This is a genomic window from Burkholderia sp. SCN-KJ (genome assembly GCF_024656005.1).
Lineage (GTDB): Bacteria > Pseudomonadota > Gammaproteobacteria > Burkholderiales > Burkholderiaceae > Burkholderia.
This window is the reverse complement of the sequence record NZ_JANKOG010000016.1, coordinates 1-57,149: the sequence shown is the minus strand read 5'-3', so window position 1 is coordinate 57,149 and position 57,149 is coordinate 1. Positions and strand designations below refer to the sequence as shown.

51 protein-coding genes and 3 pseudogenes (1 of these 54 running past the window's edge) are annotated in these 57,149 nt (G+C 64.0%); 16 read left to right on the top strand and 38 right to left on the bottom strand.

Annotation, left to right across the window (positions count from 1 at the left end; all coding sequences use genetic code 11):
* The 3 genes in view from NQV17_RS24500 to NQV17_RS24490 are tightly spaced (at most 8 nt apart) and all read left to right on the top strand, a layout consistent with a single transcriptional unit that may run on beyond the window.
* A protein-coding gene (locus NQV17_RS24500; RefSeq protein ID WP_257774206.1) for a cytochrome c oxidase subunit 3 crosses the window boundary here: on the top strand, positions 1-125 show its final stretch. Its footprint begins 490 nt before the window's first position; only the last 125 of its 615 coding nucleotides appear in the window; its start codon lies beyond the left edge, outside the window; the stop codon is at positions 123-125.
* Positions 122-829, top strand: a complete 708-nt coding sequence (locus tag NQV17_RS24495) for a heme-copper oxidase subunit III family protein (RefSeq protein WP_257774205.1) — start codon at positions 122-124, stop codon at positions 827-829. Before NQV17_RS24500 ends, NQV17_RS24495 begins: the two co-directional genes overlap by 4 nt.
* Positions 830-837: 8 nt before the next feature.
* Positions 838-1,179: a cytochrome C oxidase subunit IV family protein gene (locus NQV17_RS24490; RefSeq protein ID WP_044846931.1), complete on the top strand. Its 342-nt coding sequence runs from the start codon at positions 838-840 to the stop codon at positions 1,177-1,179.
* Positions 1,180-1,389: 210 nt separating this feature from the next.
* Here NQV17_RS24490 and NQV17_RS24485 read toward each other — a convergent pair whose 3' ends face one another.
* Complete coding sequence (locus tag NQV17_RS24485; protein WP_257774204.1) at positions 1,390-1,977, bottom strand: hypothetical protein; 588 nt, start codon at positions 1,975-1,977, stop codon at positions 1,390-1,392.
* Between the two features lie 92 nt (positions 1,978-2,069).
* Positions 2,070-2,279, bottom strand: a complete 210-nt coding sequence (locus NQV17_RS24480) for a hypothetical protein (RefSeq protein ID WP_257774203.1) — start codon at positions 2,277-2,279, stop codon at positions 2,070-2,072.
* A gap of 13 nt (positions 2,280-2,292) precedes the next feature.
* On the opposite strand from NQV17_RS24480, the gene NQV17_RS24475 reads away from it, so the two are divergent.
* Entirely contained in the window at positions 2,293-2,490 is a 198-nt protein-coding gene (locus NQV17_RS24475) for a hypothetical protein (RefSeq protein WP_257774202.1), read from the top strand.
* Between the two features lie 274 nt (positions 2,491-2,764).
* On the opposite strand, the gene NQV17_RS24470 is transcribed toward NQV17_RS24475, so the two are convergent.
* Positions 2,765-3,070, bottom strand: a complete 306-nt coding sequence (locus tag NQV17_RS24470; RefSeq protein ID WP_257774201.1) for a hypothetical protein — start codon at positions 3,068-3,070, stop codon at positions 2,765-2,767.
* 244 nt (positions 3,071-3,314) lie between these two features.
* Between NQV17_RS24470 and NQV17_RS24465 the strand changes: the two genes are divergently transcribed.
* Positions 3,315-4,052 (top strand): hypothetical protein, encoded by a 738-nt coding sequence (locus tag NQV17_RS24465; RefSeq protein WP_257774305.1) that lies wholly within the window; start codon positions 3,315-3,317, stop codon positions 4,050-4,052.
* A 57-nt stretch (positions 4,053-4,109) separates the two neighbouring features.
* Here the strand turns inward: NQV17_RS24465 and NQV17_RS24460 are convergent, their stop codons facing one another.
* The 3 genes from NQV17_RS24460 to NQV17_RS24450 all read right to left on the bottom strand — a co-directional run bounded on the left by NQV17_RS24460 (position 4,110) and on the right by NQV17_RS24450 (position 7,371).
* Positions 4,110-5,555 carry a DEAD/DEAH box helicase gene (locus NQV17_RS24460; RefSeq protein ID WP_257774200.1) on the bottom strand — a complete coding sequence of 482 codons (1,446 nt, stop codon included), beginning with the start codon at positions 5,553-5,555 and terminating at the stop codon, positions 4,110-4,112.
* A gap of 91 nt (positions 5,556-5,646) precedes the next feature.
* On the bottom strand, positions 5,647-6,711 hold the full coding sequence (locus NQV17_RS24455) for an aldo/keto reductase (protein ID WP_257774199.1): 1,065 nt from the start codon (positions 6,709-6,711) through the stop codon (positions 5,647-5,649).
* Positions 6,712-6,780: 69 nt separating this feature from the next.
* Positions 6,781-7,371: a flavodoxin family protein gene (locus NQV17_RS24450; protein WP_257774198.1), complete on the bottom strand. Its 591-nt coding sequence runs from the start codon at positions 7,369-7,371 to the stop codon at positions 6,781-6,783.
* Between the two features lie 118 nt (positions 7,372-7,489).
* Here NQV17_RS24450 and NQV17_RS24445 point away from each other — a divergent pair, with 118 nt between their 5' ends.
* Entirely contained in the window at positions 7,490-8,395 is a 906-nt protein-coding gene (locus NQV17_RS24445) for a LysR family transcriptional regulator (RefSeq protein ID WP_257774197.1), read from the top strand.
* 141 nt (positions 8,396-8,536) lie between these two features.
* Here NQV17_RS24445 and NQV17_RS24440 read toward each other — a convergent pair whose 3' ends face one another.
* The 12 genes and pseudogenes from NQV17_RS24440 to NQV17_RS24385 form a co-directional block, all read right to left on the bottom strand.
* Positions 8,537-8,872 carry a hypothetical protein gene (locus NQV17_RS24440; protein WP_257774196.1) on the bottom strand — a complete coding sequence of 112 codons (336 nt, stop codon included), beginning with the start codon at positions 8,870-8,872 and terminating at the stop codon, positions 8,537-8,539.
* A gap of 408 nt (positions 8,873-9,280) precedes the next feature.
* A complete protein-coding gene (locus NQV17_RS24435) occupies positions 9,281-9,565 on the bottom strand; it encodes a hypothetical protein (protein ID WP_257774195.1) in 285 nt (94 codons plus the stop codon).
* Between the two features lie 146 nt (positions 9,566-9,711).
* The gene (locus NQV17_RS24430) at positions 9,712-10,029 is read right to left on the bottom strand and encodes a hypothetical protein (protein WP_044846938.1); all 318 of its coding nucleotides are present in this window, start codon (positions 10,027-10,029) and stop codon (positions 9,712-9,714) included.
* A 91-nt stretch (positions 10,030-10,120) separates the two neighbouring features.
* A complete protein-coding gene (locus tag NQV17_RS24425; protein WP_257774194.1) occupies positions 10,121-10,357 on the bottom strand; it encodes a hypothetical protein in 237 nt (78 codons plus the stop codon).
* A gap of 193 nt (positions 10,358-10,550) precedes the next feature.
* Positions 10,551-10,763: a 30S ribosomal protein S21 gene (gene rpsU / locus NQV17_RS24420; protein WP_124487370.1), complete on the bottom strand. Its 213-nt coding sequence runs from the start codon at positions 10,761-10,763 to the stop codon at positions 10,551-10,553.
* A gap of 33 nt (positions 10,764-10,796) precedes the next feature.
* Positions 10,797-11,006, bottom strand: a complete 210-nt coding sequence (locus NQV17_RS24415) for a hypothetical protein (protein ID WP_044846941.1) — start codon at positions 11,004-11,006, stop codon at positions 10,797-10,799.
* Between the two features lie 46 nt (positions 11,007-11,052).
* Positions 11,053-11,337 carry a hypothetical protein gene (locus NQV17_RS24410; RefSeq protein WP_124519976.1) on the bottom strand — a complete coding sequence of 95 codons (285 nt, stop codon included), beginning with the start codon at positions 11,335-11,337 and terminating at the stop codon, positions 11,053-11,055.
* 530 nt (positions 11,338-11,867) lie between these two features.
* Positions 11,868-12,743 (bottom strand): CoA ester lyase, encoded by an 876-nt coding sequence (locus NQV17_RS24405; protein WP_257774193.1) that lies wholly within the window; start codon positions 12,741-12,743, stop codon positions 11,868-11,870.
* A complete protein-coding gene (locus NQV17_RS24400) occupies positions 12,733-13,665 on the bottom strand; it encodes an electron transfer flavoprotein subunit alpha/FixB family protein (RefSeq protein ID WP_257774192.1) in 933 nt (310 codons plus the stop codon). The genes NQV17_RS24405 and NQV17_RS24400 overlap by 11 nt, the downstream gene beginning before the upstream one ends.
* A 16-nt stretch (positions 13,666-13,681) precedes the next feature.
* Positions 13,682-14,431, bottom strand: a complete 750-nt coding sequence (locus tag NQV17_RS24395) for an electron transfer flavoprotein subunit beta/FixA family protein (RefSeq protein ID WP_175670069.1) — start codon at positions 14,429-14,431, stop codon at positions 13,682-13,684.
* A gap of 176 nt (positions 14,432-14,607) precedes the next feature.
* Positions 14,608-14,817 (bottom strand): annotated as a pseudogene (locus NQV17_RS24390) (aminotransferase); the annotation flags it as partial.
* A 57-nt stretch (positions 14,818-14,874) separates the two neighbouring features.
* Entirely contained in the window at positions 14,875-15,747 is an 873-nt protein-coding gene (locus NQV17_RS24385; RefSeq protein WP_257774191.1) for a LysR family transcriptional regulator, read from the bottom strand.
* 245 nt (positions 15,748-15,992) lie between these two features.
* Between NQV17_RS24385 and NQV17_RS24380 the strand changes: the two genes are divergently transcribed.
* From NQV17_RS24380 to NQV17_RS24370, 3 genes are all read left to right on the top strand, one after another.
* Positions 15,993-16,682, top strand: coding sequence for a glutathione S-transferase family protein (locus NQV17_RS24380; protein WP_257774190.1), 690 nt, complete (start codon positions 15,993-15,995; stop codon positions 16,680-16,682).
* A gap of 204 nt (positions 16,683-16,886) precedes the next feature.
* On the top strand, positions 16,887-18,194 hold the full coding sequence (locus NQV17_RS24375; RefSeq protein WP_257774189.1) for a dicarboxylate/amino acid:cation symporter: 1,308 nt from the start codon (positions 16,887-16,889) through the stop codon (positions 18,192-18,194).
* A 13-nt stretch (positions 18,195-18,207) separates the two neighbouring features.
* The gene (locus NQV17_RS24370; RefSeq protein WP_257774188.1) at positions 18,208-19,149 is read left to right on the top strand and encodes an amino acid ABC transporter substrate-binding protein; all 942 of its coding nucleotides are present in this window, start codon (positions 18,208-18,210) and stop codon (positions 19,147-19,149) included.
* A gap of 256 nt (positions 19,150-19,405) precedes the next feature.
* Here NQV17_RS24370 and uvrA read toward each other — a convergent pair whose 3' ends face one another.
* From uvrA to NQV17_RS24290, 16 genes are all read right to left on the bottom strand, one after another.
* Positions 19,406-25,300 (bottom strand): excinuclease ABC subunit UvrA, encoded by a 5,895-nt coding sequence (gene uvrA, locus NQV17_RS24365; RefSeq protein ID WP_257774187.1) that lies wholly within the window; start codon positions 25,298-25,300, stop codon positions 19,406-19,408.
* A 281-nt stretch (positions 25,301-25,581) separates the two neighbouring features.
* Positions 25,582-27,048: an aspartate/glutamate racemase family protein gene (locus NQV17_RS24360; RefSeq protein WP_257774186.1), complete on the bottom strand. Its 1,467-nt coding sequence runs from the start codon at positions 27,046-27,048 to the stop codon at positions 25,582-25,584.
* A complete protein-coding gene (locus NQV17_RS24355) occupies positions 27,045-28,319 on the bottom strand; it encodes a dicarboxylate/amino acid:cation symporter (protein ID WP_257774185.1) in 1,275 nt (424 codons plus the stop codon). The genes NQV17_RS24360 and NQV17_RS24355 overlap by 4 nt, the downstream gene beginning before the upstream one ends.
* A 183-nt stretch (positions 28,320-28,502) precedes the next feature.
* Positions 28,503-29,417: a LysR substrate-binding domain-containing protein gene (locus NQV17_RS24350; protein WP_044846953.1), complete on the bottom strand. Its 915-nt coding sequence runs from the start codon at positions 29,415-29,417 to the stop codon at positions 28,503-28,505.
* 106 nt (positions 29,418-29,523) lie between these two features.
* Entirely contained in the window at positions 29,524-29,832 is a 309-nt protein-coding gene (locus tag NQV17_RS24345; protein ID WP_124489813.1) for an H-NS family nucleoid-associated regulatory protein, read from the bottom strand.
* Between the two features lie 107 nt (positions 29,833-29,939).
* The gene (locus tag NQV17_RS24340; protein ID WP_257774184.1) at positions 29,940-31,334 is read right to left on the bottom strand and encodes a phosphomannomutase/phosphoglucomutase; all 1,395 of its coding nucleotides are present in this window, start codon (positions 31,332-31,334) and stop codon (positions 29,940-29,942) included.
* Positions 31,335-31,486: 152 nt separating this feature from the next.
* Positions 31,487-31,720: a flagellar transcriptional regulator FlhD gene (locus tag NQV17_RS24335; RefSeq protein ID WP_257774183.1), complete on the bottom strand. Its 234-nt coding sequence runs from the start codon at positions 31,718-31,720 to the stop codon at positions 31,487-31,489.
* A 215-nt stretch (positions 31,721-31,935) separates the two neighbouring features.
* Positions 31,936-36,411 (bottom strand): cellulose synthase subunit BcsC-related outer membrane protein, encoded by a 4,476-nt coding sequence (locus NQV17_RS24330; protein WP_257774182.1) that lies wholly within the window; start codon positions 36,409-36,411, stop codon positions 31,936-31,938.
* A 1-nt stretch (position 36,412) separates the two neighbouring features.
* Positions 36,413-38,932 carry a cellulose biosynthesis cyclic di-GMP-binding regulatory protein BcsB gene (gene bcsB / locus NQV17_RS24325; protein WP_257774181.1) on the bottom strand — a complete coding sequence of 840 codons (2,520 nt, stop codon included), beginning with the start codon at positions 38,930-38,932 and terminating at the stop codon, positions 36,413-36,415.
* A 15-nt stretch (positions 38,933-38,947) separates the two neighbouring features.
* The gene (bcsA, locus tag NQV17_RS24320) at positions 38,948-41,173 is read right to left on the bottom strand and encodes a UDP-forming cellulose synthase catalytic subunit (protein ID WP_374692738.1); all 2,226 of its coding nucleotides are present in this window, start codon (positions 41,171-41,173) and stop codon (positions 38,948-38,950) included.
* The gene (gene bcsQ / locus NQV17_RS24315; protein ID WP_257774179.1) at positions 41,122-41,901 is read right to left on the bottom strand and encodes a cellulose biosynthesis protein BcsQ; all 780 of its coding nucleotides are present in this window, start codon (positions 41,899-41,901) and stop codon (positions 41,122-41,124) included. Before bcsQ ends, bcsA begins: the two co-directional genes overlap by 52 nt.
* Complete coding sequence (bcsP, locus tag NQV17_RS24310; protein ID WP_257774178.1) at positions 41,898-42,323, bottom strand: cellulose biosynthesis protein BcsP; 426 nt, start codon at positions 42,321-42,323, stop codon at positions 41,898-41,900. Before bcsP ends, bcsQ begins: the two co-directional genes overlap by 4 nt.
* 45 nt (positions 42,324-42,368) lie before the next feature.
* A complete protein-coding gene (gene bcsD / locus NQV17_RS24305) occupies positions 42,369-42,824 on the bottom strand; it encodes a cellulose biosynthesis protein BcsD (RefSeq protein ID WP_257774177.1) in 456 nt (151 codons plus the stop codon).
* A 281-nt stretch (positions 42,825-43,105) separates the two neighbouring features.
* Positions 43,106-43,339, bottom strand: coding sequence for a flagellar transcriptional regulator FlhD (locus NQV17_RS24300; RefSeq protein ID WP_124668008.1), 234 nt, complete (start codon positions 43,337-43,339; stop codon positions 43,106-43,108).
* A gap of 271 nt (positions 43,340-43,610) precedes the next feature.
* The gene (locus tag NQV17_RS24295; RefSeq protein WP_257774176.1) at positions 43,611-43,844 is read right to left on the bottom strand and encodes a hypothetical protein; all 234 of its coding nucleotides are present in this window, start codon (positions 43,842-43,844) and stop codon (positions 43,611-43,613) included.
* Positions 43,845-43,994: 150 nt separating this feature from the next.
* Positions 43,995-44,192, bottom strand: a complete 198-nt coding sequence (locus NQV17_RS24290; RefSeq protein WP_257774175.1) for a flagellar transcriptional regulator FlhD — start codon at positions 44,190-44,192, stop codon at positions 43,995-43,997.
* Between the two features lie 401 nt (positions 44,193-44,593).
* On the opposite strand from NQV17_RS24290, the gene galU reads away from it, so the two are divergent.
* From galU to NQV17_RS24260, 6 genes are all read left to right on the top strand, one after another.
* The gene (galU, locus tag NQV17_RS24285) at positions 44,594-45,478 is read left to right on the top strand and encodes a UTP--glucose-1-phosphate uridylyltransferase GalU (protein WP_044846964.1); all 885 of its coding nucleotides are present in this window, start codon (positions 44,594-44,596) and stop codon (positions 45,476-45,478) included.
* Between the two features lie 98 nt (positions 45,479-45,576).
* A complete protein-coding gene (locus tag NQV17_RS24280) occupies positions 45,577-46,158 on the top strand; it encodes a phosphatase PAP2 family protein (RefSeq protein ID WP_257774174.1) in 582 nt (193 codons plus the stop codon).
* A gap of 176 nt (positions 46,159-46,334) precedes the next feature.
* Complete coding sequence (locus NQV17_RS24275; RefSeq protein ID WP_257774173.1) at positions 46,335-47,600, top strand: glycosyltransferase WbuB; 1,266 nt, start codon at positions 46,335-46,337, stop codon at positions 47,598-47,600.
* 31 nt (positions 47,601-47,631) lie between these two features.
* Positions 47,632-49,041 carry a UDP-glucose/GDP-mannose dehydrogenase family protein gene (locus NQV17_RS24270; protein WP_257774172.1) on the top strand — a complete coding sequence of 470 codons (1,410 nt, stop codon included), beginning with the start codon at positions 47,632-47,634 and terminating at the stop codon, positions 49,039-49,041.
* Positions 49,042-49,300: 259 nt separating this feature from the next.
* Positions 49,301-50,449 (top strand): glycosyltransferase family 4 protein, encoded by a 1,149-nt coding sequence (locus NQV17_RS24265; RefSeq protein ID WP_257774171.1) that lies wholly within the window; start codon positions 49,301-49,303, stop codon positions 50,447-50,449.
* Between the two features lie 393 nt (positions 50,450-50,842).
* Complete coding sequence (locus tag NQV17_RS24260; protein WP_257774170.1) at positions 50,843-51,349, top strand: IS110 family transposase; 507 nt, start codon at positions 50,843-50,845, stop codon at positions 51,347-51,349.
* Between the two features lie 221 nt (positions 51,350-51,570).
* Here NQV17_RS24260 and NQV17_RS24255 read toward each other — a convergent pair.
* Positions 51,571-51,846, bottom strand: a pseudogene (locus NQV17_RS24255) (transposase); the annotation flags it as partial.
* A gap of 68 nt (positions 51,847-51,914) precedes the next feature.
* Here NQV17_RS24255 and NQV17_RS24250 point away from each other — a divergent pair.
* Positions 51,915-52,236: pseudogene (locus NQV17_RS24250) on the top strand (IS5/IS1182 family transposase); the annotation flags it as partial.
* A 231-nt stretch (positions 52,237-52,467) separates the two neighbouring features.
* Here NQV17_RS24250 and NQV17_RS24245 read toward each other — a convergent pair.
* The 3 genes from NQV17_RS24245 to NQV17_RS24235 form a co-directional block, all read right to left on the bottom strand.
* Positions 52,468-53,820: an O-antigen ligase gene (locus tag NQV17_RS24245; protein ID WP_257774169.1), complete on the bottom strand. Its 1,353-nt coding sequence runs from the start codon at positions 53,818-53,820 to the stop codon at positions 52,468-52,470.
* Between the two features lie 27 nt (positions 53,821-53,847).
* Entirely contained in the window at positions 53,848-55,329 is a 1,482-nt protein-coding gene (locus tag NQV17_RS24240; RefSeq protein WP_257774168.1) for a hypothetical protein, read from the bottom strand.
* 199 nt (positions 55,330-55,528) lie between these two features.
* On the bottom strand, positions 55,529-56,563 hold the full coding sequence (locus NQV17_RS24235) for an acyltransferase (RefSeq protein WP_257774167.1): 1,035 nt from the start codon (positions 56,561-56,563) through the stop codon (positions 55,529-55,531).
* Positions 56,564-57,149: the final 586 nt, after the last annotated feature.

Below are 57,149 nucleotides of genomic sequence, written 5' to 3'. Positions count from 1 at the left end.
CCCTGTGCGCCCTCTACTGGCATTTCCTGCTGGCGGTCTGGCTCGTGCTACTGGCGGCAATGTGGTGGCTCACCCCCGCGGTTGTCGCCGCCATCTGCGGACCGCTATATGGAGCCGCGCCATGACCTCGCCCCCGCTCCCGCCCGAATCCGCCACCTCCCCGCCCGCCGACGCCGGGCCTGACGGCTGGCGCGGCATCGTCACGGACTGGTCGGCCGACCGCGAAGCCTTCAAGGTGCCGTGGGGCAAGGCGATGATGTGGATCTTCCTGCTGTCGGACACCTTCGTGTTCAGCAGCTTCCTGATCGGCTACATGTCGGTGCGCATGTCGACCACGGCGCCGTGGCCCGACCCGTCCAAGGTGTTCGGGCTCACCGTGGCGGGCGTCGAAGTGCCCTTGCTGCTGATCGCGATCATGACGTTCACGCTGATCACCAGCAGCGGCACCATGGCGATGGCCGTGAATTTCGGCTATCGGCGCAATGCCCGGCGCGCCGCCGCGTTGTTGCTGGCGACCGCGCTGCTCGGCGTGACCTTCGTGTCGATGCAGGCCTTCGAATGGACCAAGCTGATCGTCCATGAAGGCATCCGCCCGTGGGGCAACCCGCTGGGCGCCACGCAGTTCGGCGCATGCTTCTTCATGATCACCGGGTTCCACGGCTTTCACGTGACCTGCGGCGTGATCTACCTGCTGCTGATCGCACGCAAGATCCTGCAGCCGGGGTTCACCGAGCACGGCAACTTCCAGATCGTCGAGATCGCCGGCCTGTACTGGCACTTCGTCGACCTGGTGTGGGTGTTCATCTTCGCGCTGTTCTATTTGTGGTGAGGCAGGCCATGGACCACACCGATCCCGCCGATCGACCCGACGCCGCGCACGGCCAGCAACACCCGATCGGCATCTACCTGAAAATCTGGGGCCTGCTGTTCGTCCTGAGTACGTTGTCGTACCTGGTCGACTACTTCAAGGTGCAAGGCGTGGTGCGCTGGGTGCTGATCGTCGTGCTCATGATCGCCAAGGCCGGACTGATCGTGTCGATCTTCATGCACATGATGTGGGAGCGGCTGGCGCTGGTGTACGCGATCCTGATACCGCCGCTGTGCCTGCTGGTGCTCATGGTGCTGATGGCGGCCGAGGCGCATCACACGTTCGGCATGCGGGCGCTCTTCTTTCATTGATCGCGTCGCCGATTCGTTCTTCCGGCGACGAACGCTTCGGATCACGTACGATCTGGCTCTGCTCGAGAAGGAGGATGGGGACAACGCGCGCCTGGCGCGTGCCCGCGTGCAGCCGAACTTTTTGAATTGGACGCTGGCCAGCACGCAGGCATGTGTGACGAGAGGATGCGCACTGCCGCGAGCAGCGCGCATCCCCCCGGAGGGCGGCGATCAGTAGGCCGCCACCTTTTCGGTATTGCGTCGTTCCACGGACGTCCTGGATTTCGCCACTGCCGTGATGAACAACATGGTCGCGATGCCACCGGCGATCAGTGCCGGGTAAGCGGCCAGGATCTGGAGCAGGGAATACTTCCAGCTCAACGGGCGCCCGACGCCAAGCATTGCAGCATAGAACCACGAGACGGCGGAAATCACGCCCGCGAAAATGGCAATCATGCGCCGTTCGAACGAAAGCTTCAGCAAGGAGCCCGCTTTCCGCAATGCCGGCAAGACCGCGGAGTGCAGCGCGATACCGTTGAAGGTCAGCAACGCGACGATGCCGATCTTGGCCTGCAGCTTGGGATTGCCGAGATACCGGAGACCCTGGGTCCGCATGTCGAACGCAATGATCGCGATGCCGGTGATCCAGAGAATCGTCAGCGCCAACGTGACGGTGCGCTGCAGGCTGGCCAGATGAACCTGGGCAGGATCGGTAGGCGCGTCGGTATCCAGCAGTTGCCTGACCATCGCAATGTCGCTGGTCAGCACGAGACCAATCGCGACACAGCAGGCAATGAGATGAACATAGACGATTCCCATTCGTACGAATTCCATTTTCGGTCCTTTATCGGCGCGGTGCGCAAAGTTAAGTTGTACCGTCGTGAATCTGGGCGAATTCCGTCGATACACATTTAGGATTGCGACGCAAACATCAAAATTCGATCATGGATTCCGCTATCAAGCTGGCTCCAGTTCGGCATGACATGAACAACGTGGTGAGCCCATTCCGGTGCGTCGGGTCGCAACGGGCTGAATGCAGTCGAATCGATACCCATCACGAGTTCGACCACTTGATCAAGCCCGCACGGCGTGCAGACTTGTAGTGTCGGATGGCTGGCCATCCGGATATCCGGCATGCGTGACTTGCAGATTGAAAGGTCGCCCGACTGCCGGATGCTGCTGGGCGACGGGCAAAATTTAAAACAGCGAGCCCTGACGAATCAACCCGAGTTGTTACGAAATGCAAAGGACGTAACGAGCGCTGAATGCGCCGAGAGAAGGGTCGGACCGGGCGCAATTTCTGCTGATACGGAGTATGCGGAATTGTTCTGACCTGGATTCAGGCACTTATTGACGGGTCACGTCTTTTTACATTTGAGCGGTAAATAGTAAAGGGGTCGCAGTTCGCGGTGCATATTGCGAAACTTTCATATGTTGAATAGGTAAATTCTCGGTCATTCGGGATATTGTCGAGCATTGATTTTCTCAGACGAAACGCCAACTGCATCGGGCGTTGATGCGCCGATCAGTGCCTGAAAATCTGCGCAGTTTGCCGAGAGATCTCCCGCCTCTTCCTTCGCATTACGCCGTCTGGCGGGGCTGAGCGTCAAACCGGCAGTGACGGCGGATACTCCGACCGTGTCGACATGACCAAAATCGGATGGCCCGAGTTTTTTAGGGTATGGTTCCGCAATAAATCGAAGCAGATCGCGCGATCGGCCGAGAGAATATTTTTGACGACTGGCAGGAGGTAAAAATCGCGGACGTCAAAAATCAAAATACCCTGATTACCCGAAATCAAAACCATGCCTTGCAAATAACTTTCGATCAAGGTCGAGAAATCCCGCCGGAACGACATTCGGCGTCGATGGCGGCCGAAGAAGTCGAGCCTCGTGCGCAAAGAGTCGCTCATGCGTCCGTTTGAGCGTTCGCCACACGCCGCTGCAACGGGCTCGCGCGCGTCGAGCGCGGTCGCCCCTCGGATTGCCTTCTCCCGGCAGCCCCGTCGAATCCGGGAATAACCGTCGTGTGCTCACGGTATTGCAGGAAACACGAACCGGGTGAGCACTATGGACATCATCGACACGGCCCACGCATCGGATACCAAACGGGAATCGCCCCCGGTGCGCACACCGCACCGTGAATCGAAAGTCCGGATGCAATCCGTGCTGCGCGGTTTCCAGCTCGGATCGGGCGTGGTGCTGCTGACCTATCTCTTTCTGCACCTGATTAATCACGCACTCGGAATCTGGTCACTCGAACTTGCCGGGCGCGGTCTCGTGCTGGCGTTGCGGCTCTGGCGCAGCGCACCGGGGACGGTCGTGCTGTACGGTGCAGCTTCGCTTCATTTTGCGCTGGCGTTGCACACGATATACGGGCGCCGCCACTGGGCACTGCCGCCCGCCGAATGGCTCCGCCTCTGGGCTGGCCTCAGCCTGCCGCTGCTGCTGATCCGCCACGCGGTGACAACCCGGCTCGCCTCCTCGCTCTACGGCTTCGAGCCGGACTACGAGCGTGTCGTCACCGTGCTGCTCACCAGCGGCACGCAGGGCCTGCAACTGGCACTGCTCGCGCCCGGCTGGATACACGGATGTCTCGGCCTGTGGTTCCGGTTGCGCCATCAGCCGTGGGCGCGCCGCGTCAAACCCGCGCTGCTGGCATTCGTCGCCCTGTTGCCGTTGCTCTCCGCAGGCGGCTTTGTTCATATGATGCGCGTCGTCGAGGCGAAGGGCTCGCTGTATCTGCCCCCCGATCCGAAACTGGTTTCACACCAGCTCGCCCTTGACGCGTGGCGTCACCACCTCGTCACCCTCTACGTGTGCCTGATCATCGGCGCGTTGATCGCGGGCCTGTTGCGCAACCGCCTTGAACGTCGACGATTGCAGGACGCGTGACGAAGATCGGGAAGATCCGGCGGAGCGGCGGCGGCCGGCACGCCTCATCCCCGTCGATCAGGGTTGACGTTTGCCGCGACCACCGGCGGGTTTCCCGGCCGGCTTGCGTGAACCCGCAGCCGCCTTGCCGGCGGATTTGCCGCGCGGCTTTTGCACGCTGAACGGACTGCCGCTCAACACGCTTGCCGCCTTACCCGCGGCGCCGGCACGCTGCCCCTCGGCCTTGCGCTTGCCGTCCCCACCTTGCGGCTTCGGCTTCTTGCCGGCCGCCGGCATGGCACCCGCCCCACCTTGCGGCACCTTGGGCTTCTTCGGCTTTTTGGGCTTCTTGATGATCTGCCCCGTCGCGCTGGTTTCCGGCACGCGGTGTTCGGCTTCGAAACCCGGCTCCTCTTCACGGCGCAGCGTCTGCCGGATCAGCGCTTCGATCGCGGCCAGCTGCGGCGCTTCATCGGCGCACACCAGCGACACCGCCACGCCGCTGGCGCCCGCGCGGCCGGTACGGCCAATACGGTGCACATAGTCTTGCGCGACGATCGGCAGATCCACGTTGATCACCAGCGGCAGGTCGTCGATATCCAGCCCGCGCGCCGCCACATCGGTCGCGACCAGCATCTGCACTTCGCGCGTCTTGAAGCGCTCCAGCGCACGCAGGCGCGCGGGCTGCGGCTTGTCGCCGTGGATGGTGTCGACCGCATAGCCCGCTTCATCCAGCATCGCCGCCAGGTAGTCCACGCCATTGCGGGTCTTGACGAACACCAGCGCGTGGTCCCAGTTGTTCTCGGCCACCAGGTGCATGAAGAGGTCGGGCTTGTTGCGCTTGTCCACCGGCACCACCCACTGCTTGATCTTGCTGGCCGTGACGTTGGGCGGGCTGACGCTGATATCGACCGGGCTGCGCAGAATGGTCGCCGCCATCGCGCGAATATCGTCGGTAAACGTGGCGGAGAACAGCAGCGTCTGGCGCCGGGCGGGCAACGCAGCAAAGACGGCGTTGAGTTCGCGCGCAAAACCCAGATCGAGCATCCGGTCGGCTTCGTCCAGCACCAGCGCCTGCACCTGATCGAACTGCACCGCGTTCTGCCGGTTGAGGTCCAGCAGACGGCCCGGCGTGGCAACGAGCACATCCACGCCCTTGCGCAGCTTCATCATCTGCGGGTTGATGCTCACCCCGCCGTAGGCGGCCAGGAACCGCAGGTCGAGGCCCTTGCCGTACGCGACGAAGCTCTGCAGCACCTGTTCGGCCAGCTCACGCGTGGGCACCAGCACCAGGACACGCGCACGGTTGCTGGACACCGCCGGCCCGTGTTGCACCAGCCGCTGCAACAGCGGCAGCGCGAAGCCCGCCGTCTTACCGGTGCCGGTCTGCGCCGCGGCCATGACGTCCTTGCCGCCGAGCACCGCGGGAATCGCCTTGGCCTGCACCGGCGTCGGTGTCTGGTAATTGAGGTCCTGCAGATTACGCAGCAAGGGGTCGATCAGGCCAAGCGAGGCAAAAGACATGGACGTGTTCCGGGCTAAAACCGCAATTCTAGCCGTTACCGCCGCGGCGACCGCATCGCGCGGGCCGAACGCCGCGCCGCGCGATGCGGCGTCACCGGTCCTGTTTCGACGCGCCGCGCGTGAACGGCTGCGGCCGCCTGCCCGCCGCCTGGCGATCGATCATCCAGCCGGGATAGCCGGCAGGCACCGCACTGACGGCATCAAGATGCGCGAGTTCGTCCGCGGTCAGCGCGACCTCGGCCGCGCCGAGATTGTCTTCGAGCTGTTCGATCCGTTTGGCGCCGATGATGACGCTCGTGACATGCGGCTTGGCGAGCAACCACGCGAGTGCGATCCGCGCGACCGACACACCTCGCGCGTCGGCGATGGCGCGCATCGCGGCAACGCACGGCCAGGCCCGCTCGAGATCGACCGGCGGAAAATCGAAATGGCTGCGCCGCGACCCTGCTTCGGCCGGCGCCCCGGGGCCGAACTTCCCCGAAAGCAGTCCCCCGGCGAGCGGCGACCAGACGAGCAGGCTCATCTGCTCGTCGATCGCGAGCGGCACCAGTTCGTGCTCGACGTCCCGTCCGGCGATCGAATAGTAGGCCTGCAGCGTCTCGAAGCGCGTCGCATGGAGCGCCTGGCTGAGCCCGAGCGCCTTGCCGATCTTTCCGGCGCGCCAGTTCGAGACGCCGACATGGCGAACCAGCCCCTGCCGCGTCAGATCGTCGAGCGCCCGCAGCGTCTCCTCGATCGGCGTGACGGGATCGTTCGCATGTATCTGGTAGAGGTCGATGTGGTCGACCTGGAGCCGTTCCAGGCTTCGCTGCACGGAATCCATGATGTGGCCGCGCGATGCCCCCTGATCGTTGGGCTTCGGGCCCATCACGCCCGCCGTCTTCGTCGCCAGCACGATCTCGCCGCGCGGCACGCCGAGGTCCCGGAGCGCCTGTCCGACGAGGCGTTCCGACTGACCGAAGGAATAGATGTCAGCGGTATCGATGAAGTTGATGCCCTCGGCCAGCGCGCGGGAAATCAGCCGGGTCGCGTCGTCCTGGCCGACCGCGCCGATCGACGCCCACATGCCGGCATCGGCATTGCCGCCCAGCGTCATCGTGCCGAGACACAGCTCGGAGACATACAGGCCGGTGCGGCCCAGTTGCTTGTATTTCATGGCCGTTTCCTCATGGTCGGCTGGAAAGCATGCGGTGGCGTCCGGTCAGGCGCCCCGCACGCCGGGATGTCAGCTGATTCGCGCGTGCCCTGCCCGAAACTGTCCGGCGATCGTTGCGACGCGTGCGCCATAGCGGCGTGCCGTCTCGAGATCCCCCGGCGACATCTCGTCGGGCGACGCGTCGGCCGGCGTCTGCGCCATCGGCGCGAGATAGGAGCCCATGCGATTCAGGTCGTCGCGCATCGACGCCTTCAGGTTCGCCGGCTTGATGTCCATGCTCACCCAGACGCCGCCGTGCTGCCCGACGAGCAGCACGAAGTATTCGAGCGTATTGAGCTTGTCGCCGTTGACGCTCGCGCTATTGGTGAAGCCGCCGAAGATCTTGTTGCGCCACCGGCCGTCGAACCACGCCTTCGACGATGCATCGGCGAACTTCTTGAACTGCCAGCTGGGGCCGCCCATGTAGGTCGGCGAGCCGAACAGGATGGCGTCGGCGCCCGCGAGCGTGTCCCACGCGTCCGGCGCGATGTTTCCGTCGGCGTCGATTGCAACGAGGACGGCGCCCGCGCCCTCGGCGACAGCCGTTGCCATACGCTGGGTATGCCCATAGCCGGAGTGGTAGACGACGGCCGTCTTAACCGGTGCGATGTGTTGTGTCATGGTTGCGCCCTTTCGTTCAGGTGGTCGTCGGGAGACGACATCGGAAAGCACTCTACTGAGTCGCAATTGAGTTATAAATAACGGCCGATTGAACGTTCTGTTACTCGCCGAGTGAACAATGCAAAACCTCGATGCGCTGTTGATCTTTGCCCGTGTCGCCGAAATGACGAGCTTCACGCGGGCAGCCGAAAGCCTGGGCATCCAGAAGGGACGTGTCTCGATGGTGATCCGTCGACTCGAGCGCGACGTGGGCGTTGCGCTGTTGCATCGGACGACGCGGAGCGTGCAGCTGACCGAGGACGGACGCGCGTTCTATTCGCGCGCACGGGACCTGCTGGCCGAAGTCCAGGAATTGCAGTCGATGTTCTCCGGCAACGGCTCGCGACTGCGGGGAAGATTGCGCGTCGACATGCCGACCGAACTGGCCCGCAGTGTCGTGGTTCCCGCACTCCCGCAACTGATGGCCGCGCATCCGGAGCTGGAACTGGAGCTGTCGAGCACCGATCGGCGAGTCGATCTCGTCCAGGAAGGCTTCGATTGCGTGATCCGTCTGGGCCCGATCGTGGACGAGACGCTGATCGCGCGACCGTTGGGCCGGCTGCGGATGATCAATGCGGCGAGCCCCGGCTACCTGGCGCGGTACGGCGTACCGCATACGCTCGACGATCTGCTCGGCCAGGGACACCGGATGGTCCACTACACGCTGACACTCGGCGCGCGTCATCCGGGATGGGAGTACCCGAACGGCACCGGCTATGCGTCGCTGCCGTTGCCGAGCGCGATGCAGGTCAACAGCGTGCAGACCTATCACGCTGCCGGGCTGGCCGGCATCGGCTTGATCCAGGCCGGATATTCAGGGGTCGCGACTCACATCGAAAGAGGCGCGCTGGTGGAGGTGCTGCCCGATCTGCGCCCGGAGCCGCTGGCCGCGTGGCTCGTCGTGGCCCATCGGCGCAATCTGTCGCCGCGCGTTCGGGCGTTCATGGACTGGATCGAGCGGGTGCTGGAGCCTTATTTCGACTGAGGGCGGCGCGGCGGATCGGCTCGGGGGGCATGGCCCGTGGCCGGGAAACCGATGAGGCCGCTCATGCGACTGGCCGAGCCGCCGACATCGGGTAACGGCAAGCTGCGCCGTAACCGGCGACCTCGCGTCGCGACGCCGCAGCTAATCCTTCGGGGCGGCCGGCAGAGGAATCCAGTGCGTGTACGCCGACTGCAGCAGCGCGACTTCGTCGAATCGAGCGACGACCGCAAATCCTCGTGAATCCCACGCCAACACATTAGACGCCGAGTCCGCATCTTGACGCGTCGGGCAGTGCTGATCCGCCGGAATCCAGTTCTGGCCCTGACGCGCTCCCTGCCATCCATCCCAGGCGGCCGCCGCGCGTGTTCCCGTGACATAGCCGCCTTGGTCCCGAACGCGATAGGCCAGGTCGGCGCGATATTCCACCGGCGCGTCGCGGAACCACCATTGTTCAAAAAGCTCTCTCTCGGTGCTCACCGACTTCTCCAGTGACGCAGCTTCAGCCTGATTCCGCGGCCGCGAATACGACTACGCCGACCACCGTGCAATACGCGTTCCTGCGGCCGCGCAGGCTGACTTCGTCGCCCTTCACGCCGAATCGGACTGCCCTCGGCGCAGCGCGAACGCCGCCTGCCATGCTGTCGGCATATCGCGATGGGCTGCAACGATGCTGTCCGGCACGGGGCAGCGTCGTCATGGATAGCGCCATGAGTCGAAGACCGCTTGCTGGCATGCCCATGAATCGGCTGGAAACGTGGTGTTGATAGGCGAATCTGCCCGACCCTCGGCGAGCATGCTTGAGACCGCGACGACCATACCGCACACGGCACCGAACTTCAGCTTTCCCGTTCGTCGGACCGTGCGAGACTCGCCCGCATCTTGACGTCAGAGGGTCGTCAACAATCGCAACTGGTGCTCGGTTTCCGTTCCCTTGACCAGCGCATAGCATCGCGTCTCCCGTCGCTCGATCACTGAAAGGCCTTCAGTATCGGAGAAGGTGTTCCATGCGACGCCTTCGATACTTGCCCATTCTCCGTGAGTTCGCGCAAACGCACGCAACAGCGGACTGGCTTCACGGCGCAGCACGACACGGTCCGCATTCAGCACACAGGTCGACCAGCCACCGCGCAGGATCAGGTAATAGGGTATCGAACGGTGATCAATGCTCATGAGCAGAATTGGCCGGCTTCGATGCGCGCGACGATGCGATTGCGTACGCGACGCAATGGGCGGAGGGAGGGCTGGCCGCTCAATTTGGCTGAAGGCAAGAAGGCGGTGGCGCAGCTGGGGCTCGAGCGTCGGGCATCGTGGCTGCGTTACCGCCTGGGATGCTTCATTTCCTCGGCTTCCATCGCGGCGAGTCGCTCTTCACTTGCGGATACGGGTTCCATGGCTTCGTCGATCGAAGTCAATGCATATTCGCAGGCCAGTTTCACTTCTTCAACGGTAGTCTCTGGCTGCTCGTCGTCGCCAGGCGGCGGGGAAAGCATGTCTGCGAGCATCATGGCCAACTCGGGGGTGTCCCATGGTTCGCCCTTTTGCGCCTTCTTCTTTATATAGTGCCGGATTTCCGCGTCTTGCTCGGGCGAGAGTGGAAGGTGTCGAAACGTGTTGCCTGGGTTAGCGTCAATCATGTGTTGCTCCGAAATTCGAATGCGACTCCCGTGGGCTGCTCCCTGCCATGCGCGTGCACCCGAAACAAGACGAGAACGAAGGAGCAGCTTCCTATTTTCGGCAGCGCGAATCCTGAATGCGTTCGAGGCGGACCAAAAGCTCGTCCACCTGCAGTGCGAGGACCTTGCTTCGCTCGGATTGTGTGCGGAGCTTGTCGAGCTTGACTCTCCAGTACGCCGGATCGTTCACGGACGATCTGTTGATGAAGGCGTGTTGCGCTTGCTCGAGCAGCCCGACCGATCGTCTGATATGGGCCAACTCGCGTTCCGCTTCGCAGTACCAGCTCATGTTTGCCGCCTTCTGATCATGATTTTCATCCTGACTTGCTGCACGGCGCGACGGGCGTACCGATCATTCTTCCTGCCGCTGCGAGGCGGCCGGCCGGCATGCTGCCTGCGTCGTCCGGCCGCCGTACCGCATGCCGGGGATCGGGATGGCGACGCAAGGCCCCCTCGGCCGGCACGCTGTTCCCGCCGTTCTTCTAGTACATCTTGCGGGGCGGCAGCATGCGCTTCGCCCGCAAGCGCTGCCGGGCAACGGCACTGGCCTTTTTCCGCTTGCGCTCCGTCGTGGGCTTTTCGTAGCTGGTGCGACTGCGCAACTCGCGAATCAGCCCGGTCTTCTCGATACCGCGCCGGAAGCGCCGCAGCGCGACATCGATGGGTTCGTTGATCTTCAGTGTGATGGTTGTCATGTAATGCCTGTTGGAAAACGTTCGGCTAAAAAACTAGCCGAGTCGTGTCATGACGGTGCTCGCTATCGCGTCGGATTCGAACTCCGAATACCCGGCTCCGATCGAAAATGCGCGCACCGCCGCGAACATCTGCAGCTCTTGTTGATGGCACCGCGCAGAATGGGTCATTCCAGCGGGCAGGACAGCATCGCTCCGAGTGAGCTTGCACCGCTGGACCAGATCGAGAAGCTCGTCGACGATCATTTCGCTCTCCAAATTGATGGCAAGTCAAGCTGCCATGCGAGTCGTGTCAGAGGGCGTCCGAAAAGAAGGCCAGCTTTTCGCGATCGTCGTCAATGACGCGCTCGGCATAGCGCAGCGACGCACGCCGTGCGTCACCGGCCGTGTCGAACGGGCCGTCGCCGACGAGCCTGAAAGTCTGGCTCTGCGTCAGCGTATCGGTGGTGCCGCGAAGACAAATCTTGACCGCTGCGTCGAAGCCGGCCTCGTAGTTGTGCGGCAAGCCATCCAGCGCAGGCACGTGCGGGTAAATCAGTGGATAGATCTCGAATCCACGGTAGATATGCATGCTCATCATGAACTCCTGACGATCGCTTCTCGGCGACTCGCAAGGACGAGCGTAGGCAGCCAGCATCGCCTGATGCATGGCGCGACGGGTCGTGGTGAAAGGGACAAACGTTGCGCGCGAGGCAATGCGCGACGCAACACGGTGGCAGGTGGAGGGCGAGCGGTCGAACAGCAAATGGAGGCTCGAACGAAACCATCATACGCGCATCGTCGATCGAGTGTCCATCTTATTTCGACCGCAACGAGGCAGATGACGAAGTGCGTTGTCGCGCCGTGATCGCGGCTCACCCCATGCCGTCGTGCCCTCGTTCATCGAAACGCTTTCGACGTGGCGAGTCGACCAGATGAAGATGACGCCGATCACTGTCGTCGACGAGCATCTTCCCGGCGACCGGACTTTTGCATCTCCACCATCTTCCGTCAGTCGACCGAATACAGAAGCAACTTCGCCTAATGCAAGCCGCCGAGGCATGCACGCACCCGTTCATTGATCCGACGATAGCGGACAGCCGTGGCCACCCCGACTCACGCCGCCGATCATTCGCCGGCGGCGGCGTTCGATCCGGCGTTGACGGCTGCAGCCAGCGCGGCGATCCGCTCGGCGCGCAACAGCACCGGCCGATCGACCATCTTCCCGTCGACCGTCACCACGCCGCCATTCGAATCGCGCATCGCATCGAGCACCCGCCGCGCCCAGCGCGCTTCGTCGTCGCTCGGTCGAAAGCATCGGTGCACGAAGCCGATCTGCTTCGGATGGATGCACAGCTTCGCGCCGAATCCCAACTGCTTGCCGTTGAATGCATCGCGCGCGATACGCTCGCCGTCATCGATATCCGGCGTCACGCCGTCGACCGGCGATTCGATCCCGGCCACCCGCGAGATCAGCGCGAGTTGCGAGCGGAAGTGATTGAGCGAAACGCCATCGTCCGACATGCCCATGTCCGCGATGAAATCGAGCGTGCCGAACATCAACCGCTCGACGTACGGCGCTTTCGCGACATCGAGCGCGTTCCACATGCCGTGTGCGCTTTCGATCAGCGGATAGACCGGCACACGCCGGCGCGCGAGCGCAACGGCGGCGCACACGTCGTCAGCGCGCTCGGCCTTCGGCAGCACGATACCGGCCACGCCCTTCAACGCGCCGAGCGCGGCATCGGCCTCGAACCATCGCGTGTTCCGCGCGTTGATCCGCACGAGCACCGGATGCTCGGGCGCAACCCACGCCGCTATCGCATCGCGCGCCGCCACTTTCGCCTCCGGCTCGACGGCATCCTCGAGGTCGAGGATGATCGCATCGGCGCCGCTTGCAAGCGCCTTGTCGAAGCGCTCCGGCTTGCTCGCCGGCACGAACAAATACGACTGGGCCGGCGCCACGTGGCCGCCGCCGGCGCGCATCGCGGCATCAGACGGCATCGACCACCTCCGGAACCCGTTCGAACAGATCGCCGACGAGGCCGTAGTCGGCCACGCTGAAGATCGGCGCTTCCGGATCCTTGTTGATCGCGACGATCACCTTCGAATCCTTCATGCCGGCCAGATGCTGGATCGCGCCCGAGATGCCGACCGCGATGTACAGCTGCGGTGCGACGATCTTGCCGGTCTGGCCGACTTGATAGTCGTTCGGCACGTAGCCGGCGTCGACTGCCGCGCGCGATGCGCCGAGTGCGGCGCTCAGCTTGTCCGCCAGCGGCTCAAGAACCTTCGTGTAGTTCTCGCCGCTGCCCAGGCCGCGGCCACCCGACACGATGATGCTTGCCGACGTCAGCTCCGGACGGTCCAGCTTCGTCACTTCACGGCTCACGAATTGCGACTTGCCGGCGTCCGCCGCCGCTTCGATCTTCTCGACCGCTGCGCTGCCGCCTTCCGCTGCCACCGGATCGAAACCCGTCGCACGGACCGTGATGACCTTGATCGGGTCGCTCGACTGCACCGTCGCGATCGCGTTGCCCGCGTAGATCGGGCGCTCGAACGTGTCGGCACTGTCAACAGCCGTGATGTCGGAGATCTGCGCGACGTCCAGCTTCGCGGCGATACGCGGTGCGATGTTCTTGCCGTAAGCCGTTGCCGGCGCGAGGATGTGCGAATAGTCCTTCGCGATGTTCAGCGCGGTCGCTTCGACGTTTTCTGCGAGGCCCGCTTCGAGTTGCGGCGCATCGGCCAGCAACACCTTCGACACGCCTGCGATCTTCGCTGCTGCGTCCGCCGCTGCCTGCGCGTTGTGGCCTGCGACCAGCACGTGGATGTCGCCACCGATCTTCGCGGCCGCCGCCACCGTGTTCAGCGTCGCGGCCTTGATCGACGCGTTGTCGTGTTCTGCAATCACCAGAATCGTCATTTCTTTGCGCTCCCTCTTACAGCACCTTGGCTTCGGTCTTCAGCTTCTCGACCAGCGTCTTCACGTCCGGCACCTTCACGCCGGCCGCGCGCTTCGGCGGCTCGGCCACCTTCAGCGTCTTCAGACGCGGCGCGACGTCCACGCCGAGGTCTTCCGGCTTCACCGTTTCCAGCGGCTTCTTCTTCGCCTTCATGATGTTCGGCAGCGTCACGTAGCGCGGCTCGTTCAGGCGCAGGTCGGTCGTCACGACCGCCGGCAGCGTCAGCGACAGCGTTTCCGCACCGCCGTCCACTTCACGTGCAACCGTCGCCTTGCCGTCGGCGATCGTCACCTTCGATGCGAACGTCGCTTGCGGCAGGCCAGCCAGCGCGGCCAGCATCTGGCCGGTCTGGTTCGAATCGTCGTCGATCGCCTGCTTGCCGAGGATCACGAGTTGCGGCTGTTCCTTGTCGACCAGCGCCTTCAGGATCTTCGCGACGGCCAGCGGCTCGACGCTGTCGTTCGACTCGACGAGGATCGCGCGATCCGCGCCGATCGCCAGCGCCGTGCGCAGCGTTTCCTGCGCTTGCGTCACGCCGACCGACACCGCGATCACTTCGGTCGCCACACCCGCTTCCTTCAGCCGCACCGCTTCTTCCACCGCGATTTCGTCGAACGGGTTCATCGACATCTTCACGTTCGCGATGTCGACGCCCGTGTTGTCCGACTTCACGCGGACCTTCACGTTGTAATCGACCACTCTTTTCACTGCTACGACGATCTTCACGCGCTGCTCCTCCATCGAGTCGTTGGCATCATCCGGTTTCGCAGGCCATTACACGCGCAAACCCGGCCGGCGACAACTATCCATTGACTCTGCCGGTCATAGCCCGAACCTATTGCGCCGCGCGTTTTCCGGCGCCGAATGCGACACGGCCCGGATGATCCGGGCCGTGTCGTCGATCAGCGGTTCGCTGCCAGCGTGGCGGTAATCGCCAGGAATCGCGCGATATCGTCGGGCGCATGGCAATGGAGCGGCGATATCCGCACAGCGCCGCCGAGCCCGAACGATTTCAGCATCCGCCCCGAATACAGGCTCGACGCAACGCGCTCATGGACGATCACGCCATGCTTTTCGTATTCCCGCACCGCCTGCGTCGGTTCGAGGTTCGCGACCCGTCAGGCCCCGTGGCGCGATGCGCCCGCATCGCCGCGCACCGAAGCACACGGTCAGATCTTCAGCGTCGTCGACAGATATTTGAATACGGTCGAGACCCGCAGCAGATGTCGCGATTCCCGGTGGGTCAGCACCCACAGCTCGGTCCGGCAGTCGGGCAGGACATCGGTCAATTGCACGAGATCGGAGCGGCCGCGTGTCAGAAACATCGGCAGTATGCCGACGCCCATGCCCAGGGCGACCAGCTCCATCACGGTCAGGATGCTGTCGACCTTGTAGTGCGGCACCACTTTCCTGAAATGACGTTTGCGCCAGATGACCGACGGGTGGCCCGGCAGCGCGTCGTCCGGCGCGATCCAGCGTGCCTTGCCCGCCGTGACGTCTTCATAACGGCGTACTGCGGCGTCGTGCCTCGACGCGAAAAGCGCCACGTCGATCGACCCGACATGCTTGCCCACCAGATATTCCGGGGGCTGCCGGGTCGCACGCACCGCGATATCGGCATCGCGGCGCCCCAGGTCGGCGATCTCGTTGCCGGTGTCCAGCTCGTACGCAAGCCGCGGGTGGACGGCTTCCAGCTGCTTCAGCGCCGGCCCGACCAGCCCGTGCAGAATCGTGTCGGTGGTGGTGATGCGCACGGTGCCCGCCACTTGCTCGGGCGCTTGTTGCGCGATCGAGCGGGCCGATTCGACCTGCACTTCCACTTGCTCCGCGTATTCGGCCAGCGCCAGCGCGATTTCCTTCGCGCGATAGCCTGAGCGGGTCCGTTCGAACAACTGCTGCTGCAGGCCGCGCTCGATCCGCCTGAGGTTGCGAAACACGGTCGACGCATCCACGTCCAGTCGCTCGCCCGCCTGAACCAGCGTGCCCGAGCGAGACAGCGCCAGTATCGTTTCGAGGTCTGCTGCGCTGAGCTTGTATGGCATCCGGTTATCCCCCGTGCATTGCATTTTTGCAATCCGCCATTGTAATCATGCGTATTGCTCAAGCACTTCCGCAATGTCAAATTCGGTGCCGCCTTGCCAACTCTCCCAACGGGTGCCGATATGAACCAATCGATTTCGACGAGTGACAATGCCGCTGCCTATGGCGCGTTGCGGCTCCGCGTGGCGTTGGGCCGGCGCAGCCAGCGCTTCGCGCCTGACGTGGCCTGCCACGGCGAGGCGACGACATGAGCACGCCCCAATACCACCTCGTCAGCCACGTGCTGTGCCCCTACGTCCAGCGCGCAGTCATCGTGCTGACCGAAAAAGGCGTGCCGTTCGAACGGACGGACGTCGACCTGGGCAACAAGCCGGACTGGTTTCGCAGGATTTCCCCGCTCGGCAAGACCCCCGTGCTGGTCGTCGATGGCGCGCCCATCTTCGAATCGGCCGTGATCTGCGACTACCTCGACGAGACGCTCGCGCCGCGGCTGCATCCCGATGCGCCGCTAGAGCGGGCGCGGCACCGCGCCTGGGTCGAGTTCGCTTCGGCACTGCTGAACGCCGTGTGGGGGTTCTACACGGCTGCGGACGAAACGGCGCTGGCCGCAGCAACCCGTGACATCCGCGCACGATTCGAGCAGCTCGAAGACACGCTCGGCACCGGCCCGTATTTTGGCGGCGCGCACTTCAGCATCGTGGACGCGGCATTCGGGCCGGTGTTCCGCTACTTCGACGTGTTCGAGCGGATCGACGACTTCGGGTTCTTCGCGGGCTTGCCCAAGGTCACTGCATGGCGACAACGGCTCGCCGAACGGCCGTCCGTGCGCGCAGCGGTCCAGGCCGACTATCCGCAGCGGCTGATGGAGTTCCTGCTCAAGCGCTGCTCGATGCTGTCGACGCGTATCCGCGATCACGTATTGCGCATTCAGGATTGAACCGAACCGCTTTTGCGTGCCGGCGCCCCGTATTGGGTTGCGCCGGCACCGGGCTCAGGGTGCCACCGGCACGATCTTTGCCAGGCAATCGGTCGCGACACGGCGCTAGCGCAAACCCGCCCCCGGTTGCACTGTTCATCGCCGTTCGGGTCCTGTATTGTCCTTCCATCCCCGGTTGCGGAACCGGTGCATGGGAGGCGCACGATGCAGAAAAAAAATGCTGCAGCCGTCTGGATCCTGGTCGCGATGGTGGCAGGCATCCTGATCGGCTACATGATCTTCACGAGCTTTCCCGACAAAAAGGCCACCACCGAAATCGCCGGATACATCTCGCTCGTGTCCGACGTGTTCCTGCGCCTGATCAAGATGGTGATCGGACCGCTGGTGTTCTCGACGCTCGTCGTCGGCATCGCGCACATGGGCGACGCGGCATCGGTCGGGCGCGTGTTCGCGAAATCGATCGGCTGGTTCGTCACCGCGTCGCTGATCTCGCTGCTGCTCGGGCTGTTCATGGCGAACCTGCTGCGCCCCGGCGAGAACCTCGGCCTGCCGCTGCCGGACATCGGCGCATCGGCGAACCTCGCGACCTCCAAGTTCACGCTCAAGGATTTCGTCGGCCACATGGTGCCGAGGTCGTTCGCCGAGGCGATGAGCAACAACGAAATCCTGCAGATCGTCGTGTTCTCGATGTTCTTCGGCGTCGCGCTCGCGGCGCTCGGCGAGCGCGGCAAGATCCTCGTCGCCGCGATCGACCAGTTGTCGCACGTGATGCTCAAGATCACCGGCTACGTGATGAAGCTCGCGCCGCTCGCGGTGATGGCCGCGATGGCCGCCACCGTCGCGGTCAACGGGCTGTCGGTGCTGCTGAAGTTCGCGGTGTTCATGGGCGACTTCTACGTGAGCCTGTTCCTGCTCTGGGCCTTGCTCGTCTGTGCCGGGCTGTTGTTCCTCGGGCCGCGCGTATTCAAGTTGCTGGTGCTGATCAAGGAAGCATTCATGCTGTCGTTCGCGACGGCCAGCTCCGAAGCCGCGTATCCGAAGATCCTCGATGCGCTCGACCGGTTCGGCGTGCGACGCAGGATTTCGAGCTTCGTGATGCCGATGGGCTATTCGTTCAACCTCGACGGCTCGATGATGTACTGCACGTTCGCGTCGCTGTTCATCGCGCAGGCGTACAACATCCACCTGTCGATCGGCACGCAGATCACGATGCTGCTGGTCCTGATGCTCACGTCGAAGGGGATGGCCGGCGTGCCGCGCGCATCGCTCGTCGTGATCGCCGCCACGCTGCACCAGTTCGGGCTTCCGGAGGCCGGCCTGCTGCTGATTCTCGGCGTCGATACGTTCCTCGACATGGGCCGCTCGGCCACCAACGCGGTCGGCAACTCGATCGCGAGCGCGGTGGTCGCGAAGTGGGAAAACCAGCTCATGTCGGAAGCGGAAGCCGAAGCCAACCTGGCACGCATCGAAGCGGAACAGGAAGCGACGATTGCGCATCCGACGGACGTCTGACGGAGGCCCGGCGATGAAGATGCAGCGATTCTGGCGTGCGCTCGCGCTCGCGGGCCTGCTTGCCGCGGGCGCGACCGCGCGCGCGGAAGATGCGCCGTCCACGCCGCCGCGCGTCGAGCCGTTCGCGCCGGCCCGACTGACCGGTACGCTCGCGAAGGTGCGTAGCAGCGGCACGATCGCGCTCGGCTATCGCGACGCGTCGATCCCGTTCTCGTATCTGAACGCGCGCAACCAGCCGATCGGCTATTCGATCGAGCTCTGCAAGGCGCTTGTGTCGTCGATCGAGGATGCGGTCAACCGGAACCTGACGATCCGCTGGGTGCCGGTCACGTCCGACAACCGCATCGACGCGGTGGTCAACGGCACGGTCGACCTGGAATGCGGCTCCACGACGAGCAACCTTGAGCGCCAGAAGCGCGTGGCGTTCTCGCCGATCATCTTCGTGGCCGGCACGAAGGTGATGGTGAAACGCGGCTCGCCGATCCGCTCGTTCCGCGATCTCGCGGGCAAGAAAGTCGCGGTGACGGCCGGCACGACCAACGAGAAGGCGCTGCGCGACCTGGACGCGCGGTTCAGGCTCGGGATCCAGCTGCAGGTGGTGCCGGATCATGCGCAGGGCTTCGCGCTCGTCGCGAGCGGCGGCGCCGATGCGTTCGCGACGGACGACGTGCTACTGTACGGCCTGATTGCCGTGAATGCGGGCAAGGGCGGCCAGTACGACGTGGTCGGCGACTTCCTGTCCTACGACCCGTACGGCATCATGTTCCGCAAGGACGATCCGCAGCTCGCGCAGGTCGTGAAGAGCACATTCGAGGAACTGGCCGTCGACGGCGAGATCACGCGCCAGTACAAGCGCTGGTTCCTGCGCCCGCTTCCGTCGGGCATGAGCCTCAACCTGCCGATGAGCCCGCAGCTGGAGACCATCATCGAGACGATCGGCGTCAAGGGCGAATGAGATAGCGCCGCCGTCTTCCGCTCGACCGGGACGAGCCGTTCCTGTCGCGCGTGATGCGGCAGCGTCACCGGCGTCCCCGGCGTCACCTACGTTGCGCGGCAGCCGCGACGCATCCGGCCACGCTATCCCGGGCAGCCATGTATTCATGCCGGGTGCCCGGTTGACGGGATGTCGTACCGGCCGATCGCACGGACGAATGCAAAAGCGGCCCCGGTGCCTGCCCAGACACCGGGGCCGCTCACCGGCAGCACCGCGTTCAACCGACCCGCACTTCTCCCGGCCGCTCCGCTTCGCCGTCTTGCGCCGCCGTTCGCGCCAGCACCGGCTTCAGCGCATGCCCGGTATGGCTCGCCTTCACCTGCGCGAGCCCTTCCGGCGGCGCCGCCGCGACGATCGTGCCGCCGCCAACGCCGCCTTCCGGACCGAGATCGATGATCCAGTCGGCTTCCGCGATCACGTCGAGGTCGTGTTCGATCACGACGACGCTATGCCCGCCGTCGACCAGCCGGTGCAGCACGCGGATCAGCTTCGCGACGTCGGCCATGTGCAGGCCGACCGTCGGCTCGTCGAGCACGTACAGCGTGTGCGGCGCCTTCTGGCCGCGCCGCGTGATGTCGTCGCGCACCTTCGTGAGTTCGGTCACGAGCTTGATCCGCTGCGCCTCGCCGCCGGACAGCGTCGGCGACGGCTGGCCGAGCGTCAGGTAGCCGAGGCCGACGTCCTTCATCAGCTGCAGCGGATGCGCGATGTTCGAAATCGGTGCGAAAAATTCCACCGCTTCGTCGATCTCCATCGTCAGCACGTCGCCGATGTTCCGGCCGCGCCACGTGACCGCGAGCGTCTCCGGATTGAAGCGCTGCCCGTGGCACACGTCGCACGGCACCTTCACGTCGGGCAGGAAGCTCATCCCGATCGTGCGCACGCCCTGCCCTTCACAGGCCGGACACCGCCCGTCGCCGGTGTTGAACGAGAAGCGCGATGCCGTGTAGCCGCGCGCCCGCGCTTCCAGCGTATCGGCGAACAGCTTGCGGATGGTGTCCCACACGCCGATGTAGGTGGCCGGGCACGAGCGCGGCGTCTTGCCGATCGGCGTCTGGTCGACTTCGAGCACGCGGTCGATCTGCTCCCAGCCGCTCAGCGACGCGCAGCCCTGCCACGCATGCGTGACGTTCAGCGACGGCCGCGGCGCGCTGCGTGCGAGCACGCTCGCGCGGCGGTTCGTGGCCGGAGCATCCTGCTGCGCGGCCTTGCGCGCGCGCCGCGTGGCCGGCGACGACAGCACCGAGCGGCCAACCGCGTCGAGCAGGTTTGTCATCAGCACGTCGCGCGCGAGCGTCGACTTGCCCGAGCCGCTGACGCCCGTCACCGCGACGAGCCGCGCGAGCGGAATGCCGACGGTGACGTCACGCAGGTTGTGCAGCGTCGCGCCGTGCACGGTCAGCCAGCCCTCCGGCACCGCCGGTGCGCCCTTCTTGCCCGCGACGCTCACCGCACGGCGCGGCTGCAGCGGGTGCGTCATCGGCTGCGCGAGCAGCCGACCCGTGACCGAATCGGGCTGCGCGGCCAGATCCGCGACCGCCCCTTCGGCGACCAGCGTGCCGCCGCGCTTGCCGGCGCCCGGGCCGACGTCGATGATGTGATCGGCGCGGCGAATCGTGTCCTCGTCGTGCTCGACGACGACGAGCGTGTTGCCCTTGTCGCCGAGCTTGCGCAGCGCGTCCAGCAGGATCTGGTTGTCGCGCGGATGCAGGCCGATGGTCGGCTCGTCGAGCACGTAGCACACGCCCTGCAGGTTGCTGCCGAGCTGCGCCGCGAGCCGGATGCGCTGCGCCTCGCCACCCGACAGGCTCGGCGCCGCGCGATCGAGGCTCAGGTAGCCGAGCCCGACTTCCTCGAGGAACGCAAGGCGGCTGCCGATCTCGCTGACGATGTCGCGCGCGATCTGCGCGTCGCGGCCGGTCAGTTCCAGCGCGTCGATCCAGCGACGCGTATCGGACACCGTCCACTGCGCGACCTCGACGATCGGATGCGCGTCGAACGTGACCGCGCGCGCCGACGGGTTCAGGCGCGTGCCGCCGCAATCGGGGCACGGCTCGTTGCCGACGCCTTCCGGTTCCTGCTCGTCCGACGGCAAGGTCTGCTCGCGGCCGCGATCGTCGCCGGCGAGCACCGTGTCGTCGTACGCCGCGCGCTGTTCGCGCGTGAGCGTGACGCCGGTGCCGACGCAGGTCGTGCACCAGCCGTGCTTGCTGTTGTACGAGAACATCCGCGGGTCGAGCTCCGGGTAGCTCGTGCCGCACACCGGGCACGCGCGCTTGACCGACAGCACCTTGACCTCGCCGACGCGCGCGGTCGAATGGTCGTTCTGCATCGCGTGGTGCAGCCCGTCGAGCGGCGCGAGCAGGTGCATCACGCCCTTGCCGAGCTCGAGCGTCTCGTCGAGCAGGCGCCGCAGCTCGGCCTCGTGGTCCGGCGACACGACGATGTCGGCCACCGGCAGCTCGATCGTATGCTCGCGGAAGCGGTCGAGCTTCGGCCACGGATCGACCGTGACGAACTCGCCGTCCACGCGCAGATGCGTGCTGCCGCGCGCCTTCGCCCACTTCGCGAGATCGGTATACACGCCCTTGCGGTTGACGACGAGCGGCGCGAGAAAACCGACGTGCTCGCCGCGATGGTCGCGCAGCAGCTGCGCGGCGATCGACTCGACGGTTTGCGACGTGACGGGCGTGCCGTCGTGGATGCAATGCTGCAGCCCGAGCTTCACGTACAGCAGCCGCAGGAAGTGCCAGACTTCCGACGTGGTCGCGACCGTGCTCTTGCGGCCGCCGCGCGACAGCCGCTGCTCGATCGCCACCGTCGGCGGAATGCCGTACACGGCGTCCACTTCCGGCCGCCCGGCCGGCTGCACGATCGAGCGCGCATACGCGTTCAGCGATTCGAGGTAGCGGCGCTGGCCTTCGTGGAACAGGATGTCGAACGCGAGCGTCGACTTGCCGGAACCCGACACGCCGGTGATCACGTTGAACTTGCCGTGCGGGATGTCGACGTCGAGCGCCTTCAGGTTGTGCTCGCGCGCGTTGACGATCCGCACGACGTCCTCGCCCTCGATCGCGCGCCGCTCGCGGGCGGCGTTCAGCACGGCCAGCAGCGGCACGCCTTCGTCGGCGAGCGCGGTTTCGCCGTCCATCGCGCGGTCGTACTGCAGCAGCGCGACGCCGGTGTGCGATTGCGCGCACGCCTTCACGTCGTCGGGCGTGCCCGCGCACAGCACGAGGCCGCCGCCATCGCCACCTTCCGGGCCGAGATCGATCAGCCAGTCGGCCGCGCGGATCACGTCGAGGTTGTGCTCGATCACGATCAGCGAATGGCCGGCCGCGAGCAGCTTGCCGAACGCCTGCATCAGCTTCGCGATGTCGTCGAAGTGCAGCCCGGTGGTGGGCTCGTCGAACATGAACAGCTTCGCGCGCGCGATGCGCGCCTCTTCGCTGACGACCCGGCGCCCGCCCGCGGCGGCGGCCGATTCGGCGAGGAAGCCGGCCAGCTTCAGCCGCTGCGCTTCGCCGCCCGACAGCGTCGGCACCGGCTGGCCGAGCTTCACGTATTCGAGGCCGACGTCGACGATCGGCTGCAGCACGCGCAGCACCTCGGCGTCGGTCGCGAAGAACGCGGCCGCCTCGCTGACGGTCAGGTCGAGCACGTCGGCGATGTTCAGCGCGCGGCCGTCGCGCTCGATGCGCACTTCGAGAATCTCGGCGCGGTAGCGGCTGCCGTCGCAATCCGGGCAACGCAGGTAGACGTCGCTCAGGAACTGCATCTCGATGTGCTCGAAACCCGAGCCGCCGCAGGTCGGGCAACGGCCGTCGCCCGAGTTGAAGCTGAACGTGCCGGCGCCGTAGCCGCGCTGCAGCGCGAGCGGCGCCTTCGCGAACAGCTTGCGGATCTCGTCGAACGCGCCGACGTAGCTGGCCGGGTTCGAGCGCGTGGTCTTGCCGATCGGCGACTGGTCGACGAACACGACGTCGCCGACCTGGTCGGCACCCGTGAGCGTGCGGAACGCGCCCGGCGACTCGGTCGCCTTGCCGTGGTGGCGCGCCATTGCCGGATAGAGCACGTCCTGCAGCAGCGTCGACTTGCCGGAGCCCGACACGCCCGTCACGCACACGAGCCGCTGCAGCGGAATCTCGACCGTCACGTCGCGCAGGTTGTGCTCGGTCGCGCCTTCGAGCACGATGCGCGGCGTGTTCGCGTCGACCGGGCGGCGCGCCCAGTTCGACGCATGCGCGACGTGCTTGCGGCCGCCGAGATATTCGCCCGTCAGCGTGCGCGCGGCACGGATGTCGGCCGGCGTGCCGTCGTAGACGATCGTGCCGCCGCGCTCGCCGGGGCCCGGGCCCATGTCGATCAGCCGGTCGGCCGCGAGCATCACCGACGGATCGTGCTCGACGACGACCAGCGTATTGCCCGCGTCGCGCAGCCGCTGCATCGCCTCGACGATTCGCGTGAGGTCGCGCGGATGCAGCCCGATGCTCGGCTCGTCGAGCACGAACAGCGTTTTCGTGAGCGAGGTGCCGAGCGCGGTGGTCAGGTTGATCCGCTGCACCTCGCCGCCCGACAGCGTGCGGCTCTGCCGGTCGAGCGTCAGGTAGCCGAGCCCCACGTCGCACAGGTATTTGAGGCGCGTGCGCACCTCGGCGAGCAGCAGTTTCAGCGCATCGTCGAGCAGCGCGCTCGGCAGCGTGATCCCGTCGAAGAAGCGGCGGATGCGCTCGATCGGCAGCAGCATCAGGTCGTGCACCGTCAGGCCCGGCAGCGCTTCGAGCTGCGCGCGCGTCCAGTCGACGCCGCGCGGCATGAAACGATCGGCGGGCGCGAGCACCGCATCGGCGTTCGCCTTCGAGCCGAGCCGCCACTGCAGCGATTCCGTCTTCAGGCGCGCGCCGCCGCAGACCTCGCACGGCGTGTAGCTGCGGTACTTCGACAGCAGCACGCGGATATGCATCTTGTACGCTTTCGATTCGAGATAGCCGAAGAAGCGTTTCACGCCGTACCACTGGCTCTGCCACTTGCCGTTCCAGTCCGGCGAGCCGTTGATCACCCAGTCGCGCTCGGCATCGGTCAGGTCGGACCACGGCGTGTCGCGGCGGATGTCGGCCTTTGCCGCGTAGCGCATCAGGTCGTCCTGGCACTCCTTCCAGGCGGGCGTCTGCATCGGCTTGATCGCGCCGCCGCGCAGCGTCTTGCGCGCGTCGGGGATCACCAGGCCGAGATCGACGCCGATCACGCGGCCGAAGCCGCGGCAGGTCTCGCACGCGCCGTAGGCCGAGTTGAACGAGAACAGCGCCGCTTGCGGCTCCGCGTAGCGCAGGTCGCTGTCGGGATCGTGCAGCCCGGTGGAGAAACGCCACACCTGCGGCTCGGCCAGCGCGTTGTCCGCTTCCGGCGCGAGCACGTAGACGTTGACGCGGCCGCCGCCGCGCTTCAGCGACGCCTCGATCGCCTCGACCACGCGCACCTTGTCGGCCTGCTGCACGCGGAAGCGGTCGGCCACCACGTCGAGCAGCTTGCGCGGGCCGGTGGGCGACGCGACTTCGCGCTGCGCCTGCACGCGCGTGTAGCCGCTCGCCGACAGCCACTGCGCGATTTCTTCGTCGGACACGCTTTCCGGCAACTCGACCGGGAACGTGACGACGACGCGCGGATCGTCGGCGCGCGTGCGCTCGACGAGTTCCGCGTAGATCGTCTCCGGCGTGTCATGCCGCACCTGCCGCGCGGTCTGGCGGTCGAACAGCTCGGCCGCTCGCGCGTACAGCAGCTTCAGGTGATCGTTGAGCTCGGTCATCGTGCCGACCGTCGAACGCGAGCTGCGGACCGGGTTGGTCTGGTCGATCGCGATCGCGGGCGGCACGCCGTCGACGCGCTCGACCTGCGGACGGTCCATCCGGTCGAGGAACTGCCGCGCATACGCGCTGAAGGTTTCGACGTAGCGCCGCTGGCCTTCCGCGTACAGCGTGTCGAACACGAGGCTCGACTTGCCGGAGCCCGACGGGCCGGTGACGACCGTCATTTCGCCGGTGCGCAGGTCGAGATCGAGGTTCTTGAGGTTGTGCTGACGTGCTCCGCGAATGCGGATCAGATTGCTGGATGACAATTTGCCTGCCCGTCTGAATGAGTTAGCCGGATTTCACGGTGCCGGAACGCTGCGGCGGATGCCCGCAGGCGCGGCGCACGTGCCGCACGGGTCATGCCCGCGCCGCTCGAGTTCGACGGATACTATACTGTATATTCATACAGTTTTCCAAGAACAGGGCAAATCCGGGAACACGCGCCGGATCACGCCGGCTTTCCCGGACGGCAGCTCGATCGTCGAAGCGCGCCGAACGACGCGCGCTTCCGGAGCGTCTGCTGCTCGCGCCCCGCACCGGCACCAGCTCAGCCCCCACCCGCCATCGCATACGCAATGCACGTGCGGGCGAGCACGTCGGTCGGATCGACGAGCGTCGCCCGACGCCCGTCCCGCGCGACATATTCGCCGCCCGGCAGCAGGATCGGCAGCTCGGTGCAGCCGAGCACGATCACCCGCACGCCCTCGGCGATCAGCGCGTCGACAGCGGCGCCGATATCGTCCTTGCACTGGCCGGTCGTGAAACCGGCCTTCACGCCCTGCTTCCCGTAGATCGCCTCCATCACGCGCACCTGCAATGCGGGCGTCGGTGCAACCTGTCGCAATCCTTGCGATTCCAGCGCCTTCTGGTAGACCCCGCTTTCGATCGTGCCGGAGGTCGCGAGCACACCGACGTCGCGCAGCCCCGGATACGTATCGCGCAGATGCGCGACCGTGACGGTCAGCATGTTGACGACCGGAATGCCGAGGTACGGCTGGATCCGCTCGACGAACGCATGCGCGGTGTTGCACGGAATCGCGATGACGTCGGCATCGCCGTCCTCGAGCTTCTTGCAGGTCGCGTACAACGCGATCGTCGGGTCCGTGCCGGTGCCCGTCAGGTTCTCGGTCCGGTCGGGAATCTGCGGGTTCTGCTCGACCAGCAGCTTGATGTGTTCCTGATCGCGCGACGCCGGCGTGTTGCGCACGATCTTGTCGAGGAAATCGACCGTCGCGGCCGGCCCGACGCCGCCGACCACGCCGACCTTGAACGGCGCCGCGCGCGAACCGGCGTGCCCGGTCACCGCGTACTGCGCATACGCGAGGTTCGAATCCACGAGCGGCACGCGCAGCGGGCCGATGGCGTCCGCGACCAGTGCGATCTCGGTCAGGCCGGGGACGATCACCTGCACGCGCTGATCGATCAGGTCCGCGCATGCGCGGCGCAGCAGGTCGACCGGCCGGCCGCGCAGATTGCCGCGCTTGATGCCGTCGGCACCGTAGACGGCTTCCGTCACGAGATCGATCCCGTCGTGCGTCCGCGGATGAACGACGTCGAACTGCGGCGACGGGAAATACGTGTCGAAGAGTCGCTTGTCCCGCACGTAGTCGGAAGCCAGCACGCCGACGCGCGTCGCGTCCGGGTATTTGCGCCGCACGTGGTAGCGAACGGCTTCGACGATGTCCACGATCGGCAGGCGCGTATTCGCCTTCAGCTCGTCGATGAACGTGTGACTCAGGAAACATGGCAGCACGACCGTCGTCACGCCGCGCTTCTCGAACTGCCGGATCATGTCGAACACGTACAGCTTGCGCTCGATGGTCGCCGCACTGCCCGACCCCGAGCCCTTGAACGGGTATTGCTCGAAGATCATTTCGGCGTGTTCCTCGTCGGACGACGCCGGCGTCGCCTTCACCATCTTGAAGAACACGTCGGCACTGCCCAGCGGCCCGAGGCCGCCGATCACGCCGAATTTCCTCCGCGCATTCACGCCATCCGTATCCGTGCGCATCATGCGTTCAGCTCCGGCTGCTCGAATACTGTGTCCTGCGACTGCGCGGCGCGCCGGCTCTCCCACTTCGCGATCACCGCCGTCGCCACGCTGTTGCCGATCACGTTGGTCATCGTGCGGCCCATGTCGAGGATCTGGTCGATCGCGAGCACCATCGCGACGCCGGCCACCGGCAGATGGAACATCGGCGCGACCGCCGCGACCACGACCACCGAGCCGCGCGGCACGCTCGCCATGCCCTTGCTGCTCAGCATCAGCACCAGCAGCATGAACACCTGCTCCGACAGCGGCATGTGCACGCCGAACGCCTGCGCGATGAAGATGGCCGCGAACGCCTGATACATCATCGATCCGTCGAGGTTGAACGCGTAGCCGAGCGGCAGCGTGAAGCCCACCACCTTCTTGTCGACGCCGAAGCGCTCGAGCTGCTCGGTCAGGCGCGGATAGGCGGCCTCGCTGCTGGCGGTCGAGAACGCGATCAGCGCTGGCTCGCGCACGGCCTTCAGCAGGCTCCCGACGCGCCGCCCGAGAAACACGTAGCCGACGCCGACCAGGATCGCCCAAAGGACCAGCAAGCCGAGATAGAACGCGCCGATCAGCTTCCCGTACGTGTAGATCACGTCGAGCCCGCGCAGCGTGACCGACGATGCGATCGCACCGAACACGCCGAGCGGCGCCGCGCGCATCACGTAGTTCGTCAGGCGCAGCATCACCGGCACCATCCCGTCGATCGCCTGGGTCACGACGCTAACGCGCGGGTCGCGCTTCAACGCACTCAGCGCGACGCCGAGAAAGATCGAGAACACCAGGATCTGCAGGATGTCGTTGCGCGCCATCGCATCGATCAGGCTGGTCGGGAACGCATGCGTGATCACGTCCCGGGCGTTCAGTGCGGCGGTGTTCAGTCCGGTGTTGACCTCGCCCGCGCTCGCCATCAGGTTCAGGCCGGCGCCCGGCTGCAGCGCATTGGCCATCACGAGGCCGAGACTCAACGAAATCAGCGACGCGCAGACGAACCAGCCGATCGAGCGCAGGCCGATGCGGCCGACGTCCTCGCCGCTGTCCATGCCGGCCAGGCCGGACACGAGCGTCACGAACACCAGCGGCGCGATGATCATCTTGATCAGGCGCAGGAAGATGTCGGTGACGATCGAGAAGTAGCCGGCGATCGTCTTCAGGGTGGCCGGGTCCGCGATGTTGGCGTGGCACGCATAACCGGCGACGACACCGAGGATCATGCCGACTGCGATGCTTAAGGTGAGGCGATTTTTCATGTCCATTCGTCCTTGGGTGGCACCCGGCCGCCGGAAGGCGGCGAGCGCTGCGAAGAAGGCCGCGCGACGCCGGTCGCGCGTCGCATGTGCCGTTGGAACGAATGGTAGGGACGCTCGAAAAAGCCGTGATGCCGGTGCGACATGGCGGTATGCGAGCGCCGCATAACGCTGGAAAACCCTGATTCAGCCGAGCCGGGCAGGCGCCGCGCGCAGATGCTGCCAGAGGGTGTCGAGGAATTCGCTGCGATTGGACACGTCGCGATACACGCGCAGTTCGACATCCAGGTTCCACGCCGCCGGGCCGGCCGGCACGAGGTCGCCGGCCGCCAGTTCGGCGGCGATCGCGCTGCGGGGCAGCCACGCGACGCCCTCGCCTTCCATCACGAGCTTCTTGAGCACTTCGGCCATGTCGGACTCGTAGTGCAGCTGCAAGGCCGGCGCATCCGGCGCGCGGCCGAGCAGCAGCGCGAGACAGCGGCCGAAGTAGCTGGTTTCCGTGTAGGTAATCAGCGGCAGCGGATTCTGCTTCGTTCCGGGCAGGCGAAACGCGGGCGCCGATCGACGGTTCGGCCGGCACGCCGGCATCAGCGTGTCGAGGCCCACCGTCAGGTGCGCGTACTTCGCGGGGTCGAGATGGAGCGGCAGCTCCGGATGGTGATACGCGAACATCAGCTCGCAGTTGCCGTTGACGAGCATCAGGATCGAGTCGTGGACGTTCGTCGGAATGACGCGCGCGCGCACTTCGCCGAAATGCGTCGCGAGCGCCTTGAGCCAGGCCGGCAGGAAACTCAGCGCGATCGTGTGGCCCGCGGCAATCTGCAGGCTCTTGCCGGCGATCCGCTGCTCGGTGCGGATGATCGCGCGGGTATCGTACAGGCGGCTGATGACGTCTTCGGCCGTTTCGCGGAACAGGCGCCCGGCCGGCGTCAGCACCGGCGGAAAGCTGCTGCGGTCGATCAGCTCGGCGCCGATCCACTGCTCGAGCGACTGGATGCGGCGGCTGAAGCCCGATTGCGTGACGTTGCGAAATTCAGCCGCGCGGGAAAAGCTCTGGTATTGCGCGAGCGCGAGGAAATCCTCGATCCATTTGATTTCCATGATGGCCTTGGAGGTCGCGGGTGAGCCGGCCCGCGCGTCGCCAGGGTCGTGGCGAAGCGCGGGCCGACGGACGCCTCCATTTTATGGGCAGCGCGCAATGTCGCGTTCAACCCTCCTGACGCTCGATCAGGAAGCGCTCGCGGCGCTTCCCCTTGATCCATGCCGGCTCGCGTCCCCGGCCGGACCACGTCGCCCCGGTGTTCGGATCGCGGTACTTCGGCGCGACGGCAGGCGTTTTTCGCGCCGTCCTTGCGGCACTGCCCTGACGGCCGAATATCTGTCTCGGGGTCAACCCATATTCGGCGACACGGGTACGGACCTCCTGCAGCACGGTCTCGAGTTCGGCCTGTCGCGCTTCCTCGGCACGTTTCATCAGTTCATTGGCTTGCGCCTTCAATTCGCGATAGCCTGACATCCCTTTCCTCCCAATTGCTCCGGCGCCATGAAAAGCCGAGCGGGGCGCAAGCCCCGAACGGTTCGTTGTGTTGTCAACGGGTGGTGTCACGCGCGTGCGCACGTCGTTCAGAACGGAAGCTCGACGTCCGGCTTCGCGGCCGTCAGCACGCGGCGGAAGTCCGCCTGGATGCGCTCGAGCCCTTCCTTGGTCTCCGCTTCGAAGCGCAGCACGACCACCGGCGTCGTGTTCGACGAACGCGCGAGGCCGAAGCCGTCCGGGTACTCGACGCGCAGCCCGTCGATCGTCACGACTTCGTCGGCGCCGTCGAACTTCGCTTCCTGCTGCAGCTTCTCGATCAGGCGGAAGTTCTCGCCCTCCTCGAGCTTGAGCTGCAGCTCCGGCGTGCTCATCGCGTCCGGCAGCGCATTGAGCAGCGCGCTCGGATCGGCCGTCTTCGCGAGGATCTCGAGCAGGCGCGCGCCCGTGTAGAGACCGTCGTCGAAGCCGTACCAGCGATCCTTGAAGAACACGTGGCCGCTCATCTCGCCCGCGAGCGGCGCGCCCGTCTCGCGCAGCTTCGCCTTCACGAGCGAATGGCCCGTCTTCCACATCAGCGGCTCGCCGCCCTTCGCCTTCACCCACTGCGCGAGATGGCGCGTGCACTTCACGTCGTAGATGATCTGCGCGCCCGGGTTGCGCGACAGCACTTCCTCCGCGAACAGCATCAGCTGGCGGTCCGGGAAGATGATCTGGCCGTCCTTCGTGACGACGCCGAGGCGGTCGCCGTCGCCGTCGAACGCGAAGCCGAGTTCGGCGTCGGTGTCCTTCAGCGCCTGGATCACGTCCTGCAGGTTTTCCGGGTGCGCGGGATCGGGGTGATGGTTCGGGAACGTGCCGTCGACGTCGGTGAAGCGCTCCACCAGTTCGCAGCCGAGCGCCTTGAACAGGCGCGTCGCGAGCGGGCCCGCGACGCCGTTGCCGGCGTCGACGACGAGCTTCAGCGGGCGCGCAAGCTTGATGTCGCCGACGATGCGCGCGATGTACTGATCGGCGACGTCGAGGGCCTCGTACGAGCCGCTGCCCGTTTCATAGCGCTCGTCGACGATGCGTCGGTACAGCGCCTGGATCTGCTCGCCGTAGATCGCAGCGCCGCGCAGCACCATCTTGAAGCCGTTGTAGTCGGGCGGGTTGTGGCTGCCGGTGACGACGATGCACGAATCGACGCGACGCTCGCCGTCCTTCAGCGCGAGCGGCACGCTCGCCGCGAAATAGCCGACCGGCGTGGGCACCATACCGACGTCGACGACGTCGACGCCTGCCGCACGCAGGCCGTCGGCAAGCGCGCCGACGAGCTCCGGCCCGGACAGGCGGCCGTCGCGCGCGACGACGACCGCGTCGCCGCCCTGTGCGCGCACTTCGCTGCCGAAGGCCCGGCCGATCGCGCGCGCCGTGTCGGCGTCGAGCGTCTTGCCGACCACACCGCGAATGTCATATGCCTTGAAGATGGATTGGGAGATCATCGATTCTCTCTGGGTTGCATGCACGAAGCAGTCGGACTGTCGCGTGATCGCGCACTGCGTTCGGATTCAGGATGCCGTCGCGGCGCGCGTACGTCCCTGCGTCCTGACGACTAAGCCGTGCCGATGTCATGGCGAACCGTCGCGCGACGAATTCACGCACAGCCTGGCGCGAACTCGTCGCGAAACTCGCAAAACAGCTTGCCGCGCGTGGCGAGGTGGTCGATCTGGGCCAGTGTCAGCGATGCGATGCGCGATGCCGTCATTTCCGAGACGCCGAGTTGCCGCGTGGCCTCGCCCCGGTTGACGAGGAGCAGCCACTTCGCAAGCATGAGATACGATCGATTGAATTCCGCGATCGCATCGGAAATGTCGTGTTGTTCGGCCATGGTCGGTCTTGAAGGGCCAGCGCGTTTGCTTTGCCGGTCGATTCGCTTCGACCCGGTGGTTCGGCACTCGCCGGATTTTCGATGACACACTGTACGTCGCGAACGCAGCGCCGGACCGACAAAGCTCTGAACGGATCCGCCAGCGCGCGCAGGCGCGCGTACCGTGGCGCGCACGTCGATTCGCGCGGCATCGCCACGGCGCGATGCGGATCCGTTCAGTCGGCGTCGGCGAGATACGGCGACGCGAACACGCGCGGCGGGAACGCCGGCAGGCCGCCTTGCGGCGTAAAGCTGTAGCGGAGATAGACGGCCGCCGTCCACTCGCGGTACTGATACGCATTGCCGAACGAAGCCGCTCCACCAACGGCCAGCTGCGGCGCGACCTGGTATTCGCCGCGCGCGGCGAGCGAATACGCGATGCCCGTCTTGCTGCGGGCGGGATACACAGCCCCCGCGTCCAGCCCGACCGCCTGACTGGCGGCGGCATTCGCGGCCGCTTGCGCCTGCATGCCGGAATCGAGCGGGAAATACGGCACCGCGTTCTGCCGGTAATGCTGCACGCCGAACGAACCGCTCAAATCGTACGCAAACGCGCCCGTTCTTCCCGCGTACTCGACCGGTATATTCAGGATCACGTATTGCTGCGGACTGAAATAGCCGCCCTGGCCGTACGTGAAATACGACTGGTTCTTGCTGAAGCGCATCCACGTCGCATTGACGCCCACGGTGAGCGTCCGGTCGGCGTCGCGCAGCAAGCGCGTATAGGCGCCGCCGCTGCCCTTGCCGGCGAAGTTGCGTTCGACGTGATGGCCGTCGTAGTAGTCGAACGCGCCCGCGACGTACGCGCCGCTGGTGCCGTCGTCCCAGCTCAGCGCGCCACGCGCGCCGCTGCGCGTCACGCCGCCCCACTTGAGGCCGGCACTCGCATCGCGTGCGCCCGCGAACGACAGCAGGCTGTCGGTCACCGCGCGACGCGTGACGGCCAGCGAGTAGGCCGCCCGATCGGTGATCGCACCGTTGAAGCGCACGCCGCCGACCACATCCTGATACGGGAACCCGACCGGCGTCGCGCCGATGTCGGCCTTCAATTGCTTGCCTTCGTAACCCAGGGAAAGACCGACGCCGCTCGCCGTTTCGGAACCCGGCGAGCCGCCGCCGACCGACCGCGAGAGCCCCGCGCCGAACCGGGCGAGAGTCGGCACGTCGGTCGCCGAGTTGCCGCCGTCGAGCATGACCGGCGTGGCGGTCACGACGACGTGACCGTTGCCGGCCTTGATACGCCCTTCCAGCGGCGCCTCGATGTCGGTGAGGCCGGACAGCCCCGCCTCGCCCGTCCGGTTTCGGAACACGAGGCCGCCCGATGCCGTGCTGGCCTGCTCGCTGTTCACCTGGGCCAGTTCCGACGCGACGTCGAGCATCTGAGCGTTGGCGCCCGCGTCCCGCTGCGGCGCACGGGCCACGGCGTCGCCTCCCGCATAGCCGGCCGGCGGCTGCGGGATATAGCGAGGCGGCGCATCGGCCTGCCCGTAGGCCGATGCAAGAACGGGCGAGCGCGCCGCGGCGACCTTCGTCCCGCCGCGGGCCGGCCGGCCCGGCCTCGCGCCCGACGCGGCCGCCGGCGAACCGGTCGCCGCCGCGGCCCGCGACGCGGGCGACATCGGCCACGGCGTGGCGACGTAGCCGGCACAGTCGTCGTTCGGATCGGACTGCGCCACGCATCCCGCGGACGCCCCCGCCGGCGGAACGTCGGCGGCAGGCTCCCGATAGGGCTGATAGGACTGGTAGGACTGATAGCGCCGCGCGGTCGCGGGCCCGCCCGACTCGCCCGCACCGACGGCCGCCTGGCCATAGCCGCCGGGGTCGCCAAGATCGGGCGTGACCGCCTGCGGCGACATGGCGGGCGGCACCATGCGCGCTGCCGGCACGGCGGACGGGGTGACGTAGGTCGCGGGCGGCGCGGGAGGCATCGTATAGGGCACGGTCGGAGCGGAAGAAGACGGGGTGGACCAGGAAGGCACGCCCGGCAGCGGCGATACCGCGGCCCCGAAGCCGGTCGACGGATGAACGACATCGACGGCGGTCTTGCCTTCGAACGGATTGGTACCGGGCAGCGGGTTCGCGCCGATGCGCCGCATCGCGTCCTCCCAGCCGCGCGGCACGTTCGACGGCGCCGGCTTGCTGCCCGGCGGCGGCGTATTGGCGGCCAGCAGCGCACGCTGCAGATACTGCGCGGCGAGCGAAAGATTCCCCTGCGCGCGATACAGGCGGCCGGTCGCGGCAAGCAGCCCCGGGTCGTCGGGCGCGATGCGCAGCGCCGTGGCCGCGAACGCTTCACCGTCGCGCCATGCCTTCGCGCTGCTCGCCGCGTAGATCGCCGCGACCAGCAAGCCCGTATCGTCGGGCCGGCGGGCCAGCGCGACCCGATAGCATTTCAGCGCGTTCGGCGCGTCGCCGGCCGACGTATACAGCCGCGCGAGCGCGGCCTGGAGTTCGGGACTGTCGGGCATCGCGGCCAGCCACGGCGCGATGACGGCGTAGCCGCCGGCGAGGTCGCCGGCCTGGCGTACCGCATCGGCCTGACGCACGACGATCTCGAGGTTCAGGCGTTCGAAGTCGCCGCGCTGCGCGGGCGACAGCGGCAGCGCGGCAAGCCGGCGCATCGCGTCGCCCAGCAGCGCATCGTTGCGCACGGTCAGCAGCGTCCGCGCGTACTGCAGCAGCAAATCGGCGTTGTCCGGCTCCCGGGCCAGCGCACGCTGCACGATCCACAGCGCACGCGACGTGTCGCCGGCCGCCGCATAGCCCGCCGACAACTGCGCCGCGAGTCCCGGCACCGACTGGCCGATTCCCTCGGCGTCGTGCAGCACCCCGAGCGCCTGCGCGCGGCGGCCTTCGCGCACCAGCCGTGTCGCGAGTGCAACCTGCTGGCCCACCCAGAGGCGGTGCTGCAACGTCGTCATCGCCGCCGTGCGTTGCGCGGGCGCGATGCGCTCCAGCCGCTGCAGCCCGAGGCTCCAGTCTTGCGTCTGCTCGGCCAGCAGCGCGCCGGCATAGAGTGCGTCGGTCATGTCGGGCCGCTCGGCCAGCAATCCGTCCATCATGCTGCGTGCCGATGCGATCGCCCCTTGCCGCACGTACACGCGCGCCAGGTCCAGCCGCAGCCACGGATCGTCCGGATTGCCGGCAAGCGCGTCCTCGAACAGGCTGCGCGCCGTGCCCAGATCGCCGCGCGCTTCGGCTTGCCGCGCCTGCGCAGCCTCGGCCGTACGACGCAACCGATCCAGGCCGCCGGCCTTCGACTGCTGCTCGGCGCTCAGTTGCGTCGCGAACTGCAACGCTTCGTCGCCGCGCCCCTGCGCGGCCAGCGCGCCGACCAGGCCGCGTATCGCGTCCGGGTTGTCGGACTGACGCCGCAGCGCCATCCGGTACGCCTGCTCGGCGCCGCGCGCATCGCGATTCTCCAGCAGCGCGTCGCCGAGCATGACCTGCGCGGTGACGTTCGACGGATCCGCCAGAATCGCGCGTTCGAACAGCGCCTTCGCTCGCGCGAAGTCGCCGTTGCTTTGCGCGCCGAGCGCCTCGCTCGTGTACGACCAGTACGTCGCACTGCCGAGCGCCGAGCGCCAGCGCGCCGCGTTCCCGCCTCGCGACGCGCGCTCCAGATCGCTGCGTGCCTGCGCGAAGTGCTCCTGCTTCAGTTCGACGATGCCGCGGCCGCCCAGCGCGTCGCCGTCGTTCGGCGACGTGGCGAGCACGGCATTGAAGCGGGCGCGCGCCGTGTCCAGATCGCCGCGTTCGAGTGCCGCAAAGCCATCCTCGATCGCGTGGCCGCGCGCTTCGTTCGATGCGCTGCGTTGATCGCCTTCGCGCGCGGTTTGATCCTGTCGCACCATGCTGTCGTAGCGCGCCTTGACCGGCGGATCGTCCGGCACCACCTTCAGATAGGCGAGGTAGCGCGCCTGATCCGACGGCCTGGCCGCGAGCCAGAGCAGCGCCTGGCGCCAGCTCTCGCGCGCCGCTTTCCCGACTTTCGCGTCGGCGGACAACGACTCGAGCCGCGCGATGCCGTCGCGGCGCGTCGCGTCGCGATAGGTCAGGTGCTGCGCATACGCGAGTGCGTAGCGCGGATCGTCGGGGTTGTCACGCGCGAGACGTTCCAGGCCTCGGCGGGCTTCGGCCCATCCGCTCGGCGTGGCCGCGAGCGCCTGGAAGTACTCGAGCTGCAGCGCGGACGACGACGGCGCGCCTTGCAGCGCGCGCTGATACTGTTGCGCGGCCAGCGCGCTCTGCCCCGTCTGCGCGAGGCGGCGCGCGTCGCTGATCTCGCCGTCGCGCACGCTCGTCTCGCCCAGACGCTGGCCAAGCTCGTCGGTCCGCGCGAAGCCGGGGGCGATGCGGCGCAACTGTTCCAGGTAGCGGCGCGCACCGTCGACGTCCTTGCGATCGGCGAGCACCATGCCCATGCCGAACAGCGCGTCGGGCTGATTCGGATCGACGCCCAGCACCTTCTTCCAGGCCTGTGCCGCGAGGTCGCCCCGGCCATGCGCCTGCCAGTATCGCCCCTGATCGACGAGTACCTTCAGCGGGTCGCTGCCGGCCGCCGCCGCGTGCGGCAGTGCCAGCGCGAGCAGCAGACTCGCGATACCGCCCGCGCGGGCGGCGCCGAGCCCGCGTAACCGTCGGTTTCGCATGTCACTCCTTCAGCCGGCGCGCCGCACGCGCACGCAGCAGACGATAGAAGAGCGCCGCCGCGACGAACGCGGCCAGCACGCTGAACAGCGCAAGCAGCAGCGGACGCCCCGACAGAAACCAGCGCAGGTAAGTGAGCGGCGGCAGCGCACCGACGTGATACGACGTTTCGTTCGACGTCACCGTGACGGTGCGATCGCGAATCACGACCATCGCGCCCTGGACCGACGTGAGCAGGTCGTCGTCGAGCAGTGCGCGGCCGAGCGCCTCGTCCGCCTGCCCGCTCGCGCTGATCAACGCGACGGCGCTGCGCGTCTTGCGCAACGGCGACTCGAAGCCGGCGATCAGCGCGCGCGTGCCGTCCGAGACGATCGACAGGCCGGCGCGCACGCGTTCGCGCTCGGCGCCAGGCGACGGCGCCGCCTCGGCGCCGCCGAACAGGCCACCGAACCGGCCGCCAAACAGGCCACCAAACAGGCCGCCGTCGCGATCCGTGCCGAACGGCATGCGCGCCGCCCAGCGGGTCAGCAGCGGCTGGGTGTCCGGCGCGCCGAGAATCAGCAGATCCTTGGACGCGAACGCGCCGACACCGGCGGCGTCCGTCACCGTCACACCGCTGACCGGATAACCCGTCGACACGCCCATGCGCCCCATCGCGAGCAGGTACAGGCCGTAGACGTCCGCGCCCGGCTCGGCGGGCAGCACGACGGCCGTGTCCGACAGGTCGGCCATCCGCGTGAACGGAAAGCCGCTGTTTGCAAACGCGGCGAGGTCGGGCAGCGCCTTGTAGTGCGGAAACGACGACACGTCGATCGTCGAGTCCGGGTCGATCGAACCCGCGACGTTCTGCAGCAGCCGCCCCGTGCATCGGCCCATGTCCGGGATCTCGTAGAAGAAGTGCAGCTGCAACGGCGTGCGCGGCGTGAGCAGCAGCGGCGGCACGTGCAGCGTCGCGCGGTCGATACCGTTGGCGACGAACGGCAGGTAGCGGCTCAGGCTCCAGCGCGACGTTTCCCGTGCCGGGATCGGCAGCGCCTTCACGAACGTGTCGCCGACGCTCAGGTTGAGCGACGAACGGTCCGCGCGCAGCGTCGGCGTGTAGCGATAACGCAGGTCGATCGGCGCGCCGCGCGTATCCCAGGTGAACAGATCGGGGGCGACGCGCAGATCGATCCGGACGGCACCCGCGTCGTAGCCGGACACGCTGAGCGCGCGCCCGTCGGCCAGTTCGCCGATCCGCACCGGGCGCGTCGACGACAGCCAGTTCGGCGCGTCGTACGGCACGCGCGGCGCGATGTTCTCGAGCCGGCTCACCGTGGCATGCGTACCCGCGAGCGTCTTGCTGCCGAGCACGAGCGTGAGCGCGGCGACCTTCACTTCGTCCGGCGTGCGACCGAGCACCAGCAGCAGCTGGCCGTGAGCCGGCGCCTGCCGCTCGACGACGGCCAGCGTCGGCCCGTCGATCGCCGGCAGCGTCACGCCGTCCAGACGATCGTCGGCCGTCGCGAACACCACCGCGTTGCCCGATTCAGGCAGGCCGCCGGGCCGGGCAGGAAACCGCGCGCCGCGATACGACGCCAGCGCGCCGAACCACGACGCGACGATGCCCGCCGCTTCCAGCGTCTCCCGCGGCGGTCGCGCGGCGAATGCGAACGGCAGCTCGAGCCGCCGGACGTCCCGCGAATCGAAGAACGGCGCGGGCAGGACGCCGAGTTCCGGCCGCTCCGGCAGCGCCGCGTAAGTCAGCTCGAGCCGGCTCGCGTTGCTCACCGTTGCCCACAGCGACGAGTTGGCGGGATCCTCGCAGTCTTTCGTGTAATGACCGATCAGCTGAACGTTCAGATGGTTGTACTCGGTGACGAAGCGCGGATCGATCGACACGTCGCGCGCAACCGTCATGCCGGCTTGAGCGGCCGGCAACGGCAGCGTCGCCGCCACTTCGCCGTTGATCAGCACCTTGAGCTGCGACAGATCCGGCAGCAGCGCGGGCGAGTAGCTGTAGACCAGATGCAGCGTCGCGCCCATCACGACCTCGTCGCGACGGACCGAGAACGCGATGCCGTTCTGGCCGTCGGTGCCCCGCAGCTGCAGCGGATCGCGCGCCCCGAGCTCCGCGAACGTCAATGCCTGGCGCCGGCCGCCGGGCACGAGCGTGCCGGGCTCGGCCGTGGTCGGCAGCGTGCCGAAGCGGCGGCGCGCGGCGTCGGCCGCCGGCACCGGTTCGGCGAGCAGCGCGGGGCGCGCGGTGGCGGGCCCGACGGCTATGGCCGGCGACGGCGGCGCCGCATCGCCCGACGACATCGCGCCGTCCGCCGCCCGCATTGCGCCGGGTGCCTGCATCCCGGTGGCCGCGGCCCAGCTGCCCGATGCGATGCCGCCCGCCATTGCCCAGAGCAGTAGCGACACCATCCTGCGCGACACGCGCGCATACCGGCCGACACGTGCAGGAACCGCGACAACCGCGCCCTGCGAAATGCACGCCTTGCGGCGCGTGCTGCCGCGCTGTCTCGACGACCCCGTCATTCTTTCCGCCTCATGCTATTTTTTTTCGTTGCTGCGGCCGCCGCGCGCGTACACGCGCAGGTCCGCGTACAGGCGCGCGATCACGCGAAGCAAGCCCTGCACGCCGACCTTCGACAGATGCAGGAACGCACGCGGCGGCGAATCGGGACGGCGGCCGTCCGTCCAGTCGATCCATGCGTCGGCTCGGGCAAAGGTTGAACTGACGAGATCGAATTCCTGCTGTTGCGACAGGCTCTCGAACCGGATGCCGACGCGCCCTGGTTCGACGTATTCGACCGTCGCGGGAAATGCGTACTCTTCGACACCGCGAAACAGCGATACCGTTATCGGTTCGCCACGCGGAATGCGCGCATCGTCGGGGACTGCCACGCCGATCCCGCCCTCCGAGTAGTCACGCGTTTCGCATGCCAGTGTCCGGCCATTCGCGAAGCGCAGCATGACCGGAATCCGCGCCGCGACACGATGGGACACGCGTACCTGCCGGCGCTCGTTCGCCGCCGCGACGGCGAGACCCAGAATCAGGATGTTGTAGGTCGTCCATGCCAGGTTGAACGCCGTCGTCTGGACTTCGCTGCCGACGTGACGGTTGAGCGACAGGTTCAGGACGCCCACCGCGAGGCCGATCACGTTCAGGACCACCAGGCTCAGATACGGTTTCGACACCGCCCAGTCGAAGTAGCCACGGTCGATGCGTCCGCCCTTGGCCGTCACGTTGAACTTGCCCAGCCGGGGATTGATCAGCGCAAGCATCGTCGGCAGCGCGATGTACGACGCCAGCACGGCCTCGTAGACTTCGGCCCAGAACGAATGGCGGAAGCGGCCCTGCATCCGCGAGTTCGTCACGTTCGCATGGATGACGTGGGGCAGCGCATAGAGCGCAAGCATCGTGGCCGGGGCATGGATCACATGTGCGTCGAAGAACAGGAACGACAGCGGTGCGGTCAGGAACACGAGCCGCGGGATCCCGTAGAAAAAATGCATCATCGCGTTCAGGTAGCACAGCCGCTGGCTCAGCGTCAGTCCGCGCCCGAACAGCGGATTGTCGATACGGAATATCTGCGTCATGCCGCGCGCCCAGCGGATGCGCTGGCCGATGTGCCCGGTCAGGCTCTCGGTGGCCAGCCCCGCCGCCTGCGGTATCGCAAGATAGGCCGTCGTATAGCCGCGGCGATGCAGCTTGAGCGCGGTGTGCGCATCCTCGGTCACCGTCTCCGTCGCGATGCCGCCGATCTCCTCCACCATCGAGCGGCGCATCAGCGCGCACGATCCGCAGAAAAACGTCGCGTTCCAGAGATCGTTGCCGTCCTGCACCAGTCCGTAGAACAATTCGCCTTCGTTCGGCACCTTTCTGAAAATGCCGAGGTTGCGCTCGAACGGGTCCGGCGAAAAGAAGTGATGCGGCGTCTGCAGCATCGACAGCTTCGGATCCCGAATGAACCAGCCTAGACAGATCTGCAGGAACGAGCGCGTCGGCACGTGATCGCAATCGAAGATCGCGATGTATTCGCCGTCGGTGATCTTCAATGCTTCGTTGAGGTTGCCGGCCTTGGCATGGCGATTGTGATCGCGAATCGTCCAGTGCACGCCGACCGACTCGCAGAACGCGCGGAATTCCGGGCGACGTCCGTCGTCCAGCACGTGGATCGACAGCTTGTCGGCAGGGTAATCCAGCGCGAGCGCCGCGTAGATGGTCGGCTTGACGACGCTCAACGGTTCGTTGTACGTCGGAATGAACACGTCGACGCTCGGCCAATGCGCGCGCGACGCGGGCAACGGCAGCGGCTTGCGCCCGAGCGGCCACGCGGTCTGGAAGTAGCCGAGGATCAGCACCGCCGCCGCATAGACTTCGGCCGCCGCGAGCAGCGTGCCCCATACAGCGTCGAGCGGATGCGACCACACCAGCGTGCCGGACAATCTCCAATACATGTAACGGCCGGTGGCCACCACCGACAGCACGATCATGACGAGCGTCGCATAGCGTCCGCCCAGGCGACGGACCACCAGCGAACAGGCGATGCAGCAGGTGGCGAACACGAGCTGCCCGATCGCGTCGAGCGGCACCGTACACACGAAATACAGCGCCAGCAGCGTGCATGCGGCTATAGGCAGCGCGACGAACCAGCCGCTTCCGGGCAACGCATCGACGAACCGGTCGACCGCCGACGGCCGCGCGACCTCCCCGCGGGCGCTCAAGCGATGCTCCGCGCGGTGTCGCGCCGATCGAGCACGCGCTCGAGCCATGCACCGCACGCGTTCAGGTCGGCGGCGGCCTGCGAACGCGGGTCGTAGCGATTCACGGTCGTCCGGGACGCGAGCGATTCCGCGACCCCTTCATCCCTGTGAATCACGCCGCCGAACCGCGCCGCGCCGAGGCTGTCGCACAGCACGCGCAGCACATCGCGGCCCAACTCGCGCGACTGATCGACCTGATTGACCACGTAGCCGTCGCCCACGAAATCCGCGCGGCTCGCGGCATACGCGTCGAGCATCCGCCGCATCTGCGGAATCGTTGCGTACGAGGCCGCATCGGCGAGCACGACCTTGAGCACGAAATGCGCGGCCGTCAGCGCGGCGCGCATGTATACCGAGGTGCCCGGCGGCGTATCGATGATCACGATGTCGTCGTCGCCGAGCCCGAGCGTGGCAAGCCCGTGCGCGAGCCACGACGGATCGCGGTCGAGCAGCCGCTCGAAGCGGCGTTGATCCGTTTCGCTGACCAGGCCGAATGGAAACACCGTGATCCCGTCGACGACCACGGCCGGCCAGTTCAGCCTGTCGAGCGCGGCATGGGCGAGCCCGTCGGTCATGTCGAGCGGCACGCCGAAATGCAGCTTCAGCGCATTCTGCGGATCGAGATCCACCACGCTCACGCGCCGGCGTCGCGACGCCGCCAACACGGCCGCGAGATTCGCCGCCAGCGTCGTCTTGCCGACGCCGCCCTTTGCCGAAGCGATCGCGACGATTTTCATGAGCGGCCGGTCCACACCGATGGCTTCTTCGGCGCCTCTCCCGTCGGCTCCGTGCGCAACCGCTCGAACAACCGAACCAGCGGCTGTGACGGAGCTTGCGCGTCCGTGCCATCCGATGCCGCCGGCCTGCCGACCAGCTTCTTCAGCGTGCCGGATGCTGGTTCCCGCCCGCCGGTATCCTGCGCGGACGCAGGCAACGCACGCGTGTCGGCCAGTACGATTTTGCGCAGGCTATCCGCGCCGTCCGGCGACCCTGCGCCCGGCTGCCCCTGCGACTCGCTCGCGCGCAATTCGACACCGCCGAGCAGCGGCCAACGCGCGCGGGCCACTTCAGCATCCGCTTCCGCACGTACTTCGTGATAGCGTCCGGCATCGCCGCCAAAACGCTTGAACAACGATTCGATATCCCGTGAAGTCGACATAGCGTGCCCATTGGTTGTCGCGGAAGTTCCGGTCGGCCCGGTCGCTCAGTTCTTTGCGCGCGCAACACGCAGTTCGATCCGCGAATCGTCCGGCGGCGCGACGTCCTGTGTCACGCGCAAACCGGTCGCACCGACACTGTCGAACCAGCCCTGATACGCGCCTTCGAGGAAGGCGGAAGACCATGCGAGACAGCCGTCGCCGAACGCGCGCAACGGCGCGGCGTAATGAACGATGCGCAGGAAATCGTGCTCGTCGGACAGTTCGGCGTAACCCCACTGGATGTCGCGCCAGCGGGCATTCAATGCATCCGCGAGATCGTCCGTCGACTCGCAAGGGCCAAGTGGATGCGCGGCTGCGAAGCGCATGCCGATGCGCGCCATCAATTGCCTCAACTCGTCCCGATCGAGCTGATCGGTGAATTCACCGGCCAATGCCTCCAGGAAGCCGCGCCATTGGATCGACACATGGCGCTCGAGTAGATGCTCCAACATTCCCTGCATGGACGACGAATCCCCGGTGAAAGACAATTATCGGCGTGGCCGCATCGTGTGCTTCGCGTGCGGACATCGTGGCAACAGCGTTTTTGCGCATCGTAGCGAATCCAATTAGACGAATGGGATTCGATACCTAGCCGAAAAACGCCAAACTATCGGCCACCGCCGACAATTGACGGGTGTGGCCACGGCTGCAGCCGAGCTGCGATCGGTGGCGGACATGCAAGCCGGTATACGGCCAGGCTCGTGCGCGGCGCGACGCATGAAACGTTGGAAAGGTCGCCGTATCAGGCCCGGCCGGGCGAGGATTCCGCGCGGAATTCGCAGAACAGTTCGCGACGCTCGGCGAGTTCGTCGATCTGTGCCGGCGTCAATGCGGCGACGATCGCAGCCGTCTCGTCCGACATGCCCAGTTGTTGTTTCGCCGCTTCGCGATCCGCTTGCAGCAAGCGCTGGGCAAGCGTCAGATACGAACGGTTGAATTCCGCAATCGCGTCGAAGATGTCGTCCTGTTCGGGCATGGGCGTTCCTGATTTTGGACGGCGATTGCATTCAGCCGGCCGCAGGGCGCGTATTGGCAATACGCGGAGTTTTGGGCATGCACTCTACGTGTCGCGTATGGCAACGAGCGGACAAAACCTAGCGGTAATCCGCCATATCGCGGGTTGCTCGTATTTGCGTTCGTGAAAGCGCGACACGACGGACCGGCGGCATGCGGTTCGGCAAAGTCACGTGGCGATCGCCGGTCCACCCAAATGCTTGCCGGAGCGCGGCGCCGCCGGCAGATGCCTGCTATGCAGCCCGTATCACGCGCTCGCGCCAGAAATCGCCGCGGGCGCCGAAAATCTTGCTGCACCATTTGGTGCCGTCCCAATACACGGGAAAGCCGTACGGATGTCCCGGCCATCGGCCCTCACACCACATCGGTTCCGCGGGAGGATCGGTGCATGGAAGCCAGACACCGGCCCAGCCGGTGCGCTGCCGTTGTTCGGATATCGTCATGGTGCCTATGGTCGAATGCGTCATGGTGACTCCACTTTCATCCATCTCTTTGGCAATTGCGTTTCAACGCTAAATATATTTTGTTCGGTCCTTGTTCTTTCTTCGCATATAGCGGGACCGTGGCGCGCTTTCGTCCATACATGCCGCAACTCGAGACGACGCCAGCGTTGCCGTCTAAGGCTGCGATCCGCGGTCGACCAGCGCTTCGATCTCGGCTGGTGTCAGCGCGATGATCCGTGACGCGATCTGATTCGAGATGCCCAACTCGCGTGCCGCGACCTCGCAATCGATCTTCAACATCTGCTGCATCAGTTCGAGATAGGCAGGATCGAGTGCGCCCAACGCCCGGCAAATATCATCCTCTTCCGTCATCACGCTCTCCTAAAGACATGCCCGTGAACGCGATGCATCGGCACACACTCGCATCTGCAAAATCCGACCGGGTTCCGGGCTTTCGCTTCGAACCGTATCCCAACCAGGCGAACGCCTGTCGACAAACGACAGCCGTCATCCGCTATATAACGCCGAGCCGGCCATTTGCACACTGTTTCAAAATAATTCTTGCGCCAACGTATGGTTTCGCAATCAACCTGTCGGATTCGTCCAAGATTCAGTCGCCGCTTTATTTCCGAACACATTAGGATTTCCCGAATCGCACGTGCGCGGCCAGGCAATTGCGTCCTGTGCGACTACGAATCTCTTGTTGCGTCCGGACACCGACATCGCACCTCGACGTTGTCTGCTCTTCATTCCGAACTCATGGAATTACCACTATGTTGAAAGTGACGAAAGCCGTCTTTCCGGTCGCCGGCCTGGGCACGCGGTTCCTGCCGGCCACCAAGGCCAGTCCCAAGGAAATGCTGCCGGTCGTGGACAAACCATTGATCCAGTATGCGGTCGAGGAAGCGATCGAAGCGGGCATCACGGAGATGATCTTCGTGACCGGACGCAGCAAGCGCGCGATCGAGGATCATTTCGACAAGTCGTACGAGATCGAGGCGGAGCTCGAGGCACGCGGCAAGGACAAGCTGCTGTCGCTGGTGCGCAGCATCAAGCCGAGCCATGTCGACTGCTTTTACGTACGCCAGGCCGAAGCGCTCGGGCTCGGTCATGCCGTGCTGTGCGCGGAGAAACTCGTCGGCGACAATCCGTTCGCGGTGATCCTCGCCGACGATTTGCTCGATGGCCCGAAGCCGGTGTTACGCCAGATGATCGACGTCTTCGATCACTATCACGCGTCGGTCATCGGGGTCGAGGAAATCGCTCCTGAAGATTCGAAATCCTATGGCGTGATCGACGGCAAGCGCTGGGAAGACGATCTCTTCAAGCTGTCCGGCATCGTCGAGAAGCCCGAACCGGCGAATGCGCCGTCGAACTTCGGTGTCGTCGGTCGTTACGTGTTGAAACCGAAGATTTTCGAGCATCTCCGCGGGCTCAAACCCGGCGCGGGCGGCGAATTGCAACTGACCGACGCGATCCAGTCGCTGCTCACCGATGAACAGGTGCTCGCGTATCGCTACGACGGCACGCGCTTCGATTGCGGCAGCAAGCTCGGGTACCTGAAGGCGACGATCGAGTTCGCGCTGCGGCATCCGGAGGTTGCGGCGGACTTCGAGCGGTATTTGCTTGCGCGGATGTCGGAACAGCTGGTCGTCTGATGCCGATCGTGCGCCGCGGTGACGCGCGGCGCATCGCGTTGCCGGCTTCTCATCCCACGAGCGATCGATAACTCCGTTTCGTCCAGCGAGGACCGGACATGTGGCTCGCTATCGGCAACCTCGGTGACGCGGCGCTGACGCTGCCGCTTGCCGCCATCTGTTTCGTGTGGCTCACTCGCTCGATGTATGGCTGGCGCATTGCGTTGTCGTGGGTCGTGCTGCTTGCCGTCGCGATGCTCGCCGTCGGACTGACGAAAGTTCTCTATGCCGGATGCGGGTTGCAGATCCGGTCGATGAACTTCCGCATGATCAGCGGGCACACGATGCTTGCCGCGACAGTCTGGCCGATGGCGTGCCTGCTGATGCTGCACGACGGGTGGGACGTTCGCCCTGGCCCGGCGCTGTTGCCGGGGCTCGTCCTCGCCGCGACGATCGGCGTTGCACGCGTACGCGACGATGCACATAGCGCGTCCGAGGTGATCGCGGGTTGGATGCTCGGCACGCTCGTTACCGTCGTGTTGCTGAAACGATGGACGGACGCACCGATCCTGCCGCCGGCATTGCGTCCGCTCGCCGTGGTTTCAACGCTTGCCGTGTCCGCCCTCGCCTACGGATATCACGCACCGATTCAGGCGGCGATCGAGATGTATTCGCCGCTGGTTTGCACGCGTCTTTTCTGACGACTGTCTGCCGCATCGGGTAATGCTGCCCGCGGTGTGCAATCTCGCCCACGATTCACACGGCTGCCGCCGACAATTGGCGGCACCGATCAACATTCTGTCGGACTCGCACGATAAGCATTACCGACAATGCGCTTATAACGCACCGCACCATTTTTATCTTTCGCTGGGAGCCGATGAAGATCCTCGTATACGGCATCAACTACGCGCCCGAGCTGACCGGCATCGGCAAGTACACCGCGGAGATGGCGGAAACACTCGTCGAAAAAGGCCACACCGTGCGCGTCGTGTGCGCACCGCCGTACTACCCCGAATGGCGGCTCGCCAGCGGCTACTCGGCGCTGAGCTACTCGACCGAACGCCGCAGCGGCGTCGCGCTTTGGCGCGCACCGTTGTGGGTTCCGTCGCGACCGAGCGGTGCGCGCCGCATCGCGCATCTCGCGAGCTTCGCGCTTTCGAGCTTCCCCGTCATGCTGCGGCATGCGTTCTGGCGGCCCGACGTCGTCGTGTGCATCGCGCCAAGCCTGCTGAACGCGCCAGCCGGCTGGCTCGTCGCACGGTTGACCGGCGCCCACGCGTGGATCCATATCCAGGATTACGAGGTCGATGCGGCGTTCAGCCTCGGAATGCTCAAGGGATCTCTGCTGAAGCGCGCCGTGCTTGCCATCGAGCGTACGCTGCTAAAGCGCTTCGATACCGTGTCGACGATCTCCGGGAAGATGGTCGAGCACGCGCTGCGCAAGGGAATTCATTCAAGCAAGCTCGTGCATTTCTCGAACTGGGCCGACACCCACTCGATCTATCCGCTCAAACGGCCGAGCGAGCTGCGAACGGCGTTGTACATCTCTCCCGCCGCGACGGTAGTGCTCTATTCCGGCAACATGGGTGCCAAGCAAGGGCTGGATATTCTCGCCGACGCGGCCCAACGACTCGTATCGCGCGACAATCTGGTGTTCGTCTTCTGCGGCAACGGGCCCGCGCGCGCCGAGCTGCTCATGCGCTGCGGCGGCCTCAGGAACTGCCGCTTCATCGAGCTGCAGCCTATCGGCCTGCTCAACGAACTGCTGAATGTGGCCGACATTCACGTCCTCCCGCAACGCGCCGACGCTGCCGACCTCGTCATGCCGTCGAAGCTGACCGGGATGTTCGCGAGCGGGCGGCCCGTGATCGCGATGGCGAGCCCGGGGACGGAGCTGCATGACGTGGTCGCGCCGCGCGGGATCGTCGTGCCGCCGGGCGATTCCGAAACGCTTGCATCGAGTATCGACGCGCTCGCCGCCAATGCGGCCGAGCGCACTCGCCTGGGACAGGCCGGGCGCAGATTCGCCGAGGCCGTCCTGTCGCGTGACGCGGTGTTGAGCGATTTCGACACCAGGTTGCGCGCATTGCGTCCCGAGCCGTCCAATGCCGACGTGTCAGGCGCACGGCATCCGGATTTTTGAACCCGCAATCGATTCCTCTCCATACGGCAACATGAAAATCACCATCATCGGTACCGGTTACGTAGGCCTCGTGACGGGCGCATGCCTTGCCGAAATCGGCAACGACGTGTTTTGCGTCGACGTCGATCAACGCAAGATCGACATCCTGAACGGCGGCGGCGTACCGATTCACGAACCCGGCTTGAAAGAGCTGATCGATCGCAATCGTGCGAGCCGCCGGCTGCAGTTCTCGACCGACATCGAAGCCAGCGTCGCGCACGGCGACATCCAGTTCATCGCGGTCGGCACGCCGCCCGACGAGGATGGCTCCGCCGATCTGCAGTACGTGCTCGCCGCCGCGCGCAATATCGGACGGTATATGAGCGGGCCGAAGGTGGTGGTCGACAAGTCGACCGTTCCGGTCGGCACCGCGCTGCACGTGCGCGATGCGATCGCAACCGAGCTGACCCGCCGCGGCCTGCGCCACGAATTCTCGGTGGTGTCGAATCCGGAGTTCCTGAAGGAAGGCGCGGCCGTCGACGATTTCATGCGGCCCGATCGTATCGTGATCGGCACCGACGCCGACGAGGCCGGCGAGCATGCACGCGAACAGATGAAGCGGCTGTATGCGCCGTTCAACCGCAATCACGAGCGTACGCGCTACATGGACGTGCGCTCGGCGGAATTCACCAAGTATGCGGCGAATGCGATGCTGGCCACGCGGATCTCGTTCATGAACGAGCTCGCGAATCTTGCTGATCGCGTCGGCGCGGATATCGAAGCCGTGCGCCGGGGGATTGGGTCGGATCCGCGGATCGGGTATGACTTCCTTTACGCCGGCGTGGGTTACGGCGGTTCGTGTTTTCCAAAGGATGTGCGAGCGCTGGTGCAAACCGCTGCCGAGTACGGGCAGTCGCTGCGCATTCTGGAAGCCGTCGAGGCGGTCAACGATGCGCAGAAGAAGGTGCTGCTCGAGAAGATCTCGGAACGCTTCGGGGACGATCTGTCGGGACTCACGTTCGGGGTGTGGGGGCTTGCGTTCAAGCCCAATACCGATGATATGCGTGAAGCGCCGAGCCGTGAGCTCGTGGTTGGGCTTCTGAAGCGTGGTGCGAACGTGCGTGCTTATGATCCTGTTGCGACGGATGAGGCGCGGCGCGTGCTTGCGCTCGATCTCAGCGACGATCCGGCTGCACATTCGCGGCTCCAGTTCGTGACGACGTCGGAAGAAGCTGCGGCAGGGGCCGATGCGCTCGTGATCGTCACGGAGTGGAAGGTGTTCAAGAGCCCGAATTTTGCGGCGCTCGTCGAATTGCTCAGCGAGCCGGTGATTTTCGATGGGCGGAATCTTTATGAGCCGGAGACGATGCGGGAGTTGGGGGTCGAGTATTACAGTATTGGGCGGGCGGGTGTGGGGGGAGTGTCTGAGGCAGTTAGGACGCTGAGCGTGGCGAGGGCGTGAACGTGCAACTTCTTGGCTTGGGGTCTACCTCCCGACCTCGAGCCAACAACTGAAGTGAACTCCGTTCAGGAAACTTAAGAATAGCGGTTTTGGATATAAAGTCGGACACTGTGTGCAGTGCACCATGCAGATAGCCCACTTGCCCATAAGGTCCTGTTGCCAGCATGACCTATATAATTAAATGTTTATAAATTCAATGAATAAATCCCCGCCACCCACCCATTCTAACCTAACAAAAAATTTCGCGGAGCATCGAATCATGAAGGTTAGTGTAGCAGTTTGCGGTCGCTTCCACTTCCACAACTACATTGAAAATCTAGATAAATCTGGAATTCTAGATACATTTTATTACTCCCACAAAATACATAATTCCGCGTTCTCGCTGGCGCGCGGCCGCGCTGTCAATATTTGGGCAAAGGAATATGCCGTCCGAGCACATGCGAAAATGCTAAAGGGACGGTTGAATGACTTGCTCTATCCGGCATATCACGATCTTTGGCAACTTGGAGTACGTCTGAATTGGCGGCCGACTCAAGTGCTACACGTCATGGCGCACGGTACATCGCGACAAGTTGTCAAGGCCGCAAAACGCGAAGGCTCGATCATAATCGGTGAGGTTGTCAATACACATCCAATTTATCGTGACAACATTCTCACCATGGAGGAGAACAAGCGAGGGCTTCCACACGTCAACAGAATTAATCGACAGCAAAAGAGGTTGATCGAAGAGCTAGAAATGTACGATTGCGTACTCGCGCCATCAGCGATCGTACGAGATTCATTCATTCAGCAAGGGATATCGGCAAGCAAAATAAAATTGATCCCATATGCTGCCAATGTGAAAAGATTTCACCCATTAAATCAACGCGAAAACTCGAAAGATCGCTTCGATATATTGTGCGTTGGACAAATCAACTTGCGAAAAGGCCAGCTTTACCTCCTGGAGGCCGTCAAGCAACTCAATAACAAGCGCTTTCATGTCACTCTGATCGGAAAAATTGATCCTCAGATCAAATTCTTACTGGAGCCATATCGACATCTCTTCACGCACATTCCACACGTTGATAACGCACAACTCAACGAGCACTATAATTCGGCCGATCTCTTCGTGCTGCCCTCCCTTGAAGAAGGTTTGGCGGTAGTGCTATGCGAAGCTTTGGCTACAGGACTTCCCATCGTCGCAACACGCGAATCCGGGGCTGCGGAGATCATCGAACATAACCGTAGTGGCAAAATCATTCCGGCCGCTTCCACCACCGAACTGGCCAACGCAATAGACGAGATGGCTAGCGCACCTGAAAGGCTTATGGAATTTTCTCGTCAGGCAAGCCTCGCCGCCACCGATACTCATAACTGGAACCAATACGTTGAAAAACTGGTCGGCGTTTACTCCGAGTGCCTAGGATAGAGAAGCAGCGAATCACGATGCGCAGGCCTTCTGCGTCAAAATTATACTAAATCTAGATTTTTGCAGTATTGTCGACGAAGTGAAAGTCGCAGTCCACGCATCTATTGATGCATTGAGTCGATACATCACTTAACAGGTTGCTGAAATACCGTTTTCGGTGGTGCTGAAAAGCTATTTTCAGGAGTAGTCTACTCCATCAGCATATACAGAAGTGTCAGGGCTACGGCGGCCATGTAACAGGCCGTTGAAGTAGCCCCGCTGATCCGTCGCGATATAGCCACAACCCGAGACCGAGACCCAAGACTGCATGTAAGGCACCGATAGCTACAACGAATCCCTATTCAGCACCGTGAGGTTGGAGGAATTCGTACCGCAAACGCACTAACGACTGCGATGCGCGATCTGTTGCAGGAGCAGTGGCAGGAATACCGCTCCATTGAGGCACGTCTTTTGCAATTACGCCGCCAGATCGAAGCAATCGCAGGGGCCGACGATGTCGCCACACGATTGATCTCGATACCGGGTATCGCGCATCTGACCGCAACCGCGATTACTGCCTTCGCAGGTACCGGTACGCAGTTCAAATCCGGCCGCCATTTCGCTGCCTGGCTAGGCCTTGTTCCCGGTGAATTCTCCACCGGAGGCAAGCAGCACTTGCTCGGGATCACCAAGCGAGGCAATCCATATCTGCGCAAGCTGTTGATTCACGGTGCCCGAGCGTGCGTGCTGCATCTCGATCGGACCAAGGATCATCTCGGGCTCTGGATCTCGGAGATGGAGGCGAAGGGCATACACCGCAACAAGGTCATCGTCGCACTGGCCAACAAGCTCGCGCGTATCGCGTGGACCATTCTCACGCGACGAGGAACGTTTTATCTTCGGCAGCCGCAAGCACAGTAGGCTGCCGATCACCCGTCAAGGTTTGCAGACGTGCAATTGATGACGAAACAGCGCACCGGCGTTCGGTAAGCCCGGGACAAAAAAACGGCCTTCGAGGTCAGTCCACTTATTGGGAACCGAGCGCGCATATCCCATCATGGCCTTGCCGCCAAAAGCGGTTGACTCGCGAGAGGCCGGATACATTTACGCAAACTGTCTCGTCGGAGAACGCCCGCTTGCAAAGCCGGGGCGGACCATACATTTTTTGCGTTGATCTCTCTCATCACGTCCAGTTCGAGATCTCGCTCGGCCAGCATCTTCTTCAGCCGCGCATTCTCTTGCTAGAGCTGCTTGAGCCGCTTCACGTCTGCAGCTTCCAGCCCGCCGAAATGCTGCCGCCAGTTGTAAATGGTCCGCTCGCTGATCCCATGCGTCTTCGCAACCTCAGCGACCGGCGCCTTGTCCGCCTCGCGCAGGATGGTGACCATCTGTTCTTCGGTAAATCGGCTCTTCTTCATGACTTCCTTTCTCCGTTGGAAGCCATTCTCTCAAGTTTCAACTGGTCCGAAAATTCCAGGGCAGGTCAGGTGCCGACAAGGCGTACAACACGCGCGGTTTCGTGAAGGCGTGCCGTGAGTACAACGTGACGCCGCAATGGCACGCAACACGACGCGCACCGGCGGAAGCGCACTCGATGGTCGGACTACGCGGCATCTTGGTTACGGGCTGAGCCAGCGTCAGCGGAAATGCATCGAGCAGTGCTTTGGCTGGGGCAAACGGATCGGGCCGATCCGGCAGGTGATGGTGGGGGGCCTGGAGAAAGTCGATCAGTTGCTCACGCTGACGATGAGGCCTACAACCTGACACGACTGCGTACGTTGGGATTCGTACGTCCGCAGGACGCGTGATACAGGAAATCGGGTGGGAAATGTGCTCGCCAGTCGGGCTCCGTTGCCGATTCCGATTCCGAAGTGGGATTCGGTGCACCGAAACAAAATCGTGAAGCCGCCGAACGAATTCATGCCATTTGCGGAAGAAAACTGAATCCGGTCGATGGACATTTCAACGGCCTGTTTGGGCTGGCGCTAGCTTTACTGAGACGGACAACAAAAATGCGCCGTCCAAAAAAAAAGAAAAATCTATTGCCGCTCCATTTCGATTGCCATGCTTTCTCTCCGGGGCGCCCCTCCGATTGAGCGGAATGATTGGAGCGCTTGTGGAAAGTACAAGCGACTATACGAGGCTAACATTAGTCCAAACGCCAACCCATAAATAAGCCCGCCGTACCGCGGCCCGAGCGGATTTCCACCAATCGTAGAGACAATCATTCCCACAATGACCATCAAATATCGCCCCAGTGAATCGAGGTGCTCTTCGTTATGTGGAATCCTGTTGACACGTCTATATTTTAAAGTGCACATAAAACATGCCAGCAGAATTGCTACTGGTAATGCTACGCCAAAGGCGATTCCTCCAGAGAAAAGCTGATATACCCAAAAATTGTGCCCCGCTTCCCATGCCCCCCTGTTCTTGAGGATGTCTTCAGAGAAAGCGCGCGTCGCCAGAAGGTCATAAAAGTATGTTTCAGAAAAGTGGAATTCGTGACCGTAGCCCATCCCGAATACTAAATTCTGTGCGTCTGACGTGACCTGATCATACTGATCCTCGATCTCGGCAAGTCGGGACAGCGTCGTCGGGTCTTTCCCGTTCGAGGTTGTTTCAGAAAAGAAAATCCGTTGCGACCAATGCTCCAAAACAGAGGGCGAAATTATCCAAGTGACTCCACCGACAAAAATCGCCGCAAATATGGTTATGGCAGTCGTTCGTATTAGTAATTTCGCTAGGTGAGGAAGTGAGCGCGAAGCAAGCCAAGTGGAAAAACAAAAAATGACTATCGTTCCCAGTATTATACTTCGAGTGATGCTCAGCAATTCCACGACAAGTGTGGCGATGAAGACGATTACGTCAATTCTAGTAGCCGACCGTTTTGCGACGATATCGTAAAGAAGAAAGCCCTGCAACCCAAGTAGCACGGGCGAGATAATCTTGAAACGAGCATCCAAAACTGATCCAGCGGATACCGCCCCGTACGTAAAGCTGAAAATTAACGACAGCGCCATACCTACAAAAATGACGCGACGAAAAAGCCTCAGTCTGTCATCAGCCCAAGGGTGGCAACCAATATAGAATCCAATCATGAACAGCAAGAATGCAAGGAGCACGCGCAGATAATTTCCTGGGTCGTTGCTTTGGAGGATCTGCGGGACAACACTTCCGGCCACCGTTAGGGTTACGGCGATAGTTGCGAACGACCTTAACGCGGAAGACTTGCGGAAGCGGGGGCCGCTAAGTGCGAGCAGAAGGCCCGACAACAACGCCGGAACCACAAGTACGATCTGGGCCGCATGTCCACCGCCATCATCACTCTTAAAATCGAACGCTAGCGGAACAATGCAAAAGAGCATTAGGATGGGGATGTACTTAATTCGCATTCTGTCCTTTACAGATTCGACGTTGGATCATGGCAGCGCTTCGTAGCGCGTCATGATCCATCCGTTTGCACCCACGGCGTTTCTGCGCCACACGAAACGCATAGAAAACTTGTCGCTCTTCGCAACGAAAATCGTCTTTTGTCCAGATCGAATGGTCAGAGTGTTGTTGCCATTGACGGCTCCGTAAAGCCGCACCTCGTAGTACAAGCCTCCAAACATTTTATTTGCTGCAGACGGTAATTCGAGTGTACGAGGCTCGCTAAATTCGCTCTCAAATGACATGATATTCGGGTCGCCCAGCGATACGGAGAAATCACGGTCTCCAATGTTTTGCGTGGCGCGATCATTCTTGAATTGGTCGATTGTCAGTGCATCGCCCGTCGGGGTGGACACGTTATCGCAAATTTGCCACGGGTGGTTGTCAAGCGTCATGCTGTGAATACGCATTTGACCTTTCGCCCCTCCGATTACAAACACGTTGCCACCAAAATCAGTCGCCCCCGCCACCAGCGTGTTCAGGTCGAACGACCCTGTTGGACCGCCGACGCCGGTGGAAAAGATTGTCAGTGGGCCGTCCTGCGGATGCAGAACCATCGCGTTCCCACCGATGTTGAATTGATCGATTTTGATGTGCGAACCGGTTGCAATGCTTAGCAGGCTTCCTACCTTTCGATAGATTCCGTTCTCAAGCTTCATTGCGCCGATCGAGCAGACCGAGCCAGCTTGTATCGACATGAGCTGTGCGCCGCGTTGCGCTGCGATAAATTCAATTGTGTCAATAACCCAGTTGTATCCCTTAATATCTTTGAAGACTGGGCCGACCATTTTATGACAATCAACAAACAGGCGGCCCCACTTGTTATTGGGTACCGCATTCTTGCAGCCAGTCCACTGCATTGCGCCACCGCTAAGTCCACCGGCAAAGACAAGTCCATCCCATTGGCCGCCCCATGGACCACCTACGCCGGGTTTCACGCTTATGGCAAAGGAGCCGCGAGAAAATCTAAGGTTCGTCAATGAAAATTCGCAAACCATCTGCGAGAACAATATTGGGTTCGCACTTTCATTGGAAGCCGGCTGTTCATTAGCATAGTCGAACTCGATGTTCGATATACGCCAAGAGTGCGTCAGCGGTGTGGGGCCAGTGGCGCCAATGTTGAAAATTGGAACGTTATCTGCTTTCTGGATGATCTTCGTCCCGCCAACAATGTCACCATCGATCGCCCATGAATAGCCGGCCGGTATATCTAAAGAGGTGGAAATCAGATAGGTCCGGGATCCCAGTGTGCCGCGCTTTTTGTTCGCGACAATGTAGTTGATCCACTGCTGTAATGCGGCGGTGTCGTCGGTTTTTCCGTCTCCACGAGCTTGGAAGCGCGCAGCACCGAATTCCTCGGTAATCGGTGAAAGTTGTCCTGCAGCAACCATATCAGCACTTTTCGCACCTGACGCAGCAAGCCCGGCGCCAGCAACCAAGGCCTTAATGGCAAGGCGACGACTCGTTTTCATGGAGTGGCTACTCGGTAGCTAATTGGGAGTTGATCGTACCAAGGTTGACCGGCCAACCTGGTTTATTGGCGGATTAGTACTGCAGTCTGTCGTCGTCGGCCAAGATCACCAGTCTTTGCCGGAGGTGGGCGCCTGCAGTTTGGCCGGAGACGGCGGATTGGGTTACCGCCCGTCAGCCATAGCTATGGTTAGATCGGTTTCAGGCAGTTCCTGCAGCAGCTGCCACTCGATTGAGCCGGCGTCGGCGCACAAACTCGGCTCGCAGAGAATTGAGGGGGCGGTCGAGCCACGTTGTAATGGCGAGCGAAATCGCATAGGTCGCCGCCAGTACGGGAAGGGTGAGCAAACCCCGTACAAGGTGGCCGTGCTGGTTGATGCCCGGAAGGTAGTGCTGCACGAACACAAGTGGAATCCAATGAAAGAGGTAAAGGGAGTAGGACCAGTCGGACATTAACCGGTCGATATTACCTCCGTGACGGCTTACCGAATGCAGCGCGAATGGTAAAGCAAGAGTCCCCAGAAGCACATTTAGAGCAGGATTGAACGCAGACATGGCACCCGGATGTGCTCCCGTAAACATCACCGGCCTGAGGGCTGGCACGATCGCAAATAGACCTAAAGCGCCGCAAAACAAGCCTGCTGACGCTTTGGCTATTACAGAACTCGGCCGCAGGGCTGGCATTCTTGCGCAGGCGATTCCTGCAAGAAAAAAGGGCAAAGTGCACCCGATGGAGCGCGCTTTCCATATGGCTGCCGAGACCAAGGCTAACGCAATGATCGCGAGTGCAGTGAGCACTGGACGGCGGGGGAACACAGCGATCAGTATCGGCGCAATTATGTAGAACTGCATTTCGACGTCGAGCGACCATGCAGGCCCCAGCGGTCCGGTATGTAGCGCGCTGTAGCCCAAGAGGATGAAGCTCGGAATAATACTGTTTGGCTCGATTGGATCGAATGGTATCACCGGCGAAACGATGCCAGGGGCTCTTAATAGCAAGAACAGTGCGAGCATGCTGCAGAGCAGAAAGACCGGGGCGATCCGCCAGACCCGTGAGATTAGGTAAGTCACGTAGGGTGATCGGGTTTTTGAATACTTCCTGGACCACATCTCGCTGACCCAATATCCACTGAGCGCAAAGAACAGATATACGGAAGCCACGCCAATATTCGCACTAGTGAAGTGCGAAGCCACGACGATTGTCGCCAATAGAAATCGGAACGCTCCTGGGCTCACTGCGGACTTCTCCCATAAATAGTTTTTCGACAGATTCTGTCAGCGCCGTCTCATCTGACGTTTGCACCGGCTCTATCGTCGAAATCGTACTTCATATGGAATGCGATCGAGCGCCATCAAACTGGCTCGATCAGACTACTCCGGTGATGTGCTGGTGCAGGGCGGCCTTTGGAACCGGAGATTTGGCCCGATTTTACCGCCCAGATTTTGTGAACTGTCAGCGAAGATGCAACAGGTTTACGTCCATATGGCGTATTGGGGCCCTGAAGATATCAGTCGCTAATTTGGAAAGCCAAATATTTTGCAAGCTGCATCGGCTCCTCAAAGTAGAGGAAGATCAGAATGCTCAGTCCGATCCCAATCAAAATTATGATCCTGGATTTGCCCCTGTATCTCCGGACACGCGCCAGAACGAACTCATCAATGTTGCGAATCAGGTGTTCGACAGATGTCCGTAATGATGCCATCTGCGAAGACCCTGCCCTCCCACATCTGGATTTCTTTCCCGACTGCCAGAAGTGGGGCAACCAGGGCGAAGGACAGAAACTTTACCGGTACATCGTGTTCGTGACCAAGTTCGAGAGCT

Excerpts from the sequence above, each read along its gene's own strand:
- NQV17_RS24245 (WP_257774169.1), bottom strand. The coding sequence starts at position 53,820 with ATGCGAATTAAGTACATCCCCATCCTAATGCTCTTTTGCATTGTTCCG.
- NQV17_RS24385 (WP_257774191.1), bottom strand. The coding sequence starts at position 15,747 with ATGCCATACAAGCTCAGCGCAGCAGACCTCGAAACGATACTGGCGCTG.
- NQV17_RS24295 (WP_257774176.1), bottom strand. The coding sequence starts at position 43,844 with ATGACGCATTCGACCATAGGCACCATGACGATATCCGAACAACGGCAG.
- NQV17_RS24495 (WP_257774205.1), top strand. The coding sequence starts at position 122 with ATGACCTCGCCCCCGCTCCCGCCCGAATCCGCCACCTCCCCGCCCGCC.
- NQV17_RS24485 (WP_257774204.1), bottom strand. The coding sequence starts at position 1,977 with ATGGGAATCGTCTATGTTCATCTCATTGCCTGCTGTGTCGCGATTGGT.
- NQV17_RS24360 (WP_257774186.1), bottom strand. The coding sequence starts at position 27,048 with ATGATGCGCACGGATACGGATGGCGTGAATGCGCGGAGGAAATTCGGC.
- NQV17_RS24290 (WP_257774175.1), bottom strand. The coding sequence starts at position 44,192 with ATGACGGAAGAGGATGATATTTGCCGGGCGTTGGGCGCACTCGATCCT.
- NQV17_RS24355 (WP_257774185.1), bottom strand. The coding sequence starts at position 28,319 with ATGAAAAATCGCCTCACCTTAAGCATCGCAGTCGGCATGATCCTCGGT.
- NQV17_RS24430 (WP_044846938.1), bottom strand. The coding sequence starts at position 10,029 with ATGATTGACGCTAACCCAGGCAACACGTTTCGACACCTTCCACTCTCG.
- NQV17_RS24275 (WP_257774173.1), top strand. The coding sequence starts at position 46,335 with ATGAAGATCCTCGTATACGGCATCAACTACGCGCCCGAGCTGACCGGC.
- bcsD (WP_257774177.1), bottom strand. The coding sequence starts at position 42,824 with ATGCAGGGAATGTTGGAGCATCTACTCGAGCGCCATGTGTCGATCCAA.
- NQV17_RS24370 (WP_257774188.1), top strand. The coding sequence starts at position 18,208 with ATGAAGATGCAGCGATTCTGGCGTGCGCTCGCGCTCGCGGGCCTGCTT.
- NQV17_RS24470 (WP_257774201.1), bottom strand. The coding sequence starts at position 3,070 with ATGAGCGACTCTTTGCGCACGAGGCTCGACTTCTTCGGCCGCCATCGA.
- bcsP (WP_257774178.1), bottom strand. The coding sequence starts at position 42,323 with ATGTCGACTTCACGGGATATCGAATCGTTGTTCAAGCGTTTTGGCGGC.
- NQV17_RS24240 (WP_257774168.1), bottom strand. The coding sequence starts at position 55,329 with ATGAAAACGAGTCGTCGCCTTGCCATTAAGGCCTTGGTTGCTGGCGCC.
- NQV17_RS24405 (WP_257774193.1), bottom strand. The coding sequence starts at position 12,743 with ATGCCGTCTGATGCCGCGATGCGCGCCGGCGGCGGCCACGTGGCGCCG.
- NQV17_RS24335 (WP_257774183.1), bottom strand. The coding sequence starts at position 31,720 with ATGGCCGAACAACACGACATTTCCGATGCGATCGCGGAATTCAATCGA.
- NQV17_RS24345 (WP_124489813.1), bottom strand. The coding sequence starts at position 29,832 with ATGTCAGGCTATCGCGAATTGAAGGCGCAAGCCAATGAACTGATGAAA.
- NQV17_RS24490 (WP_044846931.1), top strand. The coding sequence starts at position 838 with ATGGACCACACCGATCCCGCCGATCGACCCGACGCCGCGCACGGCCAG.
- NQV17_RS24265 (WP_257774171.1), top strand. The coding sequence starts at position 49,301 with ATGAAGGTTAGTGTAGCAGTTTGCGGTCGCTTCCACTTCCACAACTAC.
- NQV17_RS24450 (WP_257774198.1), bottom strand. The coding sequence starts at position 7,371 with ATGACACAACACATCGCACCGGTTAAGACGGCCGTCGTCTACCACTCC.
- NQV17_RS24270 (WP_257774172.1), top strand. The coding sequence starts at position 47,632 with ATGAAAATCACCATCATCGGTACCGGTTACGTAGGCCTCGTGACGGGC.
- NQV17_RS24415 (WP_044846941.1), bottom strand. The coding sequence starts at position 11,006 with ATGATCGTCGACGAGCTTCTCGATCTGGTCCAGCGGTGCAAGCTCACT.
- NQV17_RS24480 (WP_257774203.1), bottom strand. The coding sequence starts at position 2,279 with ATGGCCAGCCATCCGACACTACAAGTCTGCACGCCGTGCGGGCTTGAT.
- NQV17_RS24340 (WP_257774184.1), bottom strand. The coding sequence starts at position 31,334 with ATGATCTCCCAATCCATCTTCAAGGCATATGACATTCGCGGTGTGGTC.
- NQV17_RS24475 (WP_257774202.1), top strand. The coding sequence starts at position 2,293 with ATGCGTGACTTGCAGATTGAAAGGTCGCCCGACTGCCGGATGCTGCTG.
- NQV17_RS24380 (WP_257774190.1), top strand. The coding sequence starts at position 15,993 with ATGAGCACGCCCCAATACCACCTCGTCAGCCACGTGCTGTGCCCCTAC.
- bcsB (WP_257774181.1), bottom strand. The coding sequence starts at position 38,932 with ATGACGGGGTCGTCGAGACAGCGCGGCAGCACGCGCCGCAAGGCGTGC.
- NQV17_RS24300 (WP_124668008.1), bottom strand. The coding sequence starts at position 43,339 with ATGCCCGAACAGGACGACATCTTCGACGCGATTGCGGAATTCAACCGT.
- NQV17_RS24460 (WP_257774200.1), bottom strand. The coding sequence starts at position 5,555 with ATGTCTTTTGCCTCGCTTGGCCTGATCGACCCCTTGCTGCGTAATCTG.
- galU (WP_044846964.1), top strand. The coding sequence starts at position 44,594 with ATGTTGAAAGTGACGAAAGCCGTCTTTCCGGTCGCCGGCCTGGGCACG.
- rpsU (WP_124487370.1), bottom strand. The coding sequence starts at position 10,763 with ATGACAACCATCACACTGAAGATCAACGAACCCATCGATGTCGCGCTG.
- NQV17_RS24375 (WP_257774189.1), top strand. The coding sequence starts at position 16,887 with ATGCAGAAAAAAAATGCTGCAGCCGTCTGGATCCTGGTCGCGATGGTG.
- NQV17_RS24350 (WP_044846953.1), bottom strand. The coding sequence starts at position 29,417 with ATGGAAATCAAATGGATCGAGGATTTCCTCGCGCTCGCGCAATACCAG.
- NQV17_RS24410 (WP_124519976.1), bottom strand. The coding sequence starts at position 11,337 with ATGAGCATGCATATCTACCGTGGATTCGAGATCTATCCACTGATTTAC.
- NQV17_RS24260 (WP_257774170.1), top strand. The coding sequence starts at position 50,843 with ATGCGCGATCTGTTGCAGGAGCAGTGGCAGGAATACCGCTCCATTGAG.
- NQV17_RS24400 (WP_257774192.1), bottom strand. The coding sequence starts at position 13,665 with ATGACGATTCTGGTGATTGCAGAACACGACAACGCGTCGATCAAGGCC.
- NQV17_RS24465 (WP_257774305.1), top strand. The coding sequence starts at position 3,315 with ATGCAATCCGTGCTGCGCGGTTTCCAGCTCGGATCGGGCGTGGTGCTG.
- NQV17_RS24330 (WP_257774182.1), bottom strand. The coding sequence starts at position 36,411 with ATGCGAAACCGACGGTTACGCGGGCTCGGCGCCGCCCGCGCGGGCGGT.
- NQV17_RS24280 (WP_257774174.1), top strand. The coding sequence starts at position 45,577 with ATGTGGCTCGCTATCGGCAACCTCGGTGACGCGGCGCTGACGCTGCCG.
- NQV17_RS24435 (WP_257774195.1), bottom strand. The coding sequence starts at position 9,565 with ATGAGCATTGATCACCGTTCGATACCCTATTACCTGATCCTGCGCGGT.
- NQV17_RS24425 (WP_257774194.1), bottom strand. The coding sequence starts at position 10,357 with ATGAGCTGGTACTGCGAAGCGGAACGCGAGTTGGCCCATATCAGACGA.
- bcsA (WP_374692738.1), bottom strand. The coding sequence starts at position 41,173 with ATGGCTCGAGCGCGTGCTCGATCGGCGCGACACCGCGCGGAGCATCGC.
- NQV17_RS24455 (WP_257774199.1), bottom strand. The coding sequence starts at position 6,711 with ATGAAATACAAGCAACTGGGCCGCACCGGCCTGTATGTCTCCGAGCTG.
- NQV17_RS24445 (WP_257774197.1), top strand. The coding sequence starts at position 7,490 with ATGCAAAACCTCGATGCGCTGTTGATCTTTGCCCGTGTCGCCGAAATG.
- bcsQ (WP_257774179.1), bottom strand. The coding sequence starts at position 41,901 with ATGAAAATCGTCGCGATCGCTTCGGCAAAGGGCGGCGTCGGCAAGACG.